The sequence below is a fragment of the Bradyrhizobium sp. P3_C3 genome, assembly GCF_056402655.1.
Genome location: NZ_JBFUGY010000023.1, coordinates 54,602 through 110,831, shown reverse-complemented (window position 1 = coordinate 110,831; position 56,230 = coordinate 54,602). Strand labels below are relative to the sequence as shown.

Here is a 56,230-nt window from a genome sequence, read left to right as displayed (position 1 = left end):
GAGGATACCTGGCTCCGACCAAGCATGACCGGCACCCTCGACCAGATGGAATTCGGCTTCAGGCCACGCCCTATGCAGCGCGTACGCATATCGGGCTGGACAGGGCATGTCGTAGCGGCCGTGAACAATGGCTCCCGGGATACCGCGGATGCGGTGAGCGTTGCGCAGAAGTTGCCCATCCTCCAGCCAGCAATCGTGAACGAAATAGTGGTTCTCCAATCGCGCAAACGCGAGCGCAAATTGGTCGTCGCCAAACGATGTCGAGAATGCTGGATTAGGCAGCAGCGTGATCGTTTCGCCCTCCCAAATAGCCCAAGCCTTGGCTGCCTCGAGCTGGATGGCTCGATCGTCGCCCGTCAGCCGGCTGCGATACGCCGCAATCATGTCGCCTCGCTCGCTCAGGGGTATCGGTGCCTGGAACTTTTCCCACTTCTCCGGAAAGATCTCTGAAACGCCGAACTGATAGTACCATTGCAGCTCCGCCTTGGTGACGGTGTAGACGCCACGGAGAACAAGCTCGCTGACGCGGTCGGGATGCGTTTCTGCATAAGCTAACGCGAGAGTCGATCCCCACGAGCCACCGAACACGAGCCATTTGTCGACGCCTGCAAGTTCACGCAAGCGCTCGATGTCCGATACCAAATGCCAAGTCGTATTCGCTTCGAGCCCCGCATACGGAGTTGATTGCCCACATCCTCGCTGATCGAAGAGCATGACATCATATCGATTGGGGTCAAACAGACGCCTATGTTCAGGGGACAAACCTCCGCCCGGTCCGCCGTGCAGGAAGACCGCCGGCTTCGCGCCCGGCGTCCCCACCCGTTCGTAATAAACCCGGTGACCTTCTCCAACGTCGAGGGTACCAGCGCTATAGGGCTCGATGGGTGGGTACATCGACCTCAACTGACTCATACGGCCTCCGTTTGGCACCACGAGGTTCGATTAGCACGCCGCGATCATGGTGGTTTCGGTTATAGGAGCAAAGCGGACGAAGCCACCAGTCACATGTCGCACCGGGTTTATAGGTACACGGCCTAGTTCGCCTTGATGCCTGCCTCGCTGATGAGCTTGCCCCATTTCGTGCTCTCGCTCTGAATGAAGCGGCCGAACTGCTCCGGCGAGGTCGGCGCGGGCTCTGCGCCGAGGGTCCGGATCTTCTCGGCCACCACCGGGTCTTTCAGGGCTTTTGTGAAAGCCTCGTTCAGCCTGCTGATGACGTCCGCAGGCGTGCCTGAGGGAGCAACGAGCCCGAACCAGCCCACGGATTCGAAACCCGCGATGCCACTCTCGGCAAGGGTCGGCACATCGGGCAAGGATGGAAGCCGGCGCGCCGACGAAACGCCGACGGCGTTGAGCTTGCCTTCGAGAATCAGTTGCCTCGATGCGGGGATATCCAGCACCGCGAAGGGGACATGTCCCGCAAGGACATCAACCGCCGCCGGCGCCGTCCCGCGATACGGAACGAGCTCCATGCTGATCCCCGCCTTCTGCGTGAACAGCGCGGCCGTCAGATGCATCGCCGTCGAATTGCCGCCATGTCCGATCGACAGCGCACCGGGCTTTGCCTTGGCGAGCGCGATCGTCTCTGCGGCATTGTGCGCGGGCACGTCCGCGGACGCGACCAGCACAAAGGGAATTTCCGCCAGCAGCGTGATCGGCGCGAGATCCTTTGGGTCGAACGGCATCGACGAATTAAGGTGCGGGTTCACCGTCAGCGCACCCGCCGGCGCAACGCCGAGCGTGTAGCCGTCGGGCTTGGCCTGGGCCACCGCGGCCATGCCGATATTGCCCCCTGCCCCGGCGCGGTTCTCGATCACCAGGCTCTGCTTGAGCTCGGCGGTGACCAGCGGCTCGAGCGCACGGATGACGGTGTCGGCGCTGCCGCCGGGCGGGAAGGTCACGATGATCTTGATCAATTGCTCCGGATAGGCCGCGCGGCCGGCCTCCAGCGGCAACACGGCGAAAGTCGCGGCCGTCAGCGCGGCCAGAATGCGGCGCCTTGCAACGTGAAACAATTTCTCCTCCCCCATTACGTATTCTTGTTTGTAGGCACGACCAGGCTGCCGTGCCGTCGGCAGGCAGCCTGCTATTCGATCACGCCGCAGCACCAGTGATGCGCGCAAGCAGGCCTTCTGGATTTTCGGGCGCGGCCTGCCCGCGCCAGGCGATGTGCTGGTCGGGTCGTGCCAACACGAGCTTCTCGGCATAGGCCCCGTTCGCCTCATCCGACGCGATGTCGACCAGCGCAAGCGGCATGCCGCGCTGTTCTGCGGCAGAGAGCAGCCGCGCCACATCGATTGCCGGGTCAAGCCGCAGCAACGTGTAGCCTGCTCCGAAAGCGTCGTAGAGCGATCGTCCGTCGCGCAGGAACACATGCGGCGCCCTAGCGCCCGGCACGGTGGAGGGCGTAAAGCTTCCCATCGCGTAGGCCGGCGGGGTTTCGCCGTCATAGGCGATGATCGGCGAGGCATCGTAGTAGTAGCCGAAGTTGAGGCCCGCGCAGCAATATTGCTGCACGTTGAGATCGTAGGCCGCCCTGGCAAGCGATGCGCGCGCCGCCTGGCCGCGCGGCGTGTCGTCCTCGATCTCCGCGGACACGCCGCCGCGCTGCGCCATCATCTTCATCGCATGGTCCATTGCAAAGCGCGACACCTGGTCGGTGATGGGCTGACGCTCCGCCTCATAGGCATCGAGGATCGCAGCCGGCGCCCATCCGTTCAGATGCGCCGCCAATTGCCAGCAGAGATCGACGGCATCAGCGATGCCCGCATTCATGCCGTAGCCCGCGTAGGGCATCCACAGATGCGCGGCGTCGCCGCAGATGAAGACCCTGCGGTCGCGGAAGCGATCGGCCACCAGCCGGCGCCCGACCCAGTCCTCCTTGCTGAGGATTTTGTACTCGAACCGCTCGTCGACGCCGAGAATGGCACGGATCGACCAGTCGCGGTCGACCGAGTCGAACTCAGGCTCGTCGGGCCTCAGATGATTATGGATCAGCCAGCGGTCGTGGCCGTCGATCGCAACCGTCGTGCCGGAGCGTCGCGGGTTGAGCGAGAGCACCATCCAGGCCGGCTTGTGCGCGCCCATCAACTCCTTCAGTTGCGGCGCCTCGATGAAGGTCGATTGCACCCGCTGGATCACCGGCGTGCCGGACAGGCTGGCGCCGATCGATTTGCGGACGAGGGAGCGGCTGCCGTCGCACCCGATCACGAAGTCGGCTTCGATGCGGAGCGCGTTTCCACTGTCGAGGTCGCGACCCAGCGCGACCACACGATCGTCGTCCTGCTCGATATCGATGATTTCCGTGCGCGCCAAAATGGTGATGCGCGGCTGAGCGGCGGCGTGGCTGAACAGGATCGGTTCGAGATAGACCTGGTTGATCCGGTGCGGCGGCTCGGGCGTCGGCCACCAGGTGTCGGGGCCGCCGGTGGCGCTGTAGCGGCGCGCGCGCGAGGGAATGTCGATACGGCAGAGCTCGATGCCGGTCGCCGTGGTCCGGTAGGAGCAATCGTTCGGGAAGTCCGCGGGCAGGCCTGCGTCGCGGAGCTTTGCGGCGACGCCGAGCCTGCGAAAGATTTCCATCGAGCGCGCCGAGACGTGATTGCATTTGACGCTGGGCGGATCGCCGGCGTGGCGGATCTCCGCAACGACGACGTCGATCCCGCGCGAGGCCAGATCCATGGCCGCGGTCAATCCCACGGGCCCGGCGCCCACGACCAGCACCTGTGTCCTCATGCTCGTTTCCATCCCCTTGCATCATCGCGGATTCGTTGCCCGCGCAGCATGCATTTTATTGCAGGCTGTCTTATGCGATAAGTCGGAAAGAACTCATCAATTCATGAGCTTTTCCGATGAATGTCACCTTGCGACAATTGCGGGCCTTCACCGGCGTGTATCGCACGCGCAGCATCACGCGGGCCGCGCGCGAGCTGGGCATCACGCAATCGGCCGCGAGCCTCCTGATCCAGCAGCTCGAAGTGCAGCTCGGTGTCAAACTGTTCGACCGCTCCACGCGTTCGGTGCAGCCGACGCTGGCCGCCGACGAGGCGTTTCACGCCGCCGAACGCATGTTGAGCGATGCGCTGGGCCTGTCACGGCGCATGCATGACCTCGCGCAGGCGCGAGCCGGCCGCGTCGCGTTCGTCGCGTCGGCGGGTGCCGCTTCGGCACTGCTGCCGCAGGTTCTCGCGAAGTTCCGCGCGGCCCACCCCGAGATCGACATCGACATGCGCGACGTCGCCGCCGACGATCTCGTTCCGCGCCTGATCGCAACCGATGCCGAGTTCGCGATCGGCAGCGTCGAGGGTGAGTTCGCGGAGATGACGATCGAGACGCTGACCCGCGGGCGGCTGAGCGCGATCGGCCGTCGCACCGCCGACTTCGCCGCGCGGCGCGCGCTGACATGGGATGAGCTGGCGCAGCTCCCGACCATCGCGATGCGGCGCGAGACGCGAATCCGCATGCAGATCGACCAGGCCCTCGGCGCGCAGGGCAAGCACCTTTCTCCGACCTATGAGGTCACGCTGATCAACACCGCGCTCGCCATGACAGCCCAAGGCCTCGGCCTCGCCATCCTCCCCGCAACGATGCTGCCGGCCGACCAATTCCCGACGCTGATCGCAAGACCTCTGATACGCCCGGCGATCACCCGCCCGGTGTCGCTGCTGCAGCGTCAGGGACGCACGCTGTCGCCGGCGGCGCAGGCGTTTGTGACGACGGCTCGGACGGTGCTGGCGGGGCCGTGATTAACGCCGCAGGCCGCTGCTCGGGCTACTCCGCGAGATTATGCTGCTGCCAGCGCAGCAGATAGGCCTGCAATCGCCAGATCAACGCGGACAGCGCAACACCGACCAGCATCAGCACAACGACGGCGACCATCATTCCCGATGCCTCCGCGCGCGCCTCGGATTCGATGATCAGGCGCCCGATTCCCCGTTCCGCACCGATGAACTCGCCGACGATCACGCCGATCAGGGCGAAGGAGATCGCAGGCGTCAGCGAGGCGAAGACCCAGGCCATGGTCGAGGGGATGACCACGGTGCGGGTGATCTGCCACTCGCTGGCGCCGAGCAGCCGCGCCGCGTTGACAAAGCCCTCGTCGATCGAGCGCGCCCCTTCGAACGTGTTAAAGAACACCAGGAAGACGACCACGATCCACGACGTGACGATCTTCGAGGTATCGCCGATGCCGAAGGCCAGCACGATGATCGGCGCCAGCGCGATGCGGGGGATCGAATTCACCGCCGTGATGAACGGCTGGAAGATCGCGCTGAGCCGGTCCGAACGGCCCAGCACGAGGCCCGCCGCAAAGCCGCTGCTGACGCCGGTGACGAAGCCGAAGAACGTGTTCTTCAGGGTGACGGCGGTCGCGATCCAGAGATTGTTCTCGGATCGCGCCATGCAGCGGGCGAATTCACCATTGAACCAGCCGTTGAACACGCCGAGCTTGGACTTGAGGCAGCTCAGGATCAGGAAGTGCTCGAAGATGTCGGACGGCTTGGACACGAAATAGGGGTCGAGCAGATCCGGCACCAGCCAGGGAAGGCGGCCGTGCAGATCGTACCCCCACTGCCAAATCGACAGGAAGCCGACGCAGATCAACATCTGCCAGGCCAGGGTTCTGCCGGGGCGGCGCGCTCGCCTCATGGCTTGCGGCCCTTGATGAATTCCTCGCCGAGCGAGTGCCAGATCAGCTGAAACAGCTCGGCATAGCGCGGCGTCTCCCGGATCTTCACGGCATTGCGTGGGCGGGCGAAATCCACCTCGAAACTCTCCTTGATCCGGCCCGGCCGCGCGGAAAACAGAATGATGCGGTCTGCCAGCGTCAGGGCCTCGCCGAGATCATGGGTCACGAACAGCACGGTCTGCTGCTCGCGTTCCCAGATGCGCAGCAGCACATCGTGCATGTCGATCTTGGTGTGGGTGTCGAGCGCACCGAACGGCTCGTCCATCAGCAGAACCTGCGGCTCGACGACCAGCGTTCGCATCAAGGCGGCGCGCTGGCGCATGCCGCCCGACAGCGCCGAGGGATAGGCATTGTCGAAATCCTGCAGCCCGGCTTGCATCAAGCAGGCACGGACACGATCCTTTCGCTCCGCCGCCGGGACACCCGCCAGTTCGAGGCCGTAACCGATGTTGTCGGCGACGGTGCGCCAGGGAAACAGGGTGTCGCGCTGGAACACATAGCCGACATTGGGCGTCGCCTGTCCGGGGACGACGGGCGTACCATCAATCAGTATCTGACCGCTGGTCGGCTTGACCAGGGTTGCGATCATGTTGAGGACGGTACTCTTGCCCGAGCCGGATGGCCCCAGCAGGGCGACGAATTCGCCGCGCCGGACATTGAAGGAGACGTCGCGCACGGCCTCGATGGCCGTACCCGCCAGCTGGAAAGTCTTGCACAAACCGCGCACGTCGATGCGCCGCATCTCAGGCGGCGCATCGACGTGCGGCGTGTGTAAAGCCTGGATCGTCAAGCCGGATAGGCCTTGCGTGCCGCTTCGATGAAGCTGGTGTTGACGACGTCGGCCATCGCGAGCGGCTTGATGCCGGTCATTTCACGGAACCAGACCTTCTGGCCGCGCGCGAAGCTGGCGGCATCGATGATGCCTTCGTAATCGGTGACCTTCTTCATGACGCCGCTGTCGAAAATATTCGCATCGCGCGACGTGCTTCCGACGTAAGGCTCGATCATATCGTAGATCTCTTCGGGAGAGTGCCCCTTGATCCACAGGGTGGCGCGCCACAGCGCCGTGACGAACGCCTGCATCTTCGGTGGGTCCTTGTCGATGGTCGCCTGCAGCGTGAAATGAGAGGTCACCGGGACCTTGCCGCCGATATACTTGGCCCAGACCGCCTCGTCCGTTCCATCGAACAACAGTGCGCCCCAGCCCTGTTCCACCGAATCCTTCAGGATCGATGGCGAGTTGATGAGAACATCGACCTGCTTCGTCTTCAACGTGCCCATCATGGTATCGACATTGCCGGTGCCGATCCAGGTCACCTTGTCGTCCAGTCCCATGGTTTCCATGTAATAGGACGCCCAGACGTGGTTGGTGCCGCCCAGCGACGACACCGAAACGATCGGCTTTCGTCCGTCAGGCCGCTTCCACTTCGCCAGCGCCTCCAGAGTGGTGATGCCCTGGTCGAACAGATCCTTGCGGATAATGAAGATCGCGGCGTTGCTGCGGGTATCGACCGGCATCAGGACCCGCGCGCTGCGGCCGTGATTGCTGAGCTGCATCGGGTGGGTGATGTCGCCGATACCGATATCGCCCTGGGACGACGCGATGATCTCGCGCGTCTTCACCCCGCTGCCGCCCTGGATCAGCTTGCAGTCGAGGCCGGCCTCCTTGAAGAAACCGGCCCGGTCGGCGACGAATTGAGACTGATAGACCGGAATGGCCACCGGATAGATCACGCGGCCCGACGGGGTATCCGCCCATGCCCGCCCTGCCGCCATGGACGCACCGGCGCCGGCGACGATCGTCAACGCGGCCCGTCTGGTGACCCGAGTTCTCATCACGCGTGCTCCCTCTCCTTGCCGACGACCTTGTCGAGCGCGTTCAGAACCGCATCGCCCATCTCCTGGGTCGAAAGTCTTTTTGCGCCGGGTTCGGCGATATCGGCCGTTCTTGCGCCGGCAGCCAGCGCCGTATCCACGGCCTTCTCCAGCAACGTGGCATCATCGGGCCGATTGAGGGTGATGCGCAACATCATCGCGACGCTGAGGATCGAGCCGAGCGGATTGGCGATGCCCTTGCCCGCAATGTCAGGCGCGCTGCCGTGGACCGGTTCATAGAGCGCCTTGCGGCGGCCCAGCCGGTCCGGCGGCCCGAGCGAGACCGACGGCAGCATGCCCAGCGAACCCGAGGCCATCGCGGCGCAATCGGAGAGGATGTCGCCGAAGATGTTGCAGGTCACCATGACGTCGAACTGCGACGGCGCCCGCACGATCTGCATGGCGGCGTTGTCGACATAGAGGTGCGTCAGCTCCACATCGGAGAATTCCGCTTGATGCAGCGCGGTGACCTCCTCGCGCCACAGCACGCTGGTTTCCAGCACATTGGCCTTGTCGACGGAGCAGACCCGGCCCTTGCGGGTCCGTGCCAGTTCGAACGCGGTTCGCGCCACCCGGCGAATCTGGCTGGTGGTGTATTGCTGGGTATTGAAACCGCGGCGCTGGCCATCGGGTAGCGTTTCGATGCCGCGCGGCTCGCCGAAATAGATGCCGCTGGTGAGCTCGCGGATGATGATGAAGTCGACATCCTTCAGCACCGCGGCCTTGAGCGGCGCGGAATCCGCCAGCGCCGGGTTGGCGACGATGGGCCGGAGATTGGCATAGAGGTCGTATTTGCTGCGCAGCGATAGCAGGCTCCCCGCCTTGCGCGCTGCCGGAGGGACCTCAGTGGTTTCGGGGCCGCCCGTCGCGCCCCAGAGTATCGCGTCGGCCTCCTCCATCGCCTCGACGGTGTCATCGGGCAACACCTTGCCCGTCGCCAGATACGGGATGAGTCCGTATTGCGCTTCGCGCAGAGCCACGGGAATGGCGCGCCTCGCCGAAAACCATTTGAGAATGTGGTGGGACTGGTCGGTCACTTCAGGACCAATGCCTTCACCGCCGACCACGGCGACCTTGATCATGTTCGAGAGCGTGTTCATGCCAATTGTCCTGCCTGATGTCCTGCAAAGTGAATCCACGGCCGCGCGTCGCGGTCGGATGCCTGGAATGCGCGGATCTCGTGGTCGCGCCGCAACGTCAGCGAAATCTCATCTAAGCCTTCGAGCAGACCCGCGCGCCGGCGCGGATCGATCTCGAAGACGTGCCGCACGCCCGATGGCGAGGTGACGGTCTGCTCCTGCAGGTCGACACTGACGCGCCCCGCGCCCTGGCTCGCTTCGATCTCCGCGGCGAGGCCATCGATGACGGCCTTGTCCAGCACGACAGGCAGGATGCCGTTCTGGAAGCAGTTGGCGAAGAAGATGTCGCCGAAGCCGGATCCGATGATGGCGCGGATGCCCATTTCCTGCAGCGACCACACCGCCGCCTCCCGCGACGAGCCGCAGCCGAAATTCGGACCCGTGACCAGGATCTCCGCCGCGCGATAAGGCTCGCGATTCAGGATGAACTCCGGATTGTCCGAGCCATCGGGCAAATAGCGGAGCGATCCGAACGCCCATTTGCCGAGAGTGCCGCGGACGGAATTTCCGATCATGCGGTTGATGCTGATGATGACGTCCGTATCGACATTGGTGCGCATGATCGGCGCGGCCGTCGCGGTCAGTTTGGTGAAGGCTTGCGGCATCTAGCGCTCCATCGTTCGGACGTCGGCGATGGCGCCGGACACCGCCGCCGCCACGGCCATGGCCGGACTTGCCAGATGAGTGCGGGCACGCGGCCCTTGCCGGCCAATGAAATTCCGGTTCGATGTCGACACCGAACGCTGGCCGGGCGGCACGGTTTCACCGTTTGCGGCAAGGCACATCGAGCATCCGGGCTCGCGCCATTCAAAGCCCGCGTCGATGAAGATCTTGTCGAGCCCCTCGGCCATCGCATCGCGCCTGATGGTCTCCGACCCCGGCACGACCCAGGCGCGCACGCCCGGCGCAACCTTGCGGCCGCGCGCGACTTCGGCCGCGGCGCGCAGATCGCTGAGGCGGCTGTTGGTGCAGGAGCCAATAAAGACCCAATCCACCGGCGTGCCGGCGATCGGCGCACCGGGCTTCAGGCCCATATAGTCGAGCGCGATCTCGATCGCGCCGCGGCGCGCGGGATCGGCAATGTCCGCGGGATCCGGAATGCGGCCATCGACACCGAGGACGTGTTCGGGACTGGTGCCCCAGGTGATCTGGGGGATGATGGTTCCGACGTCGATCGACACCTCGCGATCGAACATTGCGTCGCTGTCGCTCCGCAGCGTCCGCCACGCCGCGACGGCCTGCTCCCACATCTCGCCTTGCGGCGCATAGGGACGGCCGCGGATATAATCGAACGTCGTCTCATCCGGCGCGATCAGACCCATCTTGGCGCCGAGCTCGACCGACAGATTGCAGATGGTGAGCCGCCCTTCGATCGGCATGTCCCTGATCGCACTGCCGGCATATTCGACGGCATAGCCGGTGCCGCCGGCGGCGCCGACATGGCCGATCAAAGCGAGGATGAGGTCCTTCGCCGTCACGCCGAACGGCAACCGGCCGTCGAACGTCACCCGCATGGTTTTCGGCCGGCGCTGGATGATGGTCTGGGTCGCCAGCACATGCGTGAGCTCGCTGGAGCCGATGCCGAAGGCGAGCGCGCCGAGCCCGCCATGGGTGCAGGTATGGCTGTCGCCGCAGACGATCAGGCAGCCGGGCAGACTGAGGCCGAGCTCCGGCCCAATGACATGGACGATGCCCTGCCCCGGCTGGTCGAGGTCGAACAGCCGGATGCCGCTGGCGGATGTCTCGGTCCGCAGCGCCGCCAGCAGCTCCCACCCGGTCTTGATCGTGCCCGCACGCCCGGACGCCGTCGAAATCGCATGATCCGGCGTCGCGAAGGTCAGTTCGGGATTGTGGACCGGAATGTTGCGGCTTTTGAGGTTGATCAGGCCGGCGGAGCCGCCGAGGTCATGCAACAAGTGGCGATCCACATGAAGCAGATCGGTATCATCGCTGATCCGGGCGATGACATGCTGGTCCCAGATTTTGGCCAGCAGCGTGCGGCCACGCGTGTCCACGATCCGTCCTCCCCTGTTCGGCATCTGATGTGCCGTGTTGCCGCCGATCATGCCGACCGGCAGCGACCTTGGAAAGCAGGATAGAAGTCCGTCGCGGAAATGTGCAGTGACGGTTGGGCAACCCGCCATCGCGGCCGGCGATGGCGGGCCTCTCGCACGAGAGAGGCTAGCTTCGGCCGCGCACGACCGTCAGCCGGTCGGAGACGCCGCTCGCGGTGAGACGCGCATCGTCATGGGTCCGCAAATGCTCCACCAGCAGCTTCGTCACCGAGGGCAACGACTTGTAATCGCGCACGCCGATGACCAGGTCGCGGCGCGCCCAGGACTCATCGAGCGGGACGGTGACGAGACTGTCGACGCCGTAGCGGTCGCGAACGATCTCCAGCGGCACGACACCAACCCCCATCCTGGCATCGACGACGCGAAACAGCGCATCGAAGCTGCTGACGCGGATGCGCACCTTGAGGTGCTGCCCGAGCGCCGCGGCGGCCCGGACACACAGCGTCTCGATCGAACTGCCCTTCTCCAGGCTGACGAAGTCGAAATCAACCAGCTCGCGGAAGCGAACGCTGTTACGGCCCGCCAGCGGGTGGTCGCGCGTGACCAGCGCGACCAGGCTGTCGCTGCGATAGGACAGCAGCTCCAGATCCTGCCCGTCGATGTTGCCGCCGAAAATGCCGATGTCGGCCCGGTTCTCCACCACCGCGCGCACGATCGCGGGGCTGAGATCCTCCTCGATGTCGATGTGGACCAGCGGATGCCGCTCCAGGAACAGGCTGAGCTCATCCGCCAGGGCTTCGAGGATCGCGGACTTGTTGGCACAGATCCGGATCAGCCCGCGCTTGCCCTGCCGGTATCCCGTCAGCTCGCTCTCGAGCTTGCTCAAATTTCCCAGGATGATGCGCGCGTGCTCGAGCAGGGCGAAGCCGGCAGGTGTCGGCTCGATCCCTTTCGAATGACGATGCAGCAGCTCGACCTGAAACAGGTCCTCGATATCCGAGATGCGGCGGCTGACCGCGGACGCCGCGATGTTCTTCTTCTCCGCCGCCTTCGCGATACTCTGCTCCTCGACGATCGCCACGAACAATTGCAGCGTCAGCAGATCGATTTTAGCCGTCATCCGTCAGATCCTCGACCGGGCCCTCGCGAGGGGGCCATTGTGGAGAAGCTCGGCGGCCGGTCGCAAGTGCGGTGTCAGATTATGGTCCCCCGGGGACGACACCAGAGGCTGCCGCGACGCAGAGAGGCTGTCTTTGACGGGGCTTTCTCAAAGCCGTTTTGATATGGCGGAGAGGGAGGGATTCGAACCCCCGATAGGCTTGCACCTATGCCGCATTTCGAGTGCGGTGCATTCAACCACTCTGCCACCTCTCCTGAAGGCGCCAAGTAAGGAGCAGGGCCCCTGTGGTTGGGGGCGTTAATAGGCGAGGATGGCGGGCCAGACAAGGCGCGAAAGGGGAAAATCCGCTGCCTCTTTCGCCCCCCGCCCCAGCCCTCGGGAGGAACTGCCGTGGAGCATCTCACGATCAAGGCCAATGGTGCCGATTTCCACCTGGTCCGCGCGGGACGGGGCAAACCGCTGCTTTTGTTGCATGGTTGGCCGGAATTCTGGCTGACCTGGGAGCCGGTGATATCAAGGCTTTCGGACCGTTTCATGCTGATCGCGCCCGATCTGCGCGGCTTCGGCGACAGCGACAAGCCTATTGGGCCTTTTGGGCCGGACGGCCATGCGGACGACATGCTGGCGCTGATGGAGGGGCTCGGCATCGACCGATTCGCCGTGGTCGGCCACGATGTCGGCGGCGCCGTGATGCAGCCTTTGGCCCGGCAGGCGGGCGAGCGGCTCGCGGGGCTGTTCTTCTTCGACTTCGTCTATCCCGGCATCGGGCCGCGCATGGCGGCGCCTGATCGACTCAACCACATCTGGTATCAATCCTTCCACCAGATGGAGATGGCGCCCGCGCTCGTCGGCGCGAGCCGCGAGAGCTGCCGGCTCTATATCGGTCACTTCCTCAAGGGCTGGGCGCATCGGAAGAACGCCTTCGACGATGTTCTCGACGCCTTCGCCGACAATTTCTTCAGAGAAGGCAACCTCGCCGGCGGCTTTGCGCATTATCGCGCCTCGCATGCCGGGCGGGTCGCGATGATGAAGGGCGAAGCCCTATCGCTTCCGCCGATCAACGCGCCGACCTGCGTGCGCTGGGCCGAGCACGATCCGCTGTTTCCCTATGCCTGGACCGATCGTCTGGGCGAGACGTTTGGCGATCTCGATCTCGCGATGTTTCCGGGCGTCGGACACTTCCCGCATCGGGAAGATCCGGATCGCGCGGCCGCGGAGATCGCGGCGTTCTTTCAGCGGATTGGCTGGAGCTGAAGACAGGGGTGGGACCGCCAGACGCGGTAAACACTGGCGGTCCCGTGCCGCTCATTGAAATACTGGCTGGGAAGGGCGGCTTCGCCGGCCAGGGTGAGGCGACGATTCGACCGTAGCGAGTGTCCTGTGCGCCGCAACGCAATCCGGTCCTTAACCTAACCAGTCAAGGTTACTCCTTGTCCGCCTTACTCTTTTTCTTGCCGTTCTCAGTAGAATCCCGGTCTTTTCCGTTGCCGTTGTCCTTGCGGCGGTTGGTGAAGCGGGCATTGCCGAGCCCGGTGCCGATGGTGAGCACGCCCCAGCGATCGACATCCTGCATGAACGGCACCTCGGAGAGGCCCTGAACCACGCCGTCATTGTGCATCAGGATCGCGGTGTCGTGCTCGCCGATCACAGGGATGCCCTCGATCAGGCTCGCCGGCAGGTTGAACTTGCTGCTCTCCCAATTGCCCGGCAGGTTCTGCGCGCCCTTCTCGATCGAGCCATCCGCGTTGATCACGCCGGGACAGGCGATGCCGATGAACGGCGCGAGCTTGTAGCCGTCTTTCCCGGCCTCGGTGATCAGCCCCTTCAGCATCTTGATGAGCCGCTTCACCGCGCCCTCGCGGGTCGGCTCGTCATCGGCATGACGCCACAGCTCGGATTTCACGACCTTGGCCTTCGAGAGGTCCTTGGCCTTCTTCCAGCCGGTCTCCACCAGGCCGCAGCGGATGTTGGTGCCGCCGATGTCGACGGCGAGGATGCTGTCATGGGCCTCGAAGATCCATGACGGCGCCAGATGCAGCGCGCCTATCAGGCCCGCTTCATCGGGATGGGCGCGGATCGGCACCATGTCGATCTTGAAATCCTCGGCCTTGAGGATGATCCCGGTGCGCGCGATCGCAAGCTCCCCGAGCCGTGAATCGCGGAAGCCGCCGCCGACGACGATGCGCTCGGTCTTCGCCCAGGCCTTGCTCTTGAGGAAGCGACGGGTGACGTAAGCGAGCTCCTGGGCAAAGTCCTCGATGGCGCTGTGCACCACGGCCCAGGCCTCGGTGTCATCGCCGATCAGGATGGCGTCCAGCGTCTTCTTGCTGATCTCATCCGATGGCTCCTTGCCGAACGGGTCCTCGCCGGACTTGCGCAGCGGCTTGCGCCAGCGCTCGAGGATTTCGCGGAACGCGCCCTTGCTGGCGCGGTCGCCGAGGAAACCATCCTCGTCCTTCATCTCGATGTTGAAGCTGTCGATGTCCACCGACGGCAGCCGTGCCGCGCCGTGGGCGGCGATGCCCGTCGTCGTCTTGACCAGTTCGTCCGTTGCCATGAAAGCCCTGCCCGGTTACCTGTTCCGGCCGGGACAACGGCGCGGGAACCCGTAAGTTGCAAGCCGGCTGCAGATTCGCCGGAGAGCCGCGAAGGATGCCAAATCCTTCAAATCCGGGCCGTTTCCGGCGGTTTTCCTTGACTTGCCGCGTCCGGCGGCTATAAGTCCCACAACCGGCGCGGGGCGTTTCTCGCGCCGCTTATTTTTGCGTAGGTTTTCAAAGGGATAACTCCCGCCCGCACAAAACGCGCATAAACCCATAGCGACTGACAAAAAGCCGGCCCGGACGATTCTCGTCGCGAGGCCGGGATTTGAACACGGAGAAAAAACGATGTTCGCAGTCATCAAAACCGGCGGCAAGCAATACCGCGTCGTGCCGGATGATGTTCTCGAAGTAGGCAAGATCGAAGGCGAAGTCGGCTCGATCATACAGCTGAATGAAGTGCTGGTGCTCGGCGGTGACACGCCGGTCCTGGGCGTCCCGACGGTCGCAGGCGCGTCCGTTGCGGTCGAGGTGCTCGACCACAAGCGCGGGCCGAAGGTCATCGCGTTCAAGAAGCGCCGCCGCAAGAATTCGCGCCGCAAGCGCGGCTATCGCGACGAGATCACGGTCCTCCGTATCTCCGAGATCCTGACGGACGGCGCCAAGCCCACCAAGGGGCCGCGTCCGAAGCGGGAGAAGGTCGCCAAGGAAGCGACCACCGAAGAAGCCGCCGCATAATTTGATCACGCGCAATCACGAATTGATGCGTGAGAAATTGTGAAATGATTCCGTCAAGGAATTGATCTAGAAATACGCAGGATTTTGGAGACGAGCCATGGCTCACAAAAAAGCAGGCGGATCATCGCGCAACGGTCGCGATTCGAAGGGCAAGCGCCTCGGCATCAAGGCGTTCGGCGGCGAAGTCGTGATTCCCGGCAACATCATTGCGCGTCAGCGCGGCACCACCTGGCATCCCGGCCTTAATGTCGGCATGGGCACGGACCACACTCTGTTCGCCAAGATCGAGGGTCGCGTCACGTTCCAAGCCAAAGCCAACGGCCGCACATTCGTATCGGTACTCCCGATCGCCGAGGCGGCTGAATAGACGGTGGACCAAATTTGGAGTCCGCCGGGTCCTTGACCGAACCGGCGGAGTCCACAAGACGGCTCCAGGGGAGGCAGGGAAACCGGCCTCCCCTTTCGTTTGACTTGCTCACTTTTCACTTAGTGACTTTGACGGAGCCGGACATGTTGCAGGATTTCTCGAGCGTGACCTTGCGGGAGGCGAGACCGAGTGTCGTCGCCACCGAGCGGCTGACGTTGCGGCGCCCGACTCTCGCCGACGTCAGGACCATCGCCCACCTCGCCAACGACCGCCGCGTCGCGGAAAACACCCGTCGCCTTCCACACCCCTATTCGCAGGACGACGCCGTCGAATTCGTCCGCGCCACCGCCGCGCTCGGCAGCGAGACCGTGTTCCTGATCGAGCACGACACCGGGCCGGTCGGCATGGTCGGCGTCGACCGCTCCACGCCCGACAATGCCGAGCTCGGCTACTGGCTCGGCGTCGAGCATTGGGGCCAGGGCTTTGCCACCGAGGCGGCGCGCGGCGCGATCRATTTCTTCTTCGAGGAGTTCGAGGACGATCATCTCTATGCGGGTGCGCGCGTCACCAATCCGGCCTCGCGCAACGTGCTGGAGAAGTGCGGCTTCCAGTGGAGCGGCGTCCAGCTGCATCGCTTCCTCGCGCTGGGCTCGTCCACGCCCGTCGATTGCTTCCGCCTGTCACGCGGCGTGTGGTCGTCGCTGAAGAACTGGAGCAGTGCGAGACGGATGAGGTAGGGCGGAGAGCTGCTCATTCTCCGCTGTCGTCCCGGGGCGCGACGAAGTCGCGAGCCCGGGACCCATAATCCCAGGGAGAAGTGTGGCGCAAAGCTCCCACTCCGAGTTATCGCAAAACGACGTCCTGTGGGTATGGGTCCCGGGCTCGCGCTTCGCGCGCCCCGGGACGACAGTGTGACCACAGCTACGCCGGCGGATTCACCTCGTTGCTCGGGCGGCCGAGATCCCGCTCCCGCAAGTAAATGTAGAACCCGGCGCCGATGATGATGGCGGCGCCGATGATGGTGGCAATCGACGGCACGTCGCCGAACACGACGAAGCCGAAGATTACGGCCCAGACGATCATCGAATATTGATAGGGCACCACGACGCTCGCCGGTGCCAGCTTGAGCGAGCGGTTGACGCAGAACAGCGCCGTCACCGAGACGCAACCCGCCAGTGCGAAGATCGCGAGGCTGCCCGGTGTCGGCGGCACCCAGTGGAATGCCGACAGCACGGCACCCAGCGAGAACGTGCCGATGAATTGCGACGACGCCATCACGATGTCGGGCGTCTTGCGCAGGCTGCGCGTGATCAGCATCAGGGTCGCAAACGACAGGCTGCCGCCGAGCGCGATCAGCGCCGGCAGGCTGACCGTCTGCGCCGACGGCCGCAACGCGATCAGCACGCCGCAGAAGCCGATCAGGATCGCCGTCCAGCGCCGCCAGCCGACCTTCTCGCCCAGAAAGATCGCCGACATCGCTGTGACGAAGATGGGGCCCGCGAGATAATAGGTGATGACGTCGGCGAGCGGCAGATAGACCGTCGCGAGGAAGAAAGCGGCCACTTCCAGCGTCGACAGCACGACGCGAAACAGCTGCAGGCGCGGCCGCTCCAGATGCAGGAACTGGTGACGCTGCCGCCAGACCAGCGGCGACAGCAGCAGTAGCGCCGCGCAGGCGCGCAGGAACAAGAGCTGCCCCACCGAATAGGTCCCGACCAGGAACTTGCCCATGGCGTCACCGAACGAGAACATGAAGATCGACAGCACCATCAGCGCAATGCCGGCCAGGCGTGCGGAGCGGTCGTCATAGGCGGAGAGATTCTTGAAGAAGGGCATTGGCGCCGTTTTAATCACGTGGGCGCGCCGGACAAGCCCGCATCTGCTGATTGAACGGATTGTCGCACTCTTCGCGGCGCGATAGCGATAGATGCCTCCCCAACTAGAGAGCATGGACATGACCGACTTCGACCCGACCCGGCATCGCATGATCCCCGCGCAACGCTGGTTTGAGGATTTCGTGGTCGGCGAGCGCTTCGTACTGCCGAGCCGCACCCAGACCTCGGCGGTGTTCGCCGCCTTCCAGACCGCGAGCGGCGACACCCATCCCGTGCATTACGACGTGGAATATTGCCGCAGCCGCGGCATGCCGCATCTGCTCGCCCACGGCTTCCAGACCTTGATCCACACCGCGCCCGGCGCAGGCCTGTTTCCGTTCATGGTCGAGGACTCCCTGGTCGGCTTCCTCGAGCAATCGAGCCGGTTCCTCAAACCGGTGTTCGCCGACGACACCATCTATCCCGCGCTCGAGGTCACGGAGCTGGTGCCGGGTCGCACGACCGGCGCGGTGACGCTCAAAAGCACCGTATTCAACCAGCGCAAGGAGCTGGTGCTGGAGGGGATGCAGAAATTCCTGATCCGGAGACGGCCTGCAGGTTAAGCACGGGGCCAAATTCGCCGAAATTCGGCCGATTCAGGGATAAGTCCGGGTTGCCGCGCGGGACCGCCTGCCCTACCTATGGCCCATGAAATTCCTCGACGAAGCAAAGGTCTATATCCGCTCCGGTGACGGCGGGAACGGCTGCGTGGCGTTCCGCCGCGAGAAGTTCATCGAATTCGGCGGTCCTTCCGGCGGCAATGGCGGCCGCGGCGGCAACGTGGTCATCGAGGTCGCCGACGGCCTCAACACGCTGATCGACTACCGCTACCAGCAGCATTTCAAGGCCCAGAAGGGCGAGAACGGTTCGGGCTCGGACCGTCATGGCGCCAACGGCAAGGCGATCGTGCTGAAGGTCCCCGTGGGCACGCAGATCTTCGACGAGGACCGCGAGACCCTGATCCACGACTTCACCGATGTCGGCGAGAAGTTCGTGCTGGCCGAGGGCGGCAATGGCGGCTTCGGCAACGCGCATTTCAAATCGTCGACCAACCGCGCGCCGCGCAACGCCAATCCCGGCCAGCCCGGCGAGGAGCGCTGGATTTGGCTGCGGCTGAAACTGATCGCGGATGCCGGCCTGGTCGGCCTGCCCAATGCCGGCAAGTCGACCTTCCTCTCCAAGGTCAGCGCGGCGAAGCCGAAGATCGCCGACTATCCCTTCACCACGCTGCATCCGCAGCTCGGCGTCGTGAATTCCGACGGCCGCGAATTCGTGCTGGCGGACATTCCCGGCCTGATCGAAGGCGCGCATGAAGGCGCCGGCCTCGGCGACCGCTTCCTCGGCCATGTCGAGCGCTGCCGCGTGCTGCTGCATCTCGTCGATGCGACCTGCGAGCATGCCGGCAAGGCCTACAAGACGGTGCGCAACGAGCTCAACGCCTATGGCGGCCTGCTCACCGACAAGATCGAGATCGTCGCGCTGAACAAGATCGACGCGGTCGGGCCGGACGAGTTGAAGAAGCAGAAAGACCGGCTGAAGCGCGCCGCCAAGAAGACGCCTCTGCTGCTCTCCGGCATCACCGGCGACGGCGTGAAGGAAGCGTTGCGCGCGCTTGTCGAAGTGATCGGCGAGGCCCCGGTATCGGCCAAGGCGAAGAGCGCGGCGGAAGCGGAGCCGTGGTCGGCGTAATCCGACCGGCTCAAGCGGCCCGCTTGTCTTCGCTGGCGCGATAGCGCAGCATCAAAAGATCAAGAAACGGCAGGGGCGAAGCATGGCGCGCGCGAAGAACGTTCTCTGGATCATGTGCGACCAGCTTCGCTACGACTATCTCGGCTGCACCGGCCATCCCACGCTGAAAACGCCCAACATCGACGCCATGGCCGAGCGTGGCGTGCTCTTCAGCAAGGCGTATGTGCAGTCGCCGATCTGCGGCCCGTCGCGGATGTCGTTCTACACCGGGCGCTACATGCGCTCGCACGGCTCGCACTGGAACGGCTGGCCGCTGCGCGTCGGCGAGCCCACGCTCGGCGACCACCTCAAGAAGATCGGCGTGCGCAACGTGCTGGTCGGCAAGACCCACATGGCGCCCGATCTCGAGGGCATGAAGGCGCTCGGCATCCCGCCGGAATCGATGATCGGCGTGCACGTCGCCGAATGTGGGTTCGAGCCTTATGAGCGTGACGACGGCCTGCATCCGACCGGACGGCCGCGCCCGAAATACGATGAGTACCTGCGCAGCCAAGGATTCGAGGCGCCCAATCCCTGGGAGCATTGGGCGAATTCCGGCGCAGCGGACGACGGCTCCTTGCAGAACGGCTGGCTCCTGGTGCATGCCGACAAGGCCGCGCGCGTGCCGGACGAGCACTCCGAGACGCCCTACATGACGCGGCGCGCGATGGACTTCATCAGCGAGGCCGAGACCGACGGCAGGCCGTGGTGCCTGCATCTGTCCTACATCAAGCCGCACTGGCCCTATATCGCGCCCGAGCCCTATGCGAGCATGTATTCGACCGATGACATGATCCCGGCGATCCGCTCCGAGCGCGAACGCCAGAACCCGCATCCGGTGTTCGGCGCCTACATGGACATGCGCTACTCCCGCAACATGGCGCGCGACGAGGCCCGCGAGAAGGTGATCCCGACCTATATGGGCCTGATCACCCAGATCGACGACCAGATGGGCGTGCTGATGAAGTTTTTGGAGGCGCGCGGTCTGCTGGACACCACCATGATCGTGTTCACCTCCGATCATGGCGATTATCTCGGCGATCACTGGATGGGCGAGAAGGATCTGTTCCACGAACAGTCGGCGAAGATTCCGTTGATCATCATCGATCCGTCGAAGGAAGCCGACGCCACGCGTGGCACGCGCAGCGACGCGCTGGTGGAAGGCATCGATCTCGCGCCGACCTTCGTCGATTATTTCGGCGGCAAGGTGCCGGGCCACATCCTCGAAGGACGCTCGCTGCTGCCACTGCTGCGCGGGCCAACGCCGAGCGATTGGCGCAAGGTGGCGTTCTCCGAATACGACTACGCCATGCAGGATGTGCGGCTGAAGCTGAACCAGCCGATCGAGCGCTGCCGCCTGTTCATGGTGTTCGACGGCCGCTGGAAGTACATCCACGCCTCCGGCTTCCGCCCGATGCTGTACGACCTCGAAAGCGATCCGGAAGAGTTTTTGGATCGCGGCGACGATCCCGAATGCGCCGGCATCATCGCGCGCCTTCAGGCCGAGCTGTTCGACTGGGCGCTGCATCCCAACGACCACATCACCACGCCCCGTGAGAAGATCGCTGCCTATGCTGACAATCAGCTTCAGGTGAAGGGCGGCATTTTGATCGGCGTCTGGGACGAAGCCGAGCTCGCGTCGATCAAGGACGGGATCGCGCAACGCGCGAAGCTCTAAAACCCCTCATGGTGAGGAGGCGCGACAGCGCCGTCTCGAACCATGCAGGCCCCGCTGCTACAGCCGGGCCTTTCATCCTTCGAGATGCCGCTCCGCGGCTCCTCAGGATGAGGGGATAGAGTAGCGCGCGGCGTTCAATTCTCGATCTTGTACCCCGTCGCCTTCACGATCGGCTGCCAGAACGCCGTGTTCGCGGCGAGCTCCTTGGTCAGCCCATCCGCATTGCTGCCGACCGGGATCAGCCCGATCGCGGTGAGCTTCTCATTCACCTCGGGCCTGGCGAGCGCAGCGCTTGCGGCTGCGCCGAGCTTGCTGGCGAAGTCCGGCGGGCTGCCGGCGGGGAGCCACATGCCGTACCAGGCGTCCGCGACGAGATCGATGCCGCTCTCCTTCAGTGTCGGCACCTCGGGTGCGAAGGGCGAACGCTCCGCGCTCGCGACCGCGATGATCTTCACGCCCTTGGCGCGGTGCTGCGGCAGCGCATCGGCCAATGTCACGATGCCGAACGACAGATGGCCGCCGATGAGATCGTTGAGGATAGGCGCGCTCCCGCGATAGGGCACGCGGGTCAAGGGAATGCCGAGATCCTTCTCGAGCTTGGAGCCCATGAAATGCGGAATGGTGCCGTTGCTCGGCACCCCGAACGACGTCTTGTCCGGATGCGCCTTCAGCCACGCCACGAATGACTTGAAATCGGCAGCATCGATCGCCGGGCCGATCACGACGGCGAATTCGAACCGCGCCAGCAGCGACACCGGCATAAAATCCCTGGCCGTGTCGAAGCTCGGCGTCGTCTCCACCATCGGCAGCAGGTACATGGTCGGCCCGGTCGTCACCAGCACCATGCTGCCGTCGGCGCTCGCGCCCTTCACCGCCTTGATACCGATCAGGCCGTCGCCGCCGGTACGGTTCTCGACCACGATGGTCCGTTGCAGCACCGGCGCCATCTCCTGCGCGATCAGCCGGCACAGCGTGTCGCCGCCCGCTCCCGCCGCGAACGGGAAGATCATTTTTGTCAGCCCGGCCTGCGCTTGCGATCCGCCCGCCTGCGCCAACAGCGGCAACCCGAGACATCCGGCGATGAAGTTGCGGCGATCCATCAGTTTCCTCTTCGAGCCCGTTATGGTTGGCGACAGTTAGAGCCAGGCGAGCGACCCGGACAAGCGCCGTTTACCATTCCGACCGCCTTGCGCCGGCCATCGTCCTGCTGCAAAAGCAGGCCTTAACCGGCGCCGCCTGTCGCTCCGCCGTTTCCGATGCAGAGCAATTCGTCACACGCGCCAACACATACACACATGGCCAGCCCCGAACTCAGTCAATTCCGCCGCATCGTCGTCAAGGTCGGCTCCGCCCTGCTGGTCGATTCCGACAAGGGCGAGGTGCGCGCCTCCTGGCTCGCCGCGCTCGCCGACGACATGGCCAAGCTGCATCGCGAGGGCCGCGATGTGCTCGTGGTGTCCTCGGGCTCGATCGCACTTGGCCGCAGCCGCCTCAAGCTGCCGCGCGGCCCGCTGAAGCTGGAGGAGAGCCAGGCGGCCGCCGCCGTCGGCCAGATCGCGCTGGCGCGGATCTGGTCGGAGGTGCTCGGCGCCCACGGCATCGGCGCGGGGCAGATCCTGGTCACGCTCCAGGATACCGAGGAGCGCCGCCGCTATCTCAACGCTCGCTCCACCATCGGCAAGCTGCTGGAATGGCGCGCGATCCCCGTCATCAACGAGAACGACACGGTCGCCACCAACGAGATCCGCTACGGCGACAATGACCGCCTCGCCGCGCGCGTCGCCACCATGGCGAGCGCCGATTTGCTGGTGCTGCTATCCGACATCGACGGGCTCTACGATGCCCCGCCGAAGAACAATCCGAACGCAAAACTCATTCCCGTGGTCGACAGCATCTCCTCGGAGATCGAGGCCGTGGCAGGCGACGCCGAGTCCGAGCTGTCGCGCGGCGGCATGCGCACCAAGGTCGAGGCAGCCAAGATCGCGACCACAGGCGGCACGCATATGCTGATCGCCTCGGGCAAGATCGAGCATCCCCTGCAGGCGATCGCCGACGGCGGCCGCTGCACCTGGTTCCTGACGCCGGCCAACCCCATCACCTCGCGCAAGCGGTGGATCGCGGGCACGCTGGAGCCGAAAGGCACGCTGACCATCGATGCCGGCGCCGTGACGGCGCTGCGTGCCGGCGCCAGCCTGCTGCCGGCCGGCGTGATCAAGGTGGAAGGCCAGTTCGCCCGCGGCGATGCGGTGATCGTGCGCGGCCCTGATACCAGCGAGGTCGGCCGCGGCCTGATCGCCTACGATGCCGAGGTCGCCGAGCGGATCAAGGGCCGCTCGTCCCCGGACGTGATGGCCATCCTGGGCATCAGCGGGAGGTCCGAGATGATCCACCGCGACGATCTGGTGGTGGGTGGGTAAGGACGAGCAAGTCCGCCAACTATTGCATGTCGTCAGAGCCGATATCCTGACGGCCGTGCATCACGCGGACAATCTCGACTCCATCGGGCAGCGGGACATAGAAGATCACGTAATTGCCAACGGGGAAGCTGCGCAGGCTGTCGCGCAATTCTCGCCGTTCGCGGCCAGCCAAGGGATTTTCCACGAGCATCTCGAAAATCTCGCCGATGCGCGCAATCTGCTTGTCGGCCGCCCGAACGCTGTCCGACGCGATGAAATCCCAGATCGAATCTAGATCTTGGTCGGCTTGTGGGGCCTTGCGGAATCTATTCGCCACGTTTGCGCGCGGCCAGTCGCTGCCGTCCCCGCGCCTTGATGTCGTTCATCCATTCCTGGACATCGACCTCTTCCATTGGTCCGCTGTCAAACCCCTTCTGGATTTCCTCCCGCAGCGCCTCCAGCTTGACCCTGCGCCGCTCTTCACGCTCCTCGACTAGGCGAAGGCCTTCGCGCATGACCTCGCTCGCGGTGGCATAGCGGCCGCTCTCGACCAGATTGTCGATCAGGTCCTCGAAATGCTTTCCAATGCTGTAGCTGCTCGCCATGGAACGGCTCCGTTATCAAGTAATGATATTTATTGATATTTGAGCGCCTCGCAAGGATCCGTCCGGCCTCGGGGGCAACCAGGCCATTGGCCGACCGGGCGGCGCGAACCGGGCCCCAGCCATACCCTCCCGACCCTTCGCAGACGCGGGATTTCCATGCTAGGACACCGCCTTAGCAGAAGGTTGAAGCTCCAATGGCCGCCCCCCTCAAAGCCATCGACGGCAATGCCGATCTCCAGGCGCTGATGTCCGATCTCGCCGCCCGTGCCCGCGCTGCCGCGCGCGTGCTGGCGCTGGCGCCGCCGGAGCAGAAGAACCGGGCGCTCGAGGCCATGGAGCGGGCGATCCGCGCGAACTCTGCCGCGATCCTTGCCGCCAATGCCGAGGACGTCGCGGATGCCCGGGCCTCGGGCACCATGATCGCCTCCTTCATCGACCGCCTGACACTGACACCTGCGCGCGTCGAGTCGATGGCCGAGGGCATCGGTATCGTGCGCGGCATCGCCGATCCGATCGGCATCGTCACCGAGAGCTGGCAGCGGCCGAACGGCATGACCATCGAGCGCGTGCGCGTTCCGCTCGGCGTCGTCGGCGTGATCTTCGAGAGCCGGCCGAACGTTGCGGCCGATGCCGGCGTGCTGTGCCTGAAATCCGGCAATGCCGTGATCCTGCGCGGCGGCTCCGACAGTTTTCGTTCGTGCCGCGCGATCCATGAATGTCTCGTCCAGGGTCTGCGTGAAGCGGGCCTCCCCGAGGCGGCGATCACGCTGGTGCCGACGCGCGACCGCGCGGCGGTCGGCATGATGCTGTCAGGGTTGAACGGCGCCATCGACGTGATCGTTCCGCGCGGAGGCAAGAGCCTCGTCGCGCGCGTCGAGCAGGAAGCCCGCGTGCCCGTGTTCGCGCATCTCGAAGGCGTCAACCACGTCTATATCGATGCCAGCGCCGACCTCGCCATGGCGAAGTCGATCGTGCTCAACGCCAAGATGCGCCGCACCGGCGTCTGCGGCGCGGCCGAGACGCTGCTGGTCGATCGCGCCGCGGCCGCCAAGAACCTGAGGCCGCTGGTCGAGATGCTGATCGAGGCCGGCTGCGAAGTGCGCGGCGACGACGCCGTGCAGAAGACCGATGCGCGCGTCAAGCCTGCCAGCGAAGACGATTGGGACACCGAATATCTCGACGCGATCATCGCGGCGAAGGTGGTGGACGGTGTCGACGGCGCGATCGCGCATATCCAGAACCACGGCTCGCACCACACCGATGCGATCGTGAGCGCGGACGAAGCTGCTGCGAAGAAATTCCTGAGCGAGGTCGATTCCGCGATCGTGCTGCACAATGCCTCGACGCAATTCGCCGACGGCGGCGAGTTCGGTTTCGGCGCCGAGATCGGCATCGCCACTGGCCGATTCCACGCCCGTGGTCCTGTCGGCGCCGAGCAGCTCACGAGCTTCAAATATCGCGTCCACGGCACAGGTCAGACGCGGCCGTAAGTCATGTCGCGAGGCGTGGGGCATTGAGTAACAATTTCGTCGCGCCACGTTTCTTCGCGCAGGCCATTCCGCCCTACACCGAAGGCATGCGCGTTGGCCTGCTCGGCGGCTCGTTCAATCCACCGCACGAGGCCCATCGCGCCATCAGCCAGTTCGCGCTGAAACGCCTCCGACTCGACCGCGTGTGGTGGCTGGTGACGCCGGGCAATCCGCTCAAGGAGAACGGCACGCTGCATGAGCTCGGCGCGCGCATGCAGGCCGCGCGCGACGTCGCCGACGATCCCAGGATCGAGGTGAGCTGTCTCGAATCCGTCATTCGTACCCGCTATACTATCGACACGATCAACACCTTGCGCCGCCGCCTCAGCGGCCTGCGCTTTGTCTGGATTATGGGCGCCGACAATCTCGCTCAATTCCATCGTTGGCAGCACTGGCGGCGCATCGCCGACCAGGTGCCGATTGCGGTCATCGATCGCCCGCCGCAGAGTTTTCGCGCCCTCGCCTCGCCCGCTGCCCAGGCCCTTGCACGCTACCGCGTGCCCGAGACGGACGCGGCATTGCTTCCGGATCGGCCGGCGCCAGCCTGGGTCTTTCTGACCGGATTGAAACTGAACCTGTCCTCGACCGGCTTGCGGAACCCGGACGGGAGCTGGAAAGGTCCGAAGTGAGACGGAGTGTGTGGACGTTGTGGGGATTTCGGACTCTCTGGCATATTGAAACCCTTAACCCCACATGATGTAGTGTAACCAGTGAGCGGCGGATTCGGCGTTCGCGATACAGTGAAAGGAATGGTCCCTGACCACATCTGTATTGTCCAAGTCTGTTTTACCCAAGGTAGCGAAACCGGCGCGTAAAACATCGACCAAAGCTGCGGCCTTGAAGGCGCAACCCGACGCCGACAAGACGCTGAGCCTGATCCTCTCCCGCCTCGACGACATGAAGGCGGAAGAGACGGTCACCATCGACCTTCGCGGCAAATCGGCGTACTCCGACTACATGATCGTCACCACCGGCCGGGTGAACCGGCACGTCGGCGCGATCGCGGACAACGTCGCCAAGGGCCTCAAGGAAAACGGCATCAGGAACATCCACGTCGAGGGCTTGCCCAATTGCGACTGGGTGCTGATCGATTCCGGCGATGTGATCGTGCACGTGTTCAGACCCGAGGTCCGCGAGTTCTACAATCTCGAGAGATTGTACACCCAGGGCCCAGGGGCGGCGAAGGCGATCTAGGCTCATCGAGCCGATTTCGAATCGGCTGACGCGCATGCTAGCGTCGTGCGCGCGCATATTGCGCGCAGTCTTGAAACACGACCTGAAGATATCATGCGCGTTGCTGTCATCGCGGTGGGCCGGCTGAAGCAGGGCCCCGAACGGGAGCTTGCCGACCGCTATTTCGAGCGGTTCGACGAAGCCGGCCGCAAGCTCGGATTCCGCGAGCTCATCATCCACGAAATCCCCGAAAGCCGCGCGCGCGACACCGCAACTCGGATGGCCGAAGAGGCCGCGGCGATCGGTGCTCATATCCCGGAAAAATCGATCCTGGTGGCGATGGACGAGCGCGGCCAGAATCTCGACTCCACCGTATTCGCACGGCACCTCGGGCGCTGGCGCGACGAGGGTGCCGGACATACTATCTTCGTGATCGGAGGGGCGGACGGACTTTCGCCCGAATTGCGCCGTAAGGCCAAGCTCGCGATCGCGTTCGGCTCTGCGACCTGGCCGCACCAAATGGTCCGCGTCATGCTTCTGGAACAGCTTTATCGGGCCGCCACCATTCTGGCCGGCCACCCCTATCACCGCGCGTGATGCGCGCACAACGAGCACCTTTGCGTAAAGCGATGCGAGCGCCGATCCTCAACCTGCTGCTGATCGCCGGCGTTACAGGCGCAAGCCTCGCGCAAGCTCAGACGCAAGGTCAGACAATTGCGCCCGCTCCACAGACGGCGGCCGCCTCGCCCGATGCGATCAAGCAGCGTGAGCAGGAGCTCGAGGCCGCCCGCGCGCGGCAGAAGAGCGCCGAGGAAGCGCAGGCCAAGCTCAAGGCCGAAATCACCTCGCTCGGCCAGGACCGCACCCAGCTCAATCAGCAGCTGATCGACACCGCAGCCAATGTGCGGACCGTCGAGACCAAGATCGACGAAGCCGAAGCGCGGCTGCGCTCGCTCAACGGCCGCGAGCAGCAGATGCGCACCTCGCTGGAGTCGCGCCGCGCCGACATCGTCGAGGTGCTGGCGGCCCTGCAGCGCGCCGGCCGGCGCACGCCGCCGGCGCTGTTGGTGCGCCCCGAAGACGCGCTGCAATCACTGCGCACCGCCATGCTGCTCGGCGCCGTGGTGCCCGAATTGCGCGGCCGCGCCGAGAAGCTCGCGGGCGACCTCGGCGAGCTCGTGGCCTTGCGCAGGAACATCGCCGCCGAACGCGACCAGCTCGCCACCGACCGCGACAAGGTCCGCAACGACCAGACCCGGCTCACCGCCCTGGTCGACGAGCGGCAGCGCCAGCAGGCGTCGCGTGAAAAAGACCTCGACGCCGAGAACTCGCGCGCCATCGCGCTCTCCAGGCAGGTCGGCGATCTCCAGGGGCTGATCACCAAGATGGAGCAGGATCTGCAGAGCGCCGCCAAGGCCGCCGAGAAGGCGGCCGAGGCCGCCAAGCAGGCCGAGGCCAAGGCGGCCGCCAGCGCCAAGCCCGGTCCGGGTACTTTCAAGGACCGGTCCCGGACCACCCCGGCGATCGCCTTCGCAGCGGCCAAGGGGCTCCTGCCTCTCCCGGTTAACGGTAACAAGATCAGGGATTTTGGCGGTTCCGATGGGGTCGGCGGTGTCCAGAAGGGCATTTCCCTGGCAACCAGGCCCGGCTCCCAGGTCACGACGCCGTGTGATGGCTGGGTTGTCTATTCCGGTCCGTTCCGCAGCTATGGACAACTCTTGATCCTCAACGCCGGGGGCGGGTATCATGTCCTGATCGCCGGGATGGAGCGCATTTCGGTTAACATCGGTCAGTTTGTGCTCACGGGGGAGCCGGTCGCGACCATGGGATCGACCTCACAAGTCGCCTCCATTCTCGCCACGAACGCGAGTCAACCTGTGCTGTATGTCGAGTTCCGTAAGGACGGCACTCCAATCGATCCAGGCCCATGGTGGGCCGCAAATGAAGGCGAGAAGGTTCGCGGATGATGCGCAAGACTTCAGTTATCCTCCTCAGCGCGGCCACCGGTGCTGCGCTGACGCTGTTCGTGACCCAGCCGCGCGCGGTCTTCATGGGCTCCAGCGCGCGAGCCGCAACTGCAGACACCTATCGCCAGCTCAATCTGTTCGGCGATGTGTTCGAGCGCGTGCGCTCGGACTATGTCGAGAAGCCCGATGACACCAAGCTGATCGAATCCGCCATCAGTGGCATGCTCACCGGCCTCGATCCGCATTCGAGCTACATGGACGCCAAGAGCTTCCGCGACATGCAGGTGCAGACCCGTGGTGAGTTCGGCGGCCTCGGCATCGAAGTCACGATGGAGGACGGCCTGATCAAGGTGGTCTCGCCGATCGACGACACCCCCGCTTCGCGCGCCGGCGTCATGGCCAACGACATCATCACCAATCTCGACGACGAAGCGGTGCAGGGCCTGACCCTGAACCAGGCGGTCGAGAAGATGCGCGGTCCGGTCAACACCAAGATCAAGCTCAAGATCATCCGCAAGGGCCAGGACAATCCGATCGACGTCACCCTGGTGCGCGACAACATTCGCGTCCGCTCGGTGCGCGCGCGAATCGAGGCCGACGACATCGCCTATATCCGCATCACCACCTTCAACGAGCAGACCACCGAAGGCCTGAAGCGCGAGGTCGCCAACCTCTCGAATCAGATCGGCGACAAGCTCAAGGGCTACATCATCGACCTCCGCAACAACCCGGGCGGCCTGCTCGAGGAAGCGGTCACCGTCTCCGACTCGTTCCTGGAGAAGGGCGAGATCGTCTCGACCCGCGGCCGCAATGCCGAGGAGACCCAGCGCCGCACCGCGCATGCGGGCGACCTCACCAAGGGCAAGCCTGTTATCGTGCTGGTCAACGGCGGTTCGGCCTCGGCGTCGGAAATCGTCGCCGGCGCGCTGCAGGACCACAAGCGCGCGACCATCGTCGGCACGCGCTCGTTCGGCAAGGGCTCGGTGCAGACCATCATTCCGCTCGGCTCGGGCAACGGCGCGCTGCGCCTGACCACGGCGCGCTACTACACGCCGTCGGGCAAGTCGATCCAGGCCAAGGGCATCGTGCCTGACATCGAAGTGCTCCAGGACGTGCCGGACGAGCTGAAGTCGCGCACCGACACCAAGGGCGAGGCTTCGCTGCGCGGCCATCTCAAGAACGACGGCGACGAGAAGACCGGCTCGCAATCCTACGTCCCGCCGGACGCCAAGGACGACAAGGCGCTCAAGCTCGCGGACGACCTGCTCCACGGCATCAAGAACAGCGCCTCCGCGGCGCCGACGCCGGGCGACAACAAGGCCACGACCGACAAGCCCAAAGCGGCGAACTAAGTCGGCGCGTCATCTCATCTCTCGAAAAGGGCGGCTCCGGGAGCCGCCCTTTTTGCTTGGGGCTCCTGCTACCCCCGGCCTATCCCGGCCTGACGCCGCTTGACCTCGGCGTGGTATCGTCGGCGGGAGTGATTCGGGATCTCGCATGACTGAAACGGCCGATGATCTGAGCGCCCCGCTCGGACAGGACAAGCCGCGCCGGAAACGGCGGCTGCGGCTGCCGTTCACAGCCATGCAGGCCCTCGCGGTCATGCTCGGCCTGTTCCTGGTCGTCTTCGCCGGCTTCGCCATCTTCAACAAGGATCCGCTCGGCGGCGAGCCGATGACGCGGATTGCGATCCGCGAGCCCAAGGCCACCGACGAGAAGCCGGCCGCCGCGAGCCCTGGCCAGGAGAGCAAGCCAGAGAGCAAGCACGAGGCGAAGGAAGCGCCGAAGCAGGCGGGCGAGCAGAAGACCGTCACCATGATCGACGGTTCCACCGGCACGCGGCACGACGTGGTGATCGGTGGCGGCGATGCCGCCGACAAGGGCGACGCGGCGGCCGCCTCCGCCCCTCCGCCCGTCATGGCCGGGATCGATCCAAAGCTGCTGGAAAAATCGCGCTACGGCATGATCCCCGTGACGGCCGAGGGCGCGAAGCCGTTCAACGTCTACGCGGCGGATGCCGACCGCGCCAAGGCGGCGAAGATGCCCGTGGTCGCGATCCTGATCGGCGGCCTCGGCGTCGGCGCGGCCAAGACCACCGATGCAATCATGCGGCTGCCGCCGGCGGTGACGCTGGCCTTCACGCCCTATGGCGCCGACCCCGGCAAGCTCGCCGAGCGGGCTCGCGCCCAGCGCCACGAGATCTTCCTCCAGATCCCGATGGAGCCTTACGATTTCCCGGACAACGACCCGGGCCCGCAGACGCTGCTGACCTCGCTCACCACCGACCAGAACATGGACCGCCTGTACTGGCACCTGAGCCGGATGCAGGGCTATGCCGGCCTCACCAATTTCATGGGCGCCCGCTTCGTGGCGACCGACGCCGCGATGCAGCCGATCATCCGCGAGGCGGCCAAGCGCGGCCTCGGCTTCTTCGACGACGGTTCCTCGCCGCGCAGCATCGCGCCCCAGGCCGCGGGCAGCCAGGCGATGCCGTTCGGCAAGGGCGATATCGCGATCGACGTGGTGCCGACCCCGGCAGAGATCGACCGCGCCCTGAACAAGCTCGAATCAATGGCGCGCGAGCGCGGCGTCGCAATCGGCACCGCCTCCGCCCTGCCGGTCTCGATCGAGCGCATCGGCAGCTGGACCAAGACATTGAGCGACCGTGGTATCCTTTTGGTGCCGTTGACAACCGCGATGCTGAAATCAAAATCTAGCTAAATCAACGGATTGGTACGTTACGGGCCCTCGGGACCGGCATACCCACCAAAAGCACGCGAGAGGTCTGGCGGAATGGCACGTTACGAGGATCTGCCCTACCGTACCTGCGTCGGTGTGATGCTGATCAACATGAAGGGTCTGGTGTTCATCGGCCGCCGCGCCGGTGGCATCGAGCATGTCGACGACGCCCATGTCTGGCAGATGCCGCAGGGCGGCGTCGATCCCGGTGAGGACACCTGGGATGCCGCCAAGCGCGAGCTCTATGAGGAGACCAGCGTGCGCTCGGTCGAGCGGCTCGGCGAGGTCCCGGACTGGCTCGTCTACGACATCCCGCGCACGGTTGCCGGTCGCGCCTGGAAGGGCCGCTATCGCGGCCAGCGCCAGAAATGGTTCGCGGTCCGGTTCACTGGCAAGGACAGCGAGATCAACGTCGAAAAACCCGGCGGCGGCCACAAGGCCGAGTTCGTGAGCTGGCGCTGGGAGCCGATGAAGAACCTGACCGGGCTGATCATCCCGTTCAAGCGCCCGGTCTATGAGCGCGTGGTGAAGGAATTTTCCGCGCTGGCGGATGAATAAATCAAATCGTCATCCCGGGTTCGGTGCTAATGCATCGCCGGAATGACGATGAAAGACGCGCGCGTGACCAATCAAAAACCCTACCGTCCCAACGTGGGGATCGCCCTCTTCAATGCCGATGGCCGCGTGCTGATCGGCCACCGCTTCAAGGGCGACGGCCCCGAGATCATCCTGCCGGGCCTCGACTGGCAGATGCCGCAAGGCGGTGTCGATGAGGGCGAGAACCTGCGCGATGCGGCGCTGCGCGAACTTTGGGAAGAGACCAGCGTCAAGAGTGCGGACTATCTCGGCGAGACAGACTGGCTGACTTACGAGTTCCCTCCCTACGACGGGCCGCAGACGCACCGGCTGGCGAAGTTCCGCGGGCAGCGCCAGAAATGGTTCGCGCTGCGCTTCACCGGTCGCGATGACGAGATCGATCCGCTGACGCCGCGCAACGAACAGCCCGCGGAGTTCGACGCCTGGCGCTGGGAGCGGCTCGACCGCGTCACCGAGTTCGTGGTGCCGTTCCGTCGCGACGTCTACCGCGCGGTCGCGCAGCAGTTTGCGCCCTTCGCAAACTAAAACCGCGAAAACAACCCCATGCACAGTAGCCGGCGATTGCCGGCACGATGTGCAGTGATCGTTGCGAAGTTTTTGAAGCGTCAGAGAGAATCGGCCGCGGGGCGCAAGCGGCTTGGCGGCCTATGTCCAGCAAGCGCTAATTGGTCGGTCCCACCGTGAATGGGCCGATCGCGATGACGTGGCAATCGCTGTCGCGCTTGGCGCAGTCGGCGAGCGCGGAATTGACGGCAGTCTGCTCGTCCGCGGCCTTCAGGCCGAGGCCCGGCCGGCCCGCGGTTCCGACCGCGACCGCGTTCCAGCCCATGCCATCGGCGAGCTTGCGTACGACCTCGGCCCGCGCGTCGGCGGCGATCGAGGCGTTGGAAGCGGCATGGAAGAAGCCGGTGATCCTGAGCAGGGTCGGGATCGGCACGACGAAATTGTCGTCGACCGCGACGATCAGACAGGCCACGCCGGCGATGGCGCCGCACGATTCCAGCGAACGCCGCGCCGAATCGTCGACGGATGACGCGCCCAGTACCATGAAATATTGACCGCCCGGGCCGAGCGCGATCGAGCGGGATTTCGCCGCCGGCACGAACATGTTCTCGAGCCGGACTTTTGCCGGATCGCGCACCATAGGAAAATCTTTCGGCACGAAGGCCCGCTCGGTCATGGCGTCGTGGCGCACCCAGGGCTGCGGCGGCATCGGCGGCTTGCCGTGGGTGTAGACGACGTCGTTGCCGACCGCATAGAGCTCGCAGCGCCGCGGCGATTGCGCGGCATCGGCGCGCTTCTGGCACTGCTCCAGCGCCATGTTGCGCGCGGTTTCCTCGGTCGGCTGGTTCAACGCCGCGCCCGTGAAGCCGCCGATATTGAGCGCGAAGGCCTTGTAGTCGCCGGAGGCGGAATAGTCGCCTGCCAGGTAGTTGCGGATGCGCTCGTTGATGAAGGGCACGCTGTCGGCGGCAAGCTTGCCTGATAGCGGCGCGGCGGATGGTGAGGGCGCGGGCATCGGCGCCATCGCAGCGCCGGCTGGGCTCATCGGAGCCATCGGCGCCTTTGCCATCTGGGTCGGCATCGGGCTCGGCGCCACGGCATCTGCCGCCGGCGCTGCGCTCGGCGTCGCGGCCGGCGCGGCCGCGGCGGTGACCGTCTGCTTGAGCTTGGTGTTGTAGAGGAAGCCGGTGACAAGGATGGCGACGACCGAGACGACGGCGACCACCAGCGGCCACATCCACACCGGTGCCGCGGCCAGCTTGGAGGCGGGCTTCTTCACTTTCGGCGTGGCGTAAGTGCCGTCCTCGCGCCGCATCGCCACCATGTAGGCGTGCACCGGCGTCGGGATGTTCTTGACCTCCTGCGCGCCGATGTCGGCGAACTGCACCGACAGCTTGTTGGCGACCTGCTCGTGCACGGCGCGGGAGACGCAGATGCCGCCGACCTCGGCGAGGCCTTCGAGCCGGGCGGCGATATTGACGCCGTCACCGAGCAGATCGCCGTTGCGCTCGACCACGTCACCGATGGTGATGCCGATGCGGAACGACATCTGCCGGCTCGGCGGATAGGCCATGTTGCGGGTTCGCAGGGATTCCTGGATGTCGATCGCGCAGCGCACCGCATCGACCGCGCTCGGAAATTCCGCGAGCACGGCGTCGCCCGCCGTGTTGAAGATGCGTCCGTTGGCTTTCGCGATGAAGTCGTCGATGACCTCGCGATAGGAGGCGAGACGCCGCAGCGTCTCCTCTTCGTCTTCCGCGACCAGTCTTGAGTAACCGGCAATATCGGCTGCGAAAATCGCTGCGATCTTGCGTTTCATCTGCTGCCAGCCCCGAAACAAATTCGCGGGCGCAGAATGCCGCTATCGGCGGCGCGGTGCAACAAAGTTTCAGCGCCCGCCACTTTCGTGACGAGCGCTGAACCTGTTCAGGAATTTTTAGCTTGAGCCCCGGAGCAGTGCACCGGGGCTTAGTGCATAGCCGTGCTGTTGAGCTGCTGCTGGATGCTCTTGAAGTGGTCGAGCCGCTCAATGGCCTGATCGAGCTCGCCGCCTTCGTGCTCCTTCAGGCCGTCTTCCATCTCGGAGATGGTCGCGGCGAACTGGGCACGGTCGAGTTCGTCGAGCGACGTCGCGACGTCGGCGAGCACGGTGAGGCCCTTCTCGGAGACTTCGGCGATACCGCCGAGCACGATGATCTTCACGTGCCTGCCGCCCGTGGTCACGGTGAGGATGCCGGGCCGGATCGCAGCCACGACCGGCGCATGTCCCGCCAGCACGCCGAAGTCACCCTCGACGCCGGGGATATCGACCTGATCGACCTGACCCGAGAATGCGAGCTTTTCCGGCGAGACGAGATCGAAGTGGATGGTGGCCATTGGAAACCTGCGAATGGTGAGTAGCGAACGCGCGAGTGGCGAGCAGCGAATGGCGAATAGATTCTACTCGCCACTCCCTATTCGCTATTCGCCAGCTTAGGCGGCTTCCGCCGCCAGCTTCTTGCCCTTCTCGACTGCCTCTTCGATGGTACCGACCATGTAGAAGGCGGCTTCCGGCAGGTGGTCATACTTGCCTTCGCAGAGGCCGCGGAAGCCCTTGATGGTGTCCGCGAGGTCGACGAACTTGCCGGGCGAGCCGGTGAAGATTTCGGCGACGTGGAACGGCTGCGACAGGAAGCGCTCGATCTTGCGGGCGCGGGCCACCGTCAGCTTGTCCTCTTCCGAAAGCTCGTCCATGCCGAGAATGGCGATGATGTCCTGGAGCGACTTGTAGCGCTGCAGCACCTGCTGGACCTGACGCGCGGTGTCGTAGTGCTCTTGGCCGACGACGAGCGGCGAGAGCATGCGCGAGGTCGAGTCGAGCGGGTCCACCGCGGGGTAGATGCCCTTTTCCGAGATCGCGCGGTTCAACACCGTGGTCGCGTCCAGATGCGCGAACGAGGTCGCGGGCGCCGGGTCGGTCAAGTCGTCGGCCGGAACGTAGATGGCCTGCACCGAGGTGATCGAGCCCTTCTGCGTGGTGGTGATGCGCTCCTGGAGCGCGCCCATGTCGGTGGCGAGCGTCGGCTGATAACCCACCGCCGAAGGAATACGGCCGAGCAGCGCCGACACTTCCGAGCCGGCCTGGGTGAAGCGGAAGATGTTGTCGACGAAGAACAGCACGTCCTGGCCCTGGTCGCGGAAGTGCTCGGCGACGGTGAGACCGGTGAGGCCGACGCGGGCGCGGGCGCCCGGCGGCTCGTTCATCTGGCCGAACACCAGTGCGCACTTCGATTTCACGCTCGGATCCGGATTGTGCGGATCGGCGTTGACCTTGGACTCGATGAACTCGTGATAGAGGTCGTTGCCTTCGCGGGTACGCTCGCCGACGCCGGCGAACACGGAGTAACCACCGTGCGCCTTCGCGACGTTGTTGATCAGCTCCTGAATCAGCACGGTCTTGCCGACGCCGGCGCCGCCGAACAGGCCGATCTTGCCGCCCTTCGCATACGGAGCAAGAAGATCGACGACCTTGATGCCGGTGACGAGAATTTCAGCTTCGGTCGACTGGTCGGTGTAGCTCGGCGCTTCCTGGTGGATGGCGCGGAGACCTTCGGACTTGATCGGGCCGGCTTCGTCGATCGGCTCGCCGATCACGTTCATGATGCGGCCAAGCGTGCCGTCACCCACCGGAACCGCGATCGGCTGGCCGGTGTCGGTCACTTCCTGGCCGCGCACCAGACCTTCGGTCACGTCCATCGCGATCGTGCGGACGGTGGACTCACCGAGATGCTGCGCAACTTCCAGCACGAGGCGGATGTTGCCGTTCCGGGTTTCCAGCGAATTGAGAATGGCGGGCAGGTGGCCCTCGAACTGCACGTCGACGACGGCGCCCATGACCTGGGTGACGCGACCGACCTGGTTAGCTGCTGTAGCCATGAATAGCTCTCCTTCGAAATTCTGGACTTGAACGACCGTCGTTTGGTTCGTGCGTCAGACCGCCTCGGCGCCGGAGATGATCTCGATCAGCTCCTTGGTGATCTGGGCTTGACGGGTTCGGTTGTAGATCTGGGTTTGCTTGCGGATCATTTCGCCGGCATTGCGGGTGGCGTTGTCCATCGAGCTCATCTGCGCACCATAGAACGAAGCGTTGTTCTCCAGCAGCGCGCGGAAGATCTGCACCGCGATGTTGCGCGGCAACAGGCCGGACAGCAGTTCGTCCTCCTCCGGCTCGTAATCGTAGGACGTCGTCGGCGCGTTCGCCGCCTTTTCCTCGACGACCAGCGGGATGATCTGCTGCGCGGTCGGGATCTGGGCGATCACCGACTTGAACTGCGCGTAGAACAGCGTGCAGACGTCGAACTCACCGTTGTCGAAACGGGCCAGCACCTTCTTGGCGATGTCCTCGGCGTTGACGAAGCCGAGCTGACGAACGCTACGCAGGTCGAGGTGCTCGACGATCTGCTTGTCGAACAGGCGGCGGAGCTGCTCATAGCCCTTGCGGCCGACACAGAAGAATTTCACTTCCTTGCCCTGCGCGATCAGCGCCTGGGCGCGCTCGCGGGCGAGGCGCACGATCGAGGAGTTGAAGGCGCCGGACAGACCGCGCTCGCCGGTGCAGACCAGCAGCAGGTGGACCTGGTCCCTGCCGGTGCCGGCCAGCAGCGCCGGCGCGCCGGGCGAACCCGCGGCGGCGCTGGCGATGTTGGAGATCACCGCGCTCATCTTGTCGGCATAGGGCCGCGCCGCCTCGGCTGCTTGCTGGGCACGGCGCAACCTCGACGCCGCGACCATCTGCATCGCCTTGGTGATCTTCTGCGTCGCCTTGGTGGAGGCGATGCGGACGCGCATGTCTTTAAGTGACGCCATTCTTCGTCCCCGACGATCCGACCCTTTGGCCTGATCGCAAACCTATCCAGTCGTCATGCCCGGGCTCGTCCCGGGCATCCACGTGGTGCCTCACACGCCGTTAGACGTGGATGGCCGGGGCAAGCCCGGCCATGACGGCACTTACGCGAAGCTCTTCGCGAAGCCTTCGACCACCGACTTCAGCTTGGCGGCGGTGTCGTCGGAGAGATCGCGGCTGTCGCGGATCGCGTTGAGGATCTCGGCGTTCTTGCCGCGCAGCAGCGACAGCAGACCGTCCTCGAACGCGCGCACCTTGTTGAGCGGGAGCGGATCGAGATAGCCGTTGGTGCCGGCCCAGATCACGCAGACCTGCTCTTCCATCTTCAGCGGCGCGAACTGCGGCTGCTTGAGCAGCTCGGTCAGGCGCGAACCGCGGTTGAGCAGGCGCTGGGTCGAGGCGTCGAGATCGGAGCCGAACTGCGCGAACGCCGCCATTTCGCGGTACTGCGCGAGCTCGCCCTTGATCTTGCCGGCGACCTTCTTGGTGGCCTTGGTCTGCGCGGACGAACCGACGCGCGACACCGACAGACCGACGTTCACCGCGGGACGGATGCCCTGGAAGAACAGGTCGGTTTCCAGGAAGATCTGGCCGTCGGTGATCGAGATGACGTTGGTCGGAATGTAGGCCGACACGTCGTTGGCCTGGGTTTCGATGACCGGCAGCGCCGTCAGCGAGCCCGAGCCCTGGTCCTTGTTCAGCTTCGCCGCGCGCTCGAGCAGGCGGGAGTGCAGATAGAACACGTCGCCCGGATAGGCTTCGCGGCCCGGCGGGCGGCGCAGCAGCAGCGACATCTGGCGGTAGGCGACGGCCTGCTTGGACAGATCGTCATAGATGATGACGGCGTGCATGCCGTTGTCGCGGAAGTACTCGCCCATGGTGCAGCCGGTGAACGGCGCGATGTACTGCATCGGCGCCGGATCCGAAGCGGTGGCGGCGACGATGATCGAGTATTCGAGCGCGCCCTGCTCTTCCAGCACCTTCACGAACTGGGCGACGGTCGAACGCTTCTGGCCGATCGCGACATAGACGCAATACAGCTTGATGTTCTCGTCCGGCTGCGCGTTGAGCGGCTTCTGGTTCAGGATGGTGTCGAGCGCGATCGCGGTCTTGCCGGTCTGACGGTCGCCGATGATCAGCTCGCGCTGGCCACGGCCGATCGGGATCAGGGCGTCGATCGCCTTGAGGCCGGTCGCCATCGGCTCGCTCACCGACTTGCGCGGAATGATGCCGGGCGCCTTGACGTCGACGCRCATGCGCTTGTCGGCCTGGATCGGGCCCTTGCCGTCGATCGGGTTGCCGAGCGCGTCGACGACGYGGCCGAGCAGGCCCTTGCCGACCGGCGCGTCCACGATGGCGCGGGTGCGCTTGACGGTCTGGCCTTCCTTGATCTCGCGGTCGGCGCCGAAAATAACGATACCGACGTTGTCGGTTTCGAGGTTCAGCGCCATGCCGCGGGTGCCGTTCTCGAACTCGACCATTTCGCCGGCCTGGACGTTGTCCAGACCATAGACGCGGGCAATACCGTCGCCGACGGACAGCACCTGTCCGACTTCGGAGACTTCAGCTTCCTGGCCGAAATTCTTGATCTGGTCCTTGAGGATCGCGGAAATTTCCGCGGCGCGGATGTCCATCAGCCTGCCTCTTTCATCGCGTGCTTGATCGAATTGAGTTTGGTGCGAAGCGAACTATCGATCATGCGGCTGCCAAGCTTGACCACGAGGCCACCGATGATCGAGGGATCGACCTTCACGTTGAGCGCGACGTCCTTGCCGGTCACCGACTTCAGGGCAACCTTGAGGGCGTCGAGATTCTTGTCCGAAAGCGCCTCCGCCACGGTGACGTCGGCCGTCGTCTCGCCCTTGAACCTGGCGACGAGGGCGCGATAGGCGCGAATGACGTCAGCCACCGCGAACAGGCGGCGGTTGGCGGTCAGGACTTTCAGGAAATTGGCGGAGATGCCGGCGATACCCGCCTTGTCCAGCACGGCCGAGAGGGCCCTGGACTGGGTATCGGCCGCAAACACCGGGCTGCGGACGAGGCGCGTCAGATCGGCGCTTTCGCTTAGCAAACCCTCGAATTTGTCGAGATCGGCCTTGACCTCGTCGACCACATTCTGGTCGCGGGCCAGTTCAAACAAGGCCGTTGCATAACGGCCCGACACACCGGAAACGGACGTATCTTCTGCAGCCACAGACGCGCTCTTTTTGCTGTCAAACTCGCAAGGGAAAAACCGTCGCCACAAAGCGGCGCCAAGCGATCCAAGCCCTTGGAATTCAAGCGGGACTTCGATTTTCGGCCGACACGGGAGGTGCCGGGTCCGTTAAAATCGCGGCTTTGCTAACATAGCAGGCGCGCACGTGCAACATGACGCCAAATTAAAGGCACGACCTTCTGTCGCCAGTTCGTCGCAGCCGACGGCGCCGCGATAGCGGCCTGCCACGTCGCGGAATGACGCGCCCCCTCGGCGGCATCGCGGCCATTCGTTCCTGCCCTCAGCGCATAGCGGCCATGAACACGGATCGCTGAGGCGTGAGTCGGACGTGACGAGCGGCCTCCCCTGAATACTTTCCTAATTCTAAACATGAAGTATAATGACCTCGTTTTACAGTATTAGCGAGTAATAAAATAGTTAAAGAATTGCTAAAGCGAAAGATTCCAGAACATTGGCTGCAACATTGATGCCAATCACAGAATATTTCATGACGACACAGAATGGATTTACTGCCCAATTCACGCCTCATTAGGAATCGAAACGCGATCCCGCTCACAGACTTACGGGGGCTCCACTTGCCACATATGTGGCAATACTAGATTAGGGACCACTAAATGCTGTCTTTGAAGACGCTGGGCTCCGTGCCCCGGCCGCGCACGGCGATCGCTTTCGTTGCCGCCACTCTCCTCGTCGGTGGAACCGCCACCGAAGCTTCTGCCAAATCCCGGCATCACCACCGGTACTCTCACCATCATCACCGCCACCACGCCCAGAGCGATGCCAACACGACCTCCGATTGGCGCAACGCCAACGCGTCGATGACGCCGTCGTCGGGCACGGGCCGCAGCTTCTCCGGCATGGCCTCCTATTATGGCAACGAGTCCGGCAGCCGGACTGCGTCGGGCCAGCGCTTCAACCAGAATGCCATGACCGCGGCTCACCGTTCGCTGCCGTTCGGCACCAAGCTGCGCGTCACCCATGGCGGCTCGAGCGTCATCGTCACCATCAATGACCGTGGCCCGTTCATTCGCGGCCGTGTCCTCGACCTCTCCACGGGCGCTGCCCGCGCCATCGGCCTCACCGGCGCCGGCGTCGGCCGCGTCACCGCGGAAGTCGTCTCCTAAGGCGCCACCAGCGCCTCACCGACAAAGCGCAAATCTCGCCATCGTCCGCGGACGTGTGAGCGGCGAGACCAGTTCGGGCGAAACAAGCCCGCCGTCTTGGGGGACGGCGGGCTTTTTGATTGCCCCGTCATTGCGAGGCATGATCCGTAGCCCGGATGGAGCGTAGCGAAATCCGGGGTCTTTGTAGGCGGATCGACTTGTCCCGGATTACGCCGCGCTCCATCCGGGCTACAGGCGCTTGTCATTTACTCCGTCATTGCGAGGAGCCACCCGGTCCCGCCTTTGGCGGGCCGGATGACAGGCTCCACGACGAAGCAATCCAGACTGCCTCCGCGGAGGGATTCTGGATTGCTTCGCTGCGCTCGCAATGACGGGGATGGATCGCAGCCTTACAAAAAGCTCTGCGGGTCGACGTCGACTTCGAGCTTTTGATTGCCCTTCGGCTTCGGGCAGACGGCCAGCCAGTTGCGCAAATAGTCCGACAGATCGAAACCGCGCGCCGATTTCACCAGGATGCGGAAACGGTAGCGGCCCTTGATCACGGCGAGCGGGGCCTCCGCCGGTCCCAGCACCACGACGCGCTCGTCGCGCGGTGCGAGCGCAACGAGGCGGCGGCCCAAACCTTCGGCGCTCGGACGGTCGCCTGCCGAAATGATCAGGCTCGCGAGCCGGCCGAACGGCGGATAGAGCGTGCGCTCGCGCAGATCGATCTCGCTGTCGTAGAAGGCCTCGCGGTCGCAGGCGATCAGCGCCTTCATCACGGGATGATCGGGCTGGTGGGTCTGGAGATAGCCGACGCCGCGGCCCTGCTCGCGCCCGGCACGGCCGATCACCTGGTTGAGCAACTGCCAGGTGCGTTCCGACGCGCGCGGATCGCCGTTGGACAGACCCAGATCCGCATCGACCACGCCGACGAGATTGAGCCGCGGAAAGTTGTGGCCCTTGGCGACGAGCTGCGTGCCGATGATGATGTCGACCCGACCCTCCGCGATCTCCGTAAGCTCGGAGCGCATCGTCTCGATCGAGGTGATGAGATCGCTCGACAGCACCATGGTGCGCGCCTCGGGGAACAGCGCGGCCGCCTCCTCCTGCAAGCGCTCGACGCCCGGCCCGACCGCGACCAGCGATTCCTCGGCCGCGCAATGCGGGCAGGTCTGCGGGCGCGGCATCGAGAAGCCGCAATGGTGACAGACCAGCCGCTGGCGGAAGCGGTGATCGACCAGCCAGGCATCGCAGATGGTGCAGGCGAAGCGATGGCCGCAGGCACGGCACAGGGTCAGCGGCGCATAGCCGCGGCGATTGAGGAACAGCAGCGCCTGCTCGCGCTTTTCAATCGCTTTTCTGATCTCGGAAGCGAGCCGCGGCGAGATGAAGCGGCCGCGCGCCGGCGGCTCGCGGCGCATGTCGATGGCCTCGATATGCGGCATGTGCTGGCCGCCGAAGCGCGAGGGCAGCGCGATGCGCTGATAGCGGCTCTTGCGCGCATTTACCTCGGATTCGACCGACGGCGTGGCGGAGGCCAGCACGATCGGGATCTTTGCGATATGCGCGCGGACCACCGCCATGTCGCGGGCGTGATAATGCACGCCCTCGTCCTGCTTGTAGGCCTGGTCGTGCTCTTCATCGACCACGATGAGGCCGAGATTGGCGTAAGGCAGAAACAGCGCCGAGCGCGCGCCGACCACGACCGGCGCACTGCCTTCGGAGATCGCCGCCCAATTGCGCGCGCGGGTGCGCGGCGTCAGCTCGGAGTGCCATTCGATCGGACGCACGCCAAAGCGCTGCGCGAAGCGGTCGAGGAACTGGCCGGTCAGCGCGATCTCCGGCATCAGGATCAGAGTCTGCTTGCCGCGGCGGATGGTCTCCGCAATCGCCTCGAAATAGACCTCGGTTTTGCCCGAGCCGGTGACGCCGTCGAGCAGCGCAACGTGAAAGGTGCCGTTGGCGGCGAGCGCGCGCATTGCATCCACCCCGGCGCGCTGGAGCGGTGAAAAATCCGGCTGGCCAAAATCCGGATCGGGTGCCGGCGGCGGCGGAGGCGGCGGCATCGGCTCGACCGTGAGCGTGCCTTCGTCGACGAGGCCGTCGATCACGCCGGCCGAGACCCCTGCTTCCTTGGCGGCCTCGGACTTGCCGTGCAGCAGGCGATCCGACAGCAGCTCGATCACGCGCTGCCGCGCCGGCGTCAGCCGTCGCGGCGGATCGCCGAMCAGGCGCACACCGGCGCGCACCCGCTCCGGGCCGAGATTCTCGCCCATGCGCAGGCACATCCGCAGCACCATGCCGCGCGGGCTCAGCGTGTAATTGGCGACCCAGTCGACGACCGAGCGCAGCTCAGGCTTCAGCGGAGGAAGATCGAGCTTTTCGCTGACCTCCTTGAGCCGGTTGTGCAGGCGCGGGTCGGGATTGGCGTTCTCCGCCCAGACCACGGCCAGCACCTCGCGCGGGCCGAGCGGCACGCCGACGAGATCGCCCGCCTTCAGCTCCATCCCGCGCGGCACCTTGTAGGAATAGGTCTGGTCGAGCGCGACCGGCACCAGCACGTCGACCATGCGGGTCGCGTTGGCGGGGGTGGTCGTGCTGCGCGACGAATGATCCATCAAAGATCTTTGGAGGGAGAATCGGAACCTTGGGGCCTTGAGGCTAGCGCCCAGGGGCGGCCTTAGCGAACAGTAAACGGGTGTGATGCGATATACTGAGTGGAATCATTACGTCCAGAGCGCATGAGCAAAGCCGCGGCCCCATTAATCGAGCTCGCCAGCGCCGATCCCTCGATCGCGCAGGAGATGGCGCGCTGGCTGTCGCATCTCGGCGCCGAGCGGCGGCTGTCGCCGAAGACGCTGGAGGCCTATGGCCGCGACCTGCGGCAATGCCTGGACTTCCTTTGCGCCCATTGGGGCGAGCGCGTGACGCTGGCGCGCTTTGCCGCGCTGGAAGCCACCGACATCCGCGCCTTCATGGCGATGCGCCGCGCCGACGACATTGCCGGCCGCTCGCTGATGCGCGCGCTGGCGGGCCTGCGCTCGTTCGGCCGCTTCCTCGAGCGCGAAGGCAAGGGCAAGGTTGGCGCACTCTCGGCGATCCGCGCGCCCAAGGTGGCCAAGACTTTGCCGAAGCCGCTACCGATGGCATCCGCAAAACGTCTCGCCGATGCCGACGAGCGCGCCGGCGAGGAACGCGAGACGTGGGTTCTGGCCCGCGACGCCGCGGTGATGGCGCTCTTGTATGGTTCGGGCCTGCGCATCTCCGAAGCGTTGGGGTTGAAGCGCCGCGAGGTGCCGCGTCCCGGCGAAGGCGACGTGCTGATCGTGACAGGCAAAGGCAACAAGACCCGCATGGTGCCGGTGCTGCAGAACGTGCTCGCGCTCGTGCAGGAATACGTTGCGATGTGCCCCTATCCGCTGCCGGCGGAAGGCCCGATCTTCCTCGGCGCGCGTGGCGGTCCCTTGAGCCCGCGCATCATCCAGCTTGCGATGGAGCGGCTGCGCGGCGCGCTCGGCCTGCCCGACAGCGCGACGCCGCATGCGCTGCGACACTCCTTCGCCACGCATCTGCTCTCGCGTGGCGGTGACCTGCGCGCGATCCAGGAGCTGCTGGGTCACTCCTCGCTCTCGACCACGCAGATCTACACCGGCATCGATTCGGAGCGGCTGCTCGAAGTCTATGCGAGCACGCATCCGCGGCGGTGAACCTGACATGAAGCTGTCATAGCGCGCGTGCCTCTTGCGCGGCGCCCGCGGTTCGGTCAATCGTGGGGAACCGCGACTGGAGGGAATCATGAGCGCACACGAAAGCATGGAGCATGCCGAGCACGCCGAGCACGCGTCCGGATCGAACAAGAAGATCGCTCTTCTGATCGCCGTGCTGGCGCTGTTCCTGGCGATCTCCGAGACGCTCGGCAAGGGCGCCCAGACTGAATCGATCAGCAAGAACGTCGAGTCCGCCAATCTCTGGGCGTTCTTCCAGGCCAAGACCATCCGCCGCACCGTGGTGCTGACCGCGTCCGAGCAGGGCAAGCTCACGCTCGCCGCCGCCGACGAGGCTCAGAAGCCGGCGGTGCAGAAGCAGGTCGACGACTGGACCAAGACCGCGCAGCGCTATCGCTCAGAGCCCGAGACCGGCGAAGGCACCGAGCAGCTCGCCGAGAAGGCCAAGCACGCCGAGCACGAGCGCGACGAGGCGACCGCGAAATATCATCACTTCGAGCTGGCCTCCGCCGCCTTCCAGATCGGCATCGTTCTGGCCTCGGCCACCATCATCACCGGCATGATCGCGCTCGCCTATGTCGCCGGCGTCCTGACCCTGGCCGGCCTCCTCATGACCGCGCTCGGCCTGTGGTGGCCGCATCTGGTGCATTTGCATTAGCGGCGCTGTCACGCGCCCACCGCTGTCATGCCCCGGCTTGCCGCCTTCGCTGAAGCTTCGGCGGCCGGGCGAGCTTGTGGCCCGGCGTAGCCTTGGCGGAGCCGGGACCGGGGCATCCAGTACGCCGCGGCTTCTCCGTATTCGATTGACGTCTCTGGAATACTGGATCGCCCGGTCAAGCCGGGCGATGACATCGAGTGTGTGGCAATGACAGTGAGTCTATAGCAGGCAGATCAGCGCGCCTGGTGCACGCTCTTGCGAAAGCGCTGGATCAGGCGGAGCGTACGGGAGGACCAGCCTTCGCCGTTGCCGGCGATCAGCTCGCGGATGCGCTGCTTGATCGGGTCGACCAGCTCGGCGGCCTTGGCGCGCAGCTTCATCACGAGATCGTAGAGCCGCTCGAACCAGCGCATCTCCATCAGCTTGTCGCGCGTCACGTCGAACACGAAGGCGGTGACGCCGACGCCGAGCAGCTTTGCGAACAGAAACGTGGATACGCCGCTCAGCCAGTATTCATGCGTGAGCAGATACAGGCCCATCAGCTTGAGCGGAAACAGCGGGATGATTGGCACCGCGAACACGATCAGCGTCATGGCCGGCGGCAGCGCGTCGACGCGCTCGGTCAACCATTGCTTGAAACGTGCGAGCGGGATGGCTGCGACAACCCGCGCGACGATCGGCTCGAGATGGTCCCACAGCCAGGCTTCGATCAGGAAGATGATCGCCAGTAGGACCCAGACCGGTTGAAGTAGGCGGCGCAGCATGTCTTTCCCGCCCGATTCGACGCTAGGCGCGTCGCCTACATATGGATGGCCCGCTTGCCCACCGCAAGCGCGGCTTCCTTGATCGCCTCCGAGCGGGTCGGATGCGCGTGGCAGGTGCGGGCGAGATCTTCCGCGCTGCCGCCAAACTCCATGAGAACGCAGGCCTCATGGATCATTTCGCCGGCTTCACGGCCGATAATGTGCACGCCGAGCACGCGATCGGTCTTCGCATCTGCGAGAATCTTCACGAAGCCGTCGGTGGTCTGGTTGACCTTGGAGCGGCCGTTGGCGGTAAAGGGAAACTTCCCGACGGTATACGCCTGACCCGCCTGCTTCAGCTCTTCCTCGGTCTTGCCGACGGAGGATACTTCCGGCGTGGTATACACGACGCCTGGGATAACGTCGTAATTCACGTGGCCGGCCTGGCCTGCGATGATCTCCGCAACGGCTACGCCTTCATCCTCGGCCTTGTGCGCGAGCATCGGGCCCGCGACGACGTCGCCGATGGCATAGACGCCCTTCACGCTGGTGGCGAAATGCGGATCGATCTGCACGCGGCCGCGATTGTCCAGCGCCACGCCGGCTTCCTTCAGGCCGAGCCCATCGGTGTACGGCACGCGGCCGATGCAGACGAGAACCACGTCGGCTTCCAGCGTCTCCGCGGCGCCGCCGGCTGCGGGCTCGATGGTCGCCTTCAGCGACTTGCCGGAGGTGTCGACAGCCGTGACCTTGGCGCCGAGCTTGAATGCAAAACCCTGCTTTTCCAGGATGCGCTGGAATTGCTTGGCGATCTCGCCATCCATGCCGGGCAGGATGCGATCGAGGAATTCGACGACGACGACTTCAGCGCCGAGCCGCTTCCACACCGAGCCGAGCTCGAGGCCGATCACGCCGGCGCCGACGATGAGGAGCTTGCCGGGGACCTTGTCCAGCGACAGCGCGCCGGTGGACGACACGATGCGCTTCTCGTCGATCTCGATGCCCTTGAGACGCGCGATGTCGGAGCCGGTCGCGATCACGACGTTCCTGGTCTCGACCACTTGCGACTTGCCGTCGGCGGACACTTCGACCTTGCCGGTGCCCAAAATCTTGCCGGTGCCCTTGAGCACGTCGATCTTGTTCTTCTTCATCAGGAATTCGACGCCCTTGACGTTGCCGTCGATGCCCTGCTGCTTGAAGTTCATCATCGCCGGAAGCTCGAGCTTCGGCGCGGAAACGGAAACGCCCATCTTGGCGAAGGAGTGCGCGGCTTCCTCGAACATTTCGGACGCGTGCAGCAGCGCCTTCGACGGCATGCAGCCGACGTTCAGGCAGGTGCCGCCGAGCGTGGCGTCCTTTTCGACCACGGCGACTTTCATGCCGAGCTGGGCCGCGCGCACTGCGCAGACATAACCGCCAGGTCCGGTGCCGATGACGACGAGATCGTAGGTAGCCATGAGAGAAAGTCCCGTAAGTTTAGCGTGATGAGGATGTGTCAGCGTCCGCCGGACACATCGAGAATGGCTGAGGTGACGTAGGAAGCCTCGTCCGACATCAGCCAGACGATGGCGTTTGCGATTTCGTCGGCGGTGCCGACGCGCTTCATCGGCACCATATGGGCCAGACGATGGGCGCGGTCGGGCTCGCCGCCGGCGGCGTGGATTTCGGTGTCGATCAGGCCGGGGCGGATGCCCGCGACGCGGATGCCTTCGCCTGCGACCTCATAGCCGAGACCGACGGTGAAGGAATCGATCGCGCCCTTGGACGCCGCATAGTCGACATAGGTATTCGGCGCACCAAGTCTGGCAGCGACCGATGACAGATTGACGATGACGCCGCCCTGGCCGCCGTGCTTGGTCGACATCCGCTTCACCGCTTCGCGCGCGCAGAGGATCGAGCCGGTGACGTTGACCGCCATCACGCGCCGGATGCGCTCCGCCGACATCTCGTCGACGCGCACGCCGCTCTGGCCGACGATGCCGCCATTGTTGACGAGTGCACCGAGCGTGCCGAACTTGTCGGCAGCCTTGAACAGCTCGATGATGTCGCTTTCCTCGGCGACATCGCATTTCACCGCGATGGCCTTGCCGTTGCTGGCCGCGATCTGGGCGACCACCTCGTCAGCAGCCGTTTTGTTGCTGGCGTAGCCGACGACGACACGGAAGCCGCGCGCGGCCGCCGCAATCGCGGTCGCCCGCCCGATACCGCGGCTGCCGCCGGTGATGACAACGACTTTATCCGTCACGCGCGCCTCCATGGTTCGACCCGCGCCGTCGCACGACAAGGCGACGGCGCTCGCAGAGCTTCAGGGATCAGAGATCGAGCACCAGGCGCGCCGGATCTTCCAGGCTCTCCTTGACGCGGACCAGGAAGGTGACGGCTTCCTTGCCGTCGATGACGCGGTGATCGTAGGACAGTGCCAGGTACATCATCGGGCGGACCTCGATCTTGCCGGCGACGACCATCGGCCGCTCCTGGATCTTGTGCATGCCGAGGATGCCGGACTGCGGCGCGTTCAGGATCGGGGTCGACATCAACGAGCCGTAGATGCCGCCATTGGTGATGGTGAAGGTGCCGCCCTGCATCTCGTCGATCTTGAGCTGGCCGTCACGGGCGCGACGACCGAAATCGGCGATGCCCTTCTCGATGTCGGCGATCGACTTGTTGTCGCAGTCGCGCACCACGGGCACGACGAGGCCCTTGTCGGTGCCGACGGCGACGCCGATGTGGTAATAATTCTTGTAGATCAGATCGGTGCCGTCGATCTCGGCGTTGACCGCCGGGATGTCCTTCAGCGCCTGCACGACGGCCTTGGTGAAGAAGCCCATGAAGCCGAGCTTCGAGCCGTGCTTCTTCTCGAACGCATCCTTGTAGTGGGCGCGCAGCGCCATCACGTTGGTCATGTCGACCTCGTTGAAGGTCGTCAGCATCGCCGCGGTGTTCTGCACGTCCTTGAGGCGGCGCGCGATGGTCTGGCGCAGGCGGGTCATCTTGACGCGCTCTTCGCGGGCGGCATCGTCGGCCGGCGACGGCGCGCGGACCTGAACGGCGGCGGCGGGCTGGTTGACCGGGGTCGGCGCCGAGGCCGCGCGCTCGATCGCAGCAAGCATGTCGCCCTTGGTGACGCGGCCATCCTTGCCGGAGCCCGGAACGGTCGAAGCGTCGATGCCGGTCTCGGCCGAGAGCTTTCGCACGGACGGAGCGAGCGGGGCGTCGGCCGGCGGCACCTTCGCAGCGGCCGGAGCCGGCGCAGCAGCCACGGCGGCCGGAGCAGCAGCGGCGGCGGGCTTCGCGGGAGCGGCGGCGGGCTTCGCAGCACCGGCACCGTCAGTGATCTGGCCGAGCAGCGCACCGACCGCAACGGTTGCGCCATCGGCAGCGACGATCTCGCTCAGCGTGCCGGCCGAGGGGGCCGGGACTTCGATGGTGACCTTGTCGGTCTCGAGCTCCACCAAGGGCTCGTCGACGGCGACGGGATCGCCGGCCTTCTTGAACCAGCGGCCGATGGTGGCCTCGGTGACGGATTCGCCGAGCGTCGGCACACGAATTTCAGTCATGGTCTTTTCCTTAAGGGATCGCCGGTGCGGTCAAAAATTCGGTCGTCATCGGCCCGCGAAAGGCAAGCCATCCAGCAAGCCGGACGTTCGTATTCTGCACGGACGTCGCGGCGTACTGGTGCCCCGCTCCAGTGCGCGATTGCGCACGAGGCGGGGCATGACGCAGTTCAGAAAGATCAGCTCAGTGCTTCGTCCAGGAACGCCTTCAACTGCGCCTGATGCTTGGACATCAGACCAGTGGCGGTCGCGGCGGAAGCGGCGCGGCCGACATAACGCGGACGCCGGCTCACACCGTGCACCTGGTTCAGCACCCATTCCAGATAGGGCTCGATGAAGTGCCAGGCGCCCATGTTGCGGGGCTCTTCCTGGCACCACACCACTTCAGCCTTCTTGAAGCGCGACAGCTCGGCCACCAGCGCCTTCAGCGGCACCGGATAAAGCTGCTCGACGCGCATCAGGTAGATGTCGTCGATGCCGCGCTTCTCGCGCTCCTCGTAGAGGTCGTAATAAACCTTGCCGGAGCAGAGCACGATGCGGCGGACCTTCTCGTCGGGGACGAGCTTGATCGCCTCGTTCGGCAGCATCTGGGCGTCATCATAGAGGATGCGGTGGAAGGTCGTTCCCTTCGCGAGCTCCTCCAGACGCGACACCGCCCGCTTGTGACGCAGCAGCGACTTCGGCGTCATCAGGATCAGCGGCTTGCGGATCTCGCGATGAAGCTGGCGGCGCAGCACGTGGAAGTAGTTCGCCGGCGTGGTCGGGTAGACCACCTGCATGTTGTCTTCGGCGCACATCTGCAGATACCGCTCCAGACGCGCCGAGGAGTGCTCCGGTCCCTGGCCTTCATAGCCGTGCGGCAAGAGGCAGACGAGGCCGGACATGCGCAGCCATTTGCGCTCGCCCGAGGAGATGAACTGGTCGAACACGACCTGCGCACCGTTGGCGAAGTCGCCGAACTGGGCTTCCCACAGGGTCAGCGTGTTCGGCTCAGCGAGCGAGTAGCCGTATTCGAAGCCGAGCACGGCTTCTTCCGACAGCAGCGAGTTGATGACCTCGTAATGTCCCTGCTCGTGGCCGAGATGGTTGAACGGCGTGTAGCGGCTCTCGTCTTCCTGGTCGATCAGGACCGAATGGCGCTGCGAGAAGGTGCCGCGCTCGGAATCCTGCCCGGACAGGCGGACATGGTGGTTCTCGTTGAGCAACGTGCAGAACGCCAGTGCTTCGCCGGTCGCCCAATCGATGCCGGCGCCGGTGTCGATTGCCTTGGCGCGATTGTCGAGGAAGCGCTGGATGGTGCGGTGGACGCGGAAGCCATCCGGCACCTTGGTGATCTTGCGGCCGATTTCCTTCAGCTCGGCGGTGTCGACGCCGGTGACGCCGCGGCGCGCGTCCTCTTCCTGGTCGGCGATCTTGAAGCCGGACCACTTGCCGTCGAGCCAGTCGGCCTTGTTCGGCTTGTAGGAGGTGCCAGCCTCGAACTCGGCATCGAGCCGCGCGCGCCAGTCGGCCTTGGCCTTATCGACCTCGCCCTCGGTCATCACGCCTTCGCTGATCAGGCGGCGGGCGTAGAGCTCGAGCGTCGACGGATGCGCCGCGATCCTCTTGTACATCACCGGCTGGGTGAAAGCCGGCTCGTCGCCCTCGTTATGGCCATGCCTGCGGTAGCAGAACATGTCGATGACGACGGGCTTGTGGAATTTCTGCCGGAATTCGGTCGCGACCTTGGCCGCGAAAACCACCGCTTCCGGATCGTCGCCGTTCACGTGAAAGATCGGCGCGTCGATCATCTTCGCCACATCCGACGGATAGGGCGAGGAGCGCGAGTAGCGCGGATAGGTGGTGAAGCCGATCTGGTTATTGACGATGAAGTGCACGGAGCCGCCGGTGCGGTAGCCCTTCAGGTCAGACAGGCCGAAGCATTCCGCGACCACACCCTGGCCGGCGAACGCAGCGTCGCCATGCATCAGCAGCGGCATCACCGAGATGCGCTGGTCCGGCGGATCGCCGTGCTGGTCCTGCTTGGCGCGGACCTTGCCGAGCACTACGGGATCGACGATCTCGAGGTGCGAGGGGTTGGCGGTCAGCGACAGATGGATGCGGTTGCCGTCGAACTCGCGGTCCGAGGAGGCGCCGAGGTGATATTTGACGTCGCCGGAGCCTTCGACCGCATCGGGGTTGGCCGAGCCGCCCTTGAATTCATGGAACAGGGCGCGGTGCGCCTTGCCCATCACCTGGGTCAGCACGTTGAGGCGGCCGCGATGCGGCATGCCGAGCACGACTTCCTTCACGCCGAGATTGCCGCCGCGCTTGATGATCTGCTCGAGCGCGGGAATCAGCGATTCACCGCCGTCGAGGCCGAAGCGCTTGGTGCCGGTGAACTTGGTGTCGCAGAACTTCTCGAAGCCTTCGGCTTCAACCAGCTTCGTCAGGATCGCGCGCCGGCCTTCGCGGGTGAACGAGATTTCCTTGTCCGGTCCCTCGATGCGCTCCTGGATCCACGCCTTCTGCGCGGCGTTGCTGATGTGCATGAACTCGACGCCGAGCGTCTGGCAGTAGGTGCGCTCGCAGATCGCGGTGATCTCGCGCAGCGTGGCGTATTCGAGACCGAGCACGTGATCGAGGAAGATCTTCCGGTCGAAATCGGCTTCGCTGAAGCCGTAGGTGCGCGGATCGAGCTCTTCGCGGTTGCGCGGGGCTTCGATGCCGAGCGGATCGAGCTTGGCGTGGAAGTGGCCGCGCATGCGGTAGGAGCGGATCAGCATCAGCGCGCGGACCGAGTCGCGCGTGGCCTGGAGCAGGTCGGCGGACGAGAAATCAGCGCCCTTGTTGCCCGCCTGGGCCTGCGCCTTGGCGGCGATCTTGGCACCGACCGCCTTCTCGACCTGGGCCCAGTTGCCGTCGAGGGCGGAGGTGAGGTCGTCCTGCGGGGTCAGCGGCCAGTTGGCGCGCTCCCAGGACGGGCCTTCGGCGTTCTTGCTGATATCGCCGGGCTGGTCGTTGAGGCTCTTGAAGAACTCCTGCCACTCGGCGTCGACCGAGGACGGGTCCTTCTCGTAGCGGGCGTAGATTTCGTCGATGTAGGTGGCGTTGGTGCCCTGCAAAAAGGAAGAGAGGGCAAAGGCTGCGTTCGCGTCCTGGCGAGACATTCTTGAGTTCCTGGCGATTTYGGTTCGCGCATAACAAACGGCGCTGGCGCTGAGCTCCCCGGCAGAGGCCCAGCGCGACAGGCACCATTTATCCTATTTGCTACGAAACTTCGCCCGGAAAAGTACGAAGAAGTGAATTAGCCTTTCAACTTTTCGGCAAGCGTGTGGCCGAGGCGGGCGGGAGACGGAGACACTGTAATCCCAGCCGATTTCATCGCGTCGGTCTTGGAACCGGCGTCGCCCTTGCCGCCTGAGATGATCGCACCGGCATGGCCCATGCGGCGGCCGGGAGGCGCGGTGACACCGGCAATGAAACCGACCATCGGCTTCTTGCGGCCGCGCTTGGCCTCGTCCTTGAGGAACTGGGCGGCGTCCTCCTCGGCGGAACCGCCGATCTCGCCGATCATGATGATCGATTCGGTCTTGGGGTCGGCGAGCAGCATTTCCAGCACGTCGATGAACTCGGTGCCCTTGACCGGGTCGCCGCCGATGCCGACCGCGGTGGTCTGGCCGAGGCCTTCCTGCGAGGTCTGGAACACGGCTTCATAGGTCAGCGTGCCGGAGCGGGAGACGATGCCGACGCTGCCGGTCTTGAAGATGTTGGCGGGCATGATGCCGATCTTGCACTCGCCGGCAGTCATGACGCCCGGGCAGTTCGGCCCGATCAGGCGCGACTTGGAACCGGCCAGCGAGCGCTTCACGCGGACCATGTCGATAACAGGAATGCCTTCGGTGATGCAGACGATCAGCGGGATCTCCGCGTCGATGGCTTCGCAGATCGCATCGGCCGCGCCCGGCGGCGGCACGTAGATCACCGACGCATCGGCACCGGTCTTCTCGCGCGCCTCGCGCACCGTGTCGAACACCGGCAGGCCCAGATGGGTGGCGCCGCCTTTGCCCGGCGAGGTGCCGCCGACCATCTTGGTGCCGTAGGCAAGCGCGGCCTCCGAGTGGAAGGTGCCGTTCTTGCCGGTGAAGCCCTGGCAGATGACCTTGGTGTTCTTGTCGATCAGGATGGACATGAGGTCTGCTTTCGCGAACTAACGAGTGAGAGGTCAGTGGATGCGGCGGTAGATGCCGGTGAGCACGTCGGCCCAGCCTTCCGCGTCCGGCGAGAACTGGATCTTCAACGAGTAGGAATTGTCGTCGATGATTTCGTAGACGTGGCGCGCATTGCCGCGGAGCGAGCCGCGCACCAGCGTCAGGGTCTTGCCGACCCAGCCGCCGGAGGCGGGCGAGGGCGGCGTGTAGCCGAGCGAGTCGTACCAGAACAATTTGTAGGTCCGGTCCTCACGATCGTAGGTGAAGAGGCCGTGGGTGGCGAAGACCTGCTTGCCGTCGCGCATCTGGGCCGAGTCCTGGATCAGATAGAACCCGTTGAGATCCATGCGCGCCACCACGTGAGAGGTGGCCGGCCCGCCCTCCGTCCAGCGCGACGGGAAGACCACCTCTTCGCCATTCCATTCGCCGGCGAACGCGGCGAGGCGCGTGTGCTCTGCAAGCGGAGATGATGCGGCGAGATGGTCCTGGGTCATGGCCTCAGCCTCCCTTGACGGCCTTCACGATCTTCTGCGCGGCGTCGTCGAGATTGTCGGCCGGCACCACGTTCAGGCCGGATTCACGGATGATCTTCTTGCCGAGCTCGACATTGGTGCCTTCGAGGCGGACCACCAGCGGCACGCTGAGGCCTACCTCGCGCACGGCGGCCGTGACGCCCTCGGCGATCACGTCGCACTTCATGATCCCACCGAAGATGTTGACCAGGATGCCCTTCACGTTGGGATCGGCGGTGATGATCTTGAAGGCGGCCGCGACCTTTTCCTTGCTGGCGCTGCCGCCGACGTCGAGGAAGTTCGCCGGCGCCATGCCGTAGAGCTTGATGATGTCCATCGTCGCCATGGCGAGGCCGGCGCCGTTGACCATGCAGCCGATATTGCCGTCGAGGGTGACGTAGTTGAGGTCGTACTTGGACGCCTCGATTTCCTTGGCGTCTTCCTCGGTCTCGTCGCGCAGCGCGAGCACCTCGGGATGACGGAACAGCGCGTTGTCGTCGAACGACACCTTGGCGTCAAGCACGCGGAGCTGGCCCTGCTTGGTCACGACCAGCGGGTTGATCTCCAGCATCGACATGTCCTTGGCGACGAAGGCGGTGTAGAGCTGCGCGGTGAGCTTCTCGGCCTGCTTGGCGAGATCACCGGAGAGTTTCAGCGCGTTGGCGACGGTGCGGCCGTGATGGCCCATGATGCCGGTCGCGGGATCGACCGAGAAGGTGACGATCTTCTCAGGGGTGTTGTGCGCGACGTCCTCGATGTTGACGCCGCCTTCGGTCGAGACGACGAACGAGACGCGCGAGGTTTCGCGGTCGACCAGGAGCGAGAGATAGAATTCCTTGTCGATGTCCGAGCCGTCCTCGATGTAGAGGCGGTTGACCTGCTTGCCGGCGGGGCCGGTCTGGATCGTCACGAGGGTGGCGCCCAGCATCTGCTTGGCGAATTCGGTGACCTCAGCGGCCGACTTGGCGATGCGGACGCCGCCCTTGTCGCCGGCCGAGGCTTCCTTGAACTTGCCCTTGCCGCGGCCACCAGCGTGGATCTGGCTCTTCACCACCCAGACCGGGCCCGGGAGGACCTTGGCGGCGGCTTCCGCGTCCGCGGGCTTCAGGACGGGGACGCCCTTTGAGATCGCGACGCCGAACTCGTTCAGCAGCGCTTTGGCCTGATATTCATGGATATTCATATGGTCGCTCCCTGAACCCGCGGGCGGTGACCTCTAGGGCCCACCTCAGTCTTGTGGCTGGCATACCATATACCACAGGAACTGCAACCCGGATTCTTTGACATCGAGATCTCTGGACTGCGGACCCGGAACCCGCCCGACGCGGGGCCCGGAAATGAAACCGCCGAAGACCGGTTTTTCGATCTTCGGCGGGGATTGCTCTCGCTTAGCGGCCGAGAAGATCGGGTGCGATCTTCTTGCAGGCATCGACCAGGCCCTGTACGGCGCCGACCGACTTGTCGAACGCCTCGCGGTCCTTGCCGGTGAGCTCGATCTCGACGACGCGCTCGACACCCTTGGCGCCGATCACGACGGGCACGCCGACATACATGTCCTTCACGCCGTATTCGCCGTTGAGGTAGGCGGCGCTGGCCAGCACGCGCTTCTTGTCACGCAGATAGCTCTCGGCCATCGCGATCGCGGACGCGGCGGGCGCGTAGAAGGCCGAGCCGGTCTTGAGCAGATTGACGATCTCGGCGCCGCCGTTGCGGGTGCGGTCGACGATCTCGTCGAGACGCGCCTGCGAGGTCCAGCCCATCTTGACGAGGTCGGGCAGCGGAATGCCGGCGACGGTGGAGTACTTCACCAGCGGCACCATGGTGTCGCCGTGACCGCCGAGCACGAAGGCGGTGACGTCCTCGACCGAGACGTTGAACTCGTCGGCCAGGAAGTAGCGGAAGCGCGAGGAATCCAGCACGCCGGCCATGCCGACGACCTTCTTGTGCGGCAGGCCCGAAGCCTTCTGCAGCGCCCACACCATCGCGTCGAGCGGGTTGGTGATGCAGATGACGAAGGCGTCGGGGGCGTATTTCTTGATACCGGCGCCGACCTGCTCCATGACCTTGAGGTTGATGGAGAGGAGATCGTCGCGGCTCATGCCGGGCTTGCGCGGCACGCCGGCGGTGACGATGCAGACCTTTGCGTTGTCGAGGGCTTCGTAAGAATTGGCGCCGGTGTAGTGCGCGTCGAAACCGTCGACCGGCGAGGACTGGGCGATGTCGAGCGCCTTGCCCTGCGGCACGCCCTCGGCGATGTCGAACATCACTACGTCGCCCAGTTCTTTCAGGCCGATGAGATGAGCCAACGTTCCGCCGATCTGACCGGAGCCAATCAAAGCAATCTTGTCGCGCGCCATGTGAACCTGTCCTTTAGA

General features: G+C 64.8%; 52 protein-coding genes and 1 tRNA gene (1 of these 53 only partly in view). 21 read left to right on the top strand and 32 right to left on the bottom strand.

The genetic code is table 11. The annotated features are described in order from the left end of the window. The 3 genes from pip to AC1DW2_RS25025 form a co-directional block, all read right to left on the bottom strand. Positions 1 to 912 carry the 5' portion of a prolyl aminopeptidase gene (gene pip, locus AC1DW2_RS25035; protein WP_477007342.1) on the bottom strand. Its footprint begins 45 nt before the window's first position, so 912 of the gene's 957 nt are visible here — the first part of the coding sequence; the start codon lies at positions 910 to 912; its stop codon lies beyond the left edge, outside the window. 122 nt (positions 913 to 1,034) lie between these two features. Then, on the bottom strand, positions 1,035 to 2,015 hold the full coding sequence (locus AC1DW2_RS25030; RefSeq protein ID WP_477007341.1) for a Bug family tripartite tricarboxylate transporter substrate binding protein: 981 nt from the start codon (positions 2,013 to 2,015) through the stop codon (positions 1,035 to 1,037). Positions 2,016 to 2,094: 79 nt separating this feature from the next. After that, positions 2,095 to 3,735 (bottom strand): FAD-dependent oxidoreductase, encoded by a 1,641-nt coding sequence (locus AC1DW2_RS25025; RefSeq protein WP_477007340.1) that lies wholly within the window; start codon positions 3,733 to 3,735, stop codon positions 2,095 to 2,097. 116 nt (positions 3,736 to 3,851) lie between these two features. On the opposite strand from AC1DW2_RS25025, the gene AC1DW2_RS25020 reads away from it, so the two are divergent. After that, on the top strand, positions 3,852 to 4,745 hold the full coding sequence (locus AC1DW2_RS25020; protein WP_477007339.1) for a LysR family transcriptional regulator: 894 nt from the start codon (positions 3,852 to 3,854) through the stop codon (positions 4,743 to 4,745). Between the two features lie 25 nt (positions 4,746 to 4,770). On the opposite strand, the gene AC1DW2_RS25015 is transcribed toward AC1DW2_RS25020, so the two are convergent. The 8 genes from AC1DW2_RS25015 to AC1DW2_RS24980 all read right to left on the bottom strand — a co-directional run bounded on the left by AC1DW2_RS25015 (position 4,771) and on the right by AC1DW2_RS24980 (position 12,089). Then, positions 4,771 to 5,646 carry an ABC transporter permease gene (locus tag AC1DW2_RS25015; RefSeq protein WP_028158517.1) on the bottom strand — a complete coding sequence of 292 codons (876 nt, stop codon included), beginning with the start codon at positions 5,644 to 5,646 and terminating at the stop codon, positions 4,771 to 4,773. Beyond that, positions 5,643 to 6,428: an ABC transporter ATP-binding protein gene (locus tag AC1DW2_RS25010; RefSeq protein WP_477007360.1), complete on the bottom strand. Its 786-nt coding sequence runs from the start codon at positions 6,426 to 6,428 to the stop codon at positions 5,643 to 5,645. Before AC1DW2_RS25010 ends, AC1DW2_RS25015 begins: the two co-directional genes overlap by 4 nt. A gap of 44 nt (positions 6,429 to 6,472) precedes the next feature. Beyond that, complete coding sequence (locus AC1DW2_RS25005) at positions 6,473 to 7,522, bottom strand: ABC transporter substrate-binding protein (RefSeq protein WP_477007338.1); 1,050 nt, start codon at positions 7,520 to 7,522, stop codon at positions 6,473 to 6,475. Then, the gene (leuB, locus tag AC1DW2_RS25000; RefSeq protein ID WP_477007337.1) at positions 7,522 to 8,661 is read right to left on the bottom strand and encodes a 3-isopropylmalate dehydrogenase; all 1,140 of its coding nucleotides are present in this window, start codon (positions 8,659 to 8,661) and stop codon (positions 7,522 to 7,524) included. The genes AC1DW2_RS25005 and leuB overlap by 1 nt, the downstream gene beginning before the upstream one ends. Then, a complete protein-coding gene (gene leuD, locus AC1DW2_RS24995; RefSeq protein WP_354178968.1) occupies positions 8,658 to 9,305 on the bottom strand; it encodes a 3-isopropylmalate dehydratase small subunit in 648 nt (215 codons plus the stop codon). Before leuD ends, leuB begins: the two co-directional genes overlap by 4 nt. Continuing rightward, complete coding sequence (gene leuC, locus AC1DW2_RS24990; RefSeq protein WP_477007336.1) at positions 9,306 to 10,739, bottom strand: 3-isopropylmalate dehydratase large subunit; 1,434 nt, start codon at positions 10,737 to 10,739, stop codon at positions 9,306 to 9,308. A gap of 142 nt (positions 10,740 to 10,881) precedes the next feature. Beyond that, entirely contained in the window at positions 10,882 to 11,835 is a 954-nt protein-coding gene (locus AC1DW2_RS24985; RefSeq protein WP_354178965.1) for a LysR family transcriptional regulator, read from the bottom strand. A gap of 164 nt (positions 11,836 to 11,999) precedes the next feature. After that, positions 12,000 to 12,089, bottom strand: a tRNA-Ser gene (locus AC1DW2_RS24980). A 136-nt stretch (positions 12,090 to 12,225) separates the two neighbouring features. On the opposite strand from AC1DW2_RS24980, the gene AC1DW2_RS24975 reads away from it, so the two are divergent. Continuing rightward, positions 12,226 to 13,089, top strand: coding sequence for an alpha/beta fold hydrolase (locus AC1DW2_RS24975; protein WP_354178963.1), 864 nt, complete (start codon positions 12,226 to 12,228; stop codon positions 13,087 to 13,089). A 169-nt stretch (positions 13,090 to 13,258) separates the two neighbouring features. On the opposite strand, the gene AC1DW2_RS24970 is transcribed toward AC1DW2_RS24975, so the two are convergent. Continuing rightward, positions 13,259 to 14,392, bottom strand: a complete 1,134-nt coding sequence (locus tag AC1DW2_RS24970; protein WP_354178961.1) for an ROK family protein — start codon at positions 14,390 to 14,392, stop codon at positions 13,259 to 13,261. A 331-nt stretch (positions 14,393 to 14,723) separates the two neighbouring features. Here AC1DW2_RS24970 and rplU point away from each other — a divergent pair, with 331 nt between their 5' ends. The 3 genes from rplU to AC1DW2_RS24955 all read left to right on the top strand — a co-directional run bounded on the left by rplU (position 14,724) and on the right by AC1DW2_RS24955 (position 16,217). Next, complete coding sequence (gene rplU / locus AC1DW2_RS24965; protein WP_063980440.1) at positions 14,724 to 15,113, top strand: 50S ribosomal protein L21; 390 nt, start codon at positions 14,724 to 14,726, stop codon at positions 15,111 to 15,113. Positions 15,114 to 15,210: 97 nt separating this feature from the next. After that, the gene (gene rpmA / locus AC1DW2_RS24960) at positions 15,211 to 15,480 is read left to right on the top strand and encodes a 50S ribosomal protein L27 (RefSeq protein ID WP_011083253.1); all 270 of its coding nucleotides are present in this window, start codon (positions 15,211 to 15,213) and stop codon (positions 15,478 to 15,480) included. A gap of 143 nt (positions 15,481 to 15,623) precedes the next feature. After that, positions 15,624 to 16,217 carry a GNAT family N-acetyltransferase gene (locus AC1DW2_RS24955; RefSeq protein ID WP_477007335.1) on the top strand — a complete coding sequence of 198 codons (594 nt, stop codon included), beginning with the start codon at positions 15,624 to 15,626 and terminating at the stop codon, positions 16,215 to 16,217. Between the two features lie 184 nt (positions 16,218 to 16,401). Here AC1DW2_RS24955 and AC1DW2_RS24950 read toward each other — a convergent pair whose 3' ends face one another. After that, positions 16,402 to 17,316: a DMT family transporter gene (locus AC1DW2_RS24950; RefSeq protein ID WP_041960617.1), complete on the bottom strand. Its 915-nt coding sequence runs from the start codon at positions 17,314 to 17,316 to the stop codon at positions 16,402 to 16,404. Positions 17,317 to 17,434: 118 nt separating this feature from the next. Between AC1DW2_RS24950 and AC1DW2_RS24945 the strand changes: the two genes are divergently transcribed. The 3 genes from AC1DW2_RS24945 (at position 17,435) to AC1DW2_RS24935 (ending at position 20,760) form a co-directional block, all read left to right on the top strand. Beyond that, on the top strand, positions 17,435 to 17,917 hold the full coding sequence (locus AC1DW2_RS24945; RefSeq protein ID WP_014490587.1) for a MaoC family dehydratase: 483 nt from the start codon (positions 17,435 to 17,437) through the stop codon (positions 17,915 to 17,917). An 85-nt stretch (positions 17,918 to 18,002) separates the two neighbouring features. Then, the gene (obgE, locus tag AC1DW2_RS24940; protein ID WP_063980437.1) at positions 18,003 to 19,043 is read left to right on the top strand and encodes a GTPase ObgE; all 1,041 of its coding nucleotides are present in this window, start codon (positions 18,003 to 18,005) and stop codon (positions 19,041 to 19,043) included. A gap of 82 nt (positions 19,044 to 19,125) precedes the next feature. Further along, positions 19,126 to 20,760: an alkaline phosphatase family protein gene (locus tag AC1DW2_RS24935; RefSeq protein WP_477007334.1), complete on the top strand. Its 1,635-nt coding sequence runs from the start codon at positions 19,126 to 19,128 to the stop codon at positions 20,758 to 20,760. 134 nt (positions 20,761 to 20,894) lie between these two features. Here AC1DW2_RS24935 and AC1DW2_RS24930 read toward each other — a convergent pair whose 3' ends face one another. Beyond that, a complete protein-coding gene (locus AC1DW2_RS24930; protein ID WP_477007333.1) occupies positions 20,895 to 21,860 on the bottom strand; it encodes a Bug family tripartite tricarboxylate transporter substrate binding protein in 966 nt (321 codons plus the stop codon). Between the two features lie 195 nt (positions 21,861 to 22,055). Between AC1DW2_RS24930 and proB the strand changes: the two genes are divergently transcribed. Further along, positions 22,056 to 23,177: a glutamate 5-kinase gene (proB, locus tag AC1DW2_RS24925; protein ID WP_028149988.1), complete on the top strand. Its 1,122-nt coding sequence runs from the start codon at positions 22,056 to 22,058 to the stop codon at positions 23,175 to 23,177. A 19-nt stretch (positions 23,178 to 23,196) separates the two neighbouring features. On the opposite strand, the gene AC1DW2_RS24920 is transcribed toward proB, so the two are convergent. Both AC1DW2_RS24920 and AC1DW2_RS24915 read right to left on the bottom strand, forming a co-directional pair. After that, positions 23,197 to 23,493, bottom strand: coding sequence for a type II toxin-antitoxin system RelE/ParE family toxin (locus AC1DW2_RS24920; protein WP_063980434.1), 297 nt, complete (start codon positions 23,491 to 23,493; stop codon positions 23,197 to 23,199). Beyond that, the gene (locus AC1DW2_RS24915; RefSeq protein WP_477007332.1) at positions 23,483 to 23,761 is read right to left on the bottom strand and encodes a type II toxin-antitoxin system ParD family antitoxin; all 279 of its coding nucleotides are present in this window, start codon (positions 23,759 to 23,761) and stop codon (positions 23,483 to 23,485) included. Before AC1DW2_RS24915 ends, AC1DW2_RS24920 begins: the two co-directional genes overlap by 11 nt. A gap of 194 nt (positions 23,762 to 23,955) precedes the next feature. On the opposite strand from AC1DW2_RS24915, the gene AC1DW2_RS24910 reads away from it, so the two are divergent. The 9 genes from AC1DW2_RS24910 (at position 23,956) to AC1DW2_RS24870 (ending at position 32,291) form a co-directional block, all read left to right on the top strand. After that, positions 23,956 to 25,251, top strand: a complete 1,296-nt coding sequence (locus AC1DW2_RS24910) for a glutamate-5-semialdehyde dehydrogenase (protein ID WP_477007331.1) — start codon at positions 23,956 to 23,958, stop codon at positions 25,249 to 25,251. Positions 25,252 to 25,274: 23 nt separating this feature from the next. Then, positions 25,275 to 25,919 carry a nicotinate-nucleotide adenylyltransferase gene (locus tag AC1DW2_RS24905; RefSeq protein ID WP_247306825.1) on the top strand — a complete coding sequence of 215 codons (645 nt, stop codon included), beginning with the start codon at positions 25,275 to 25,277 and terminating at the stop codon, positions 25,917 to 25,919. A gap of 208 nt (positions 25,920 to 26,127) precedes the next feature. Further along, complete coding sequence (rsfS, locus tag AC1DW2_RS24900) at positions 26,128 to 26,484, top strand: ribosome silencing factor (protein WP_014490594.1); 357 nt, start codon at positions 26,128 to 26,130, stop codon at positions 26,482 to 26,484. Between the two features lie 93 nt (positions 26,485 to 26,577). After that, positions 26,578 to 27,060 (top strand): 23S rRNA (pseudouridine(1915)-N(3))-methyltransferase RlmH, encoded by a 483-nt coding sequence (gene rlmH, locus AC1DW2_RS24895; RefSeq protein WP_354118481.1) that lies wholly within the window; start codon positions 26,578 to 26,580, stop codon positions 27,058 to 27,060. Between the two features lie 32 nt (positions 27,061 to 27,092). Then, complete coding sequence (locus AC1DW2_RS24890) at positions 27,093 to 28,430, top strand: murein hydrolase activator EnvC family protein (RefSeq protein ID WP_477007359.1); 1,338 nt, start codon at positions 27,093 to 27,095, stop codon at positions 28,428 to 28,430. Further along, complete coding sequence (locus AC1DW2_RS24885) at positions 28,427 to 29,782, top strand: S41 family peptidase (RefSeq protein WP_014490597.1); 1,356 nt, start codon at positions 28,427 to 28,429, stop codon at positions 29,780 to 29,782. Before AC1DW2_RS24890 ends, AC1DW2_RS24885 begins: the two co-directional genes overlap by 4 nt. Before the next feature lie 145 nt (positions 29,783 to 29,927). Then, positions 29,928 to 31,151, top strand: coding sequence for a divergent polysaccharide deacetylase family protein (locus AC1DW2_RS24880; protein ID WP_477007330.1), 1,224 nt, complete (start codon positions 29,928 to 29,930; stop codon positions 31,149 to 31,151). A 72-nt stretch (positions 31,152 to 31,223) separates the two neighbouring features. Then, positions 31,224 to 31,727 (top strand): RNA pyrophosphohydrolase, encoded by a 504-nt coding sequence (locus AC1DW2_RS24875; protein ID WP_063980427.1) that lies wholly within the window; start codon positions 31,224 to 31,226, stop codon positions 31,725 to 31,727. A gap of 63 nt (positions 31,728 to 31,790) precedes the next feature. Beyond that, complete coding sequence (locus AC1DW2_RS24870; protein ID WP_063985996.1) at positions 31,791 to 32,291, top strand: RNA pyrophosphohydrolase; 501 nt, start codon at positions 31,791 to 31,793, stop codon at positions 32,289 to 32,291. A 136-nt stretch (positions 32,292 to 32,427) separates the two neighbouring features. Here the strand turns inward: AC1DW2_RS24870 and AC1DW2_RS24865 are convergent, their stop codons facing one another. The 6 genes from AC1DW2_RS24865 to AC1DW2_RS24840 all read right to left on the bottom strand — a co-directional run bounded on the left by AC1DW2_RS24865 (position 32,428) and on the right by AC1DW2_RS24840 (position 39,346). Then, on the bottom strand, positions 32,428 to 34,089 hold the full coding sequence (locus AC1DW2_RS24865) for an adenylate/guanylate cyclase domain-containing protein (RefSeq protein ID WP_477007329.1): 1,662 nt from the start codon (positions 34,087 to 34,089) through the stop codon (positions 32,428 to 32,430). A gap of 149 nt (positions 34,090 to 34,238) precedes the next feature. Continuing rightward, positions 34,239 to 34,646 carry a F0F1 ATP synthase subunit epsilon gene (locus tag AC1DW2_RS24860; RefSeq protein WP_071908637.1) on the bottom strand — a complete coding sequence of 136 codons (408 nt, stop codon included), beginning with the start codon at positions 34,644 to 34,646 and terminating at the stop codon, positions 34,239 to 34,241. Between the two features lie 96 nt (positions 34,647 to 34,742). Beyond that, positions 34,743 to 36,185: a F0F1 ATP synthase subunit beta gene (gene atpD, locus AC1DW2_RS24855; protein WP_063980424.1), complete on the bottom strand. Its 1,443-nt coding sequence runs from the start codon at positions 36,183 to 36,185 to the stop codon at positions 34,743 to 34,745. A 54-nt stretch (positions 36,186 to 36,239) separates the two neighbouring features. After that, a complete protein-coding gene (locus AC1DW2_RS24850; RefSeq protein ID WP_063980423.1) occupies positions 36,240 to 37,115 on the bottom strand; it encodes a F0F1 ATP synthase subunit gamma in 876 nt (291 codons plus the stop codon). Between the two features lie 141 nt (positions 37,116 to 37,256). After that, positions 37,257 to 38,786 carry a F0F1 ATP synthase subunit alpha gene (atpA, locus tag AC1DW2_RS24845; protein ID WP_477007328.1) on the bottom strand — a complete coding sequence of 510 codons (1,530 nt, stop codon included), beginning with the start codon at positions 38,784 to 38,786 and terminating at the stop codon, positions 37,257 to 37,259. After that, positions 38,786 to 39,346 (bottom strand): F0F1 ATP synthase subunit delta, encoded by a 561-nt coding sequence (locus AC1DW2_RS24840; RefSeq protein WP_063980421.1) that lies wholly within the window; start codon positions 39,344 to 39,346, stop codon positions 38,786 to 38,788. The genes atpA and AC1DW2_RS24840 overlap by 1 nt, the downstream gene beginning before the upstream one ends. A gap of 635 nt (positions 39,347 to 39,981) precedes the next feature. On the opposite strand from AC1DW2_RS24840, the gene AC1DW2_RS24835 reads away from it, so the two are divergent. Continuing rightward, positions 39,982 to 40,491 carry a septal ring lytic transglycosylase RlpA family protein gene (locus tag AC1DW2_RS24835; RefSeq protein ID WP_028150468.1) on the top strand — a complete coding sequence of 170 codons (510 nt, stop codon included), beginning with the start codon at positions 39,982 to 39,984 and terminating at the stop codon, positions 40,489 to 40,491. Between the two features lie 389 nt (positions 40,492 to 40,880). Here the strand turns inward: AC1DW2_RS24835 and AC1DW2_RS24830 are convergent, their stop codons facing one another. Then, a complete protein-coding gene (locus AC1DW2_RS24830; protein WP_477007327.1) occupies positions 40,881 to 43,091 on the bottom strand; it encodes a primosomal protein N' in 2,211 nt (736 codons plus the stop codon). Positions 43,092 to 43,214: 123 nt separating this feature from the next. Here AC1DW2_RS24830 and AC1DW2_RS24825 point away from each other — a divergent pair, with 123 nt between their 5' ends. Both AC1DW2_RS24825 and AC1DW2_RS24820 read left to right on the top strand, forming a co-directional pair. Further along, complete coding sequence (locus AC1DW2_RS24825) at positions 43,215 to 44,180, top strand: tyrosine recombinase XerC (protein WP_477007326.1); 966 nt, start codon at positions 43,215 to 43,217, stop codon at positions 44,178 to 44,180. 88 nt (positions 44,181 to 44,268) lie between these two features. After that, on the top strand, positions 44,269 to 44,856 hold the full coding sequence (locus AC1DW2_RS24820) for a DUF4337 domain-containing protein (RefSeq protein ID WP_063980418.1): 588 nt from the start codon (positions 44,269 to 44,271) through the stop codon (positions 44,854 to 44,856). 233 nt (positions 44,857 to 45,089) lie between these two features. Here AC1DW2_RS24820 and AC1DW2_RS24815 read toward each other — a convergent pair whose 3' ends face one another. The 9 genes from AC1DW2_RS24815 to mdh all read right to left on the bottom strand — a co-directional run bounded on the left by AC1DW2_RS24815 (position 45,090) and on the right by mdh (position 56,212). Beyond that, entirely contained in the window at positions 45,090 to 45,620 is a 531-nt protein-coding gene (locus AC1DW2_RS24815) for a hypothetical protein (protein WP_166346747.1), read from the bottom strand. A 35-nt stretch (positions 45,621 to 45,655) separates the two neighbouring features. Continuing rightward, positions 45,656 to 47,056 (bottom strand): dihydrolipoyl dehydrogenase, encoded by a 1,401-nt coding sequence (gene lpdA / locus AC1DW2_RS24810; protein WP_477007325.1) that lies wholly within the window; start codon positions 47,054 to 47,056, stop codon positions 45,656 to 45,658. A 38-nt stretch (positions 47,057 to 47,094) separates the two neighbouring features. Further along, positions 47,095 to 47,856, bottom strand: coding sequence for an SDR family oxidoreductase (locus AC1DW2_RS24805; protein WP_094183824.1), 762 nt, complete (start codon positions 47,854 to 47,856; stop codon positions 47,095 to 47,097). Positions 47,857 to 47,911: 55 nt separating this feature from the next. Beyond that, positions 47,912 to 49,156 carry a 2-oxoglutarate dehydrogenase complex dihydrolipoyllysine-residue succinyltransferase gene (gene odhB, locus AC1DW2_RS24800; protein ID WP_477007324.1) on the bottom strand — a complete coding sequence of 415 codons (1,245 nt, stop codon included), beginning with the start codon at positions 49,154 to 49,156 and terminating at the stop codon, positions 47,912 to 47,914. A gap of 176 nt (positions 49,157 to 49,332) precedes the next feature. After that, a complete protein-coding gene (locus AC1DW2_RS24795) occupies positions 49,333 to 52,302 on the bottom strand; it encodes a 2-oxoglutarate dehydrogenase E1 component (RefSeq protein WP_063980415.1) in 2,970 nt (989 codons plus the stop codon). A gap of 137 nt (positions 52,303 to 52,439) precedes the next feature. Beyond that, entirely contained in the window at positions 52,440 to 53,324 is an 885-nt protein-coding gene (gene sucD, locus AC1DW2_RS24790; RefSeq protein ID WP_025575976.1) for a succinate--CoA ligase subunit alpha, read from the bottom strand. A gap of 33 nt (positions 53,325 to 53,357) precedes the next feature. Continuing rightward, complete coding sequence (locus tag AC1DW2_RS24785; protein WP_071908646.1) at positions 53,358 to 53,837, bottom strand: DUF1579 family protein; 480 nt, start codon at positions 53,835 to 53,837, stop codon at positions 53,358 to 53,360. A 4-nt stretch (positions 53,838 to 53,841) separates the two neighbouring features. Continuing rightward, on the bottom strand, positions 53,842 to 55,038 hold the full coding sequence (sucC, locus tag AC1DW2_RS24780; protein WP_477007323.1) for an ADP-forming succinate--CoA ligase subunit beta: 1,197 nt from the start codon (positions 55,036 to 55,038) through the stop codon (positions 53,842 to 53,844). Between the two features lie 205 nt (positions 55,039 to 55,243). Continuing rightward, a complete protein-coding gene (gene mdh / locus AC1DW2_RS24775; protein WP_063980412.1) occupies positions 55,244 to 56,212 on the bottom strand; it encodes a malate dehydrogenase in 969 nt (322 codons plus the stop codon). Between the last annotated feature and the right edge of the window lie 18 nt (positions 56,213 to 56,230).

Coding starts and splice junctions, on each gene's coding strand:
- AC1DW2_RS25025 (WP_477007340.1), bottom strand. CDS start 3,735: ATGAGGACACAGGTGCTGGTCGTGGGCGCCGGGCCCGTGGGATTGACC.
- AC1DW2_RS25020 (WP_477007339.1), top strand. CDS start 3,852: ATGAATGTCACCTTGCGACAATTGCGGGCCTTCACCGGCGTGTATCGC.
- AC1DW2_RS25015 (WP_028158517.1), bottom strand. CDS start 5,646: ATGAGGCGAGCGCGCCGCCCCGGCAGAACCCTGGCCTGGCAGATGTTG.
- AC1DW2_RS25010 (WP_477007360.1), bottom strand. CDS start 6,428: ATGCGGCGCATCGACGTGCGCGGTTTGTGCAAGACTTTCCAGCTGGCG.
- AC1DW2_RS25005 (WP_477007338.1), bottom strand. CDS start 7,522: ATGAGAACTCGGGTCACCAGACGGGCCGCGTTGACGATCGTCGCCGGC.
- leuB (WP_477007337.1), bottom strand. CDS start 8,661: ATGAACACGCTCTCGAACATGATCAAGGTCGCCGTGGTCGGCGGTGAA.
- leuD (WP_354178968.1), bottom strand. CDS start 9,305: ATGCCGCAAGCCTTCACCAAACTGACCGCGACGGCCGCGCCGATCATG.
- leuC (WP_477007336.1), bottom strand. CDS start 10,739: ATGCCGAACAGGGGAGGACGGATCGTGGACACGCGTGGCCGCACGCTG.
- AC1DW2_RS24985 (WP_354178965.1), bottom strand. CDS start 11,835: ATGACGGCTAAAATCGATCTGCTGACGCTGCAATTGTTCGTGGCGATC.
- AC1DW2_RS24970 (WP_354178961.1), bottom strand. CDS start 14,392: ATGGCAACGGACGAACTGGTCAAGACGACGACGGGCATCGCCGCCCAC.
- rplU (WP_063980440.1), top strand. CDS start 14,724: ATGTTCGCAGTCATCAAAACCGGCGGCAAGCAATACCGCGTCGTGCCG.
- rpmA (WP_011083253.1), top strand. CDS start 15,211: ATGGCTCACAAAAAAGCAGGCGGATCATCGCGCAACGGTCGCGATTCG.
- AC1DW2_RS24950 (WP_041960617.1), bottom strand. CDS start 17,316: ATGCCCTTCTTCAAGAATCTCTCCGCCTATGACGACCGCTCCGCACGC.
- AC1DW2_RS24945 (WP_014490587.1), top strand. CDS start 17,435: ATGACCGACTTCGACCCGACCCGGCATCGCATGATCCCCGCGCAACGC.
- obgE (WP_063980437.1), top strand. CDS start 18,003: ATGAAATTCCTCGACGAAGCAAAGGTCTATATCCGCTCCGGTGACGGC.
- AC1DW2_RS24935 (WP_477007334.1), top strand. CDS start 19,126: ATGGCGCGCGCGAAGAACGTTCTCTGGATCATGTGCGACCAGCTTCGC.
- AC1DW2_RS24930 (WP_477007333.1), bottom strand. CDS start 21,860: ATGGATCGCCGCAACTTCATCGCCGGATGTCTCGGGTTGCCGCTGTTG.
- proB (WP_028149988.1), top strand. CDS start 22,056: ATGGCCAGCCCCGAACTCAGTCAATTCCGCCGCATCGTCGTCAAGGTC.
- AC1DW2_RS24915 (WP_477007332.1), bottom strand. CDS start 23,761: ATGGCGAGCAGCTACAGCATTGGAAAGCATTTCGAGGACCTGATCGAC.
- AC1DW2_RS24910 (WP_477007331.1), top strand. CDS start 23,956: ATGGCCGCCCCCCTCAAAGCCATCGACGGCAATGCCGATCTCCAGGCG.
- rlmH (WP_354118481.1), top strand. CDS start 26,578: ATGCGCGTTGCTGTCATCGCGGTGGGCCGGCTGAAGCAGGGCCCCGAA.
- AC1DW2_RS24890 (WP_477007359.1), top strand. CDS start 27,093: ATGCGAGCGCCGATCCTCAACCTGCTGCTGATCGCCGGCGTTACAGGC.
- AC1DW2_RS24885 (WP_014490597.1), top strand. CDS start 28,427: ATGATGCGCAAGACTTCAGTTATCCTCCTCAGCGCGGCCACCGGTGCT.
- AC1DW2_RS24880 (WP_477007330.1), top strand. CDS start 29,928: ATGACTGAAACGGCCGATGATCTGAGCGCCCCGCTCGGACAGGACAAG.
- AC1DW2_RS24875 (WP_063980427.1), top strand. CDS start 31,224: ATGGCACGTTACGAGGATCTGCCCTACCGTACCTGCGTCGGTGTGATG.
- AC1DW2_RS24865 (WP_477007329.1), bottom strand. CDS start 34,089: ATGAAACGCAAGATCGCAGCGATTTTCGCAGCCGATATTGCCGGTTAC.
- AC1DW2_RS24860 (WP_071908637.1), bottom strand. CDS start 34,646: ATGGCCACCATCCACTTCGATCTCGTCTCGCCGGAAAAGCTCGCATTC.
- atpD (WP_063980424.1), bottom strand. CDS start 36,185: ATGGCTACAGCAGCTAACCAGGTCGGTCGCGTCACCCAGGTCATGGGC.
- AC1DW2_RS24850 (WP_063980423.1), bottom strand. CDS start 37,115: ATGGCGTCACTTAAAGACATGCGCGTCCGCATCGCCTCCACCAAGGCG.
- AC1DW2_RS24835 (WP_028150468.1), top strand. CDS start 39,982: ATGCTGTCTTTGAAGACGCTGGGCTCCGTGCCCCGGCCGCGCACGGCG.
- AC1DW2_RS24825 (WP_477007326.1), top strand. CDS start 43,215: ATGAGCAAAGCCGCGGCCCCATTAATCGAGCTCGCCAGCGCCGATCCC.
- AC1DW2_RS24820 (WP_063980418.1), top strand. CDS start 44,269: ATGAGCGCACACGAAAGCATGGAGCATGCCGAGCACGCCGAGCACGCG.
- AC1DW2_RS24815 (WP_166346747.1), bottom strand. CDS start 45,620: ATGCTGCGCCGCCTACTTCAACCGGTCTGGGTCCTACTGGCGATCATC.
- lpdA (WP_477007325.1), bottom strand. CDS start 47,056: ATGGCTACCTACGATCTCGTCGTCATCGGCACCGGACCTGGCGGTTAT.
- AC1DW2_RS24805 (WP_094183824.1), bottom strand. CDS start 47,856: ATGGAGGCGCGCGTGACGGATAAAGTCGTTGTCATCACCGGCGGCAGC.
- odhB (WP_477007324.1), bottom strand. CDS start 49,156: ATGACTGAAATTCGTGTGCCGACGCTCGGCGAATCCGTCACCGAGGCC.
- AC1DW2_RS24795 (WP_063980415.1), bottom strand. CDS start 52,302: ATGTCTCGCCAGGACGCGAACGCAGCCTTTGCCCTCTCTTCCTTTTTG.
- sucD (WP_025575976.1), bottom strand. CDS start 53,324: ATGTCCATCCTGATCGACAAGAACACCAAGGTCATCTGCCAGGGCTTC.
- AC1DW2_RS24785 (WP_071908646.1), bottom strand. CDS start 53,837: ATGACCCAGGACCATCTCGCCGCATCATCTCCGCTTGCAGAGCACACG.
- sucC (WP_477007323.1), bottom strand. CDS start 55,038: ATGAATATCCATGAATATCAGGCCAAAGCGCTGCTGAACGAGTTCGGC.
- mdh (WP_063980412.1), bottom strand. CDS start 56,212: ATGGCGCGCGACAAGATTGCTTTGATTGGCTCCGGTCAGATCGGCGGA.